Raw genomic sequence first — 56,975 nt, 5'->3', positions numbered from 1 at the left:
TGGCGGCGAAACGCACGGCGCGCAGCATCCGCACCGGGTCTTCCTGGTAGCGTTGTTTCGGATCGCCGATCAGGCGGATCAGGTGGTTGCGGATGTCGTGTACGCCGTTGGCGTAGTCGAGGATGCGCTCGCTGACCGGATCGTAATACAGGGCGTTGATGGTGAAGTCGCGGCGTTGCGCGTCTTCTTCCAGCGTGCCGTAGACGTTATCGCGCAGAATGCGCCCGCTCTCGTTGCGGGAAGACTGGTTGCTGTCTTCCTCTTCATCGTTTTGCGGGTGATTGGCGCGGAAGGTCGCGACTTCAATGATTTCGCGGCCAAAGTGGATGTGCACCAGTTTGAAGCGGCGGCCGATGATCCGCGCATTACGGAATTCGGCGCGCACCTGTTCAGGGGTGGCACTGGTGGCGACGTCAAAGTCTTTCGGTGTGATGCCGAGCATCATGTCACGCACACAACCGCCGACCAGGTAAGCCTGGTAACCGGCGTTCTGCAGGCGTTCGACGATATTCACCGCGTAACGGCTGAATTGTGCCTTTTGCAGCGAGTGTTGGCCGCTGTTAAGCACTTCAGGCGTGCTGCGGATGTGTTGCGTATGACGCTTGGGAGAACGGAATGACTGGAACAGCTTCTTCAGCATGGGATGCACTGTTTGAAGGAATGTTCGGCCAAAACGAAGAATGACCGCATGATGGGCGGGGATTCTAGCATTTAGTCGGGGGATGGTGTAGGAAGCTGCGCAAGCGCTTGAAGGGCGTGTCTGGCACGGGCGTAAACGCCAGAAACTACAAGGGGAGCCGAAGCTCCCCAAGAAGTAGTTGCATGTTCTATTTTTGTTATTGGTTTCGGGCTTCTTGTTTTTGTTGAGTGCCCGCGTCATGAAGTTTTCCTTCATGACCCTCCCAATCGGGAGCCAAGAGCAAACGGATTGCTTTGGTCGCTGTGCTGCAGTGATCTTGCGATCCAACCAGTTCAGGCTCTGTCTCAAGACAGTTTTTTGTTGTTCTCGGCCTGGTCGTGGGGCAAGCCCCAAATACAACGCCTCTCCAAAAGAATCAGTTAGCTACGCCTCATGCCGTCTTGTTTTTATTGTGCGTGAGTCGATACGTCTTATTTTTATTGTCTTGTACATTGCTTGTTATTGTTCTTGTACCAAACATATAGCAGGGTGCGTGCCAACTTTTGCGAAGCCTAGCAAAACAAGGGGTTACGTCACTTGATGGGCTTTTTCGAGGCCAAAAAAAACCGGGGCTTCGTTACCGTAAGCCCCGGTTTCTGTTACGTGAAAAAACTGGGGTAACAGTTTCTTCACACAATCATGTGTTACCCGCTCAGCTCTCGCTGGCCACCCCGGTCTTGCGCCGCGGAATGCCCAGGCGTTGGCGGCGTTCCCACAGGCATTTACGGCTGACGCCCAGTTTGCGTGCCAGCTCGGTTTCGGTCATGTGGTCCTGATGTTCGAGGACGAAGTGCTGGAAGTAGTCCTCCAGTGACAGGTCTTCGGTCGGCTCATGATTGTTGTTGCCGGCGCCGTTGCCCTGTTGCGGAGGCAGGCCGATGAACTCATCGTCTTCCAGGTCGCTCAGCTCGATGTCGATGCCCAGCAGCTCGGCGGAAATTTCCGGGCTCTCGCATAGGATGACCGCGCGTTCCACCGCGTTTTCCAGTTCGCGCACGTTGCCCGGCCAGGAGTAATGACGAATTGCCTGCTCGGCGTCTGCGGCGAACTTCAGATCGGTGCGGTTGACCCGCGCGCTCTGCCGCGCCAGGAAGGCATTGGCGATTTCGTTGACGTCGGCACCGCGCTCACGCAGGGCCGGCAGTTTCAGGGCGATCACGTGGAGGCGGTAATACAAGTCTTCACGGAACTGGCCGATCTTCGCGAGGCTCTTGAGGTCCCGGTGAGTCGCGGCGATCAAGCGCACATCGACTTTCTGTGACTGGACCGAACCGACCCGGCGAATTTCGCCTTCCTGCAACACGCGCAGCAAGCGGGCCTGGGCTTCCAGTGGCAGTTCGCCGATTTCGTCGAGGAACAAGGTGCCGCCATCAGCCGCTTCCACCAGGCCTGCACGCCCGGCGCTGGCACCGGTGAACGCGCCTTTTTCGTGGCCGAACAGTTCGGACTCGATCAGGCTTTCCGGAATCGCCGCGCAGTTCACCGAAATCATCGGTGCCTTGGCGCGCCTGGACAGGTTGTGCAGGGCGCGGGCCACCAGTTCTTTACCGGTGCCGGACTCGCCCTGGATCAGGACATTGGAATCGGTCGGCGCGACTTTGCGGATCTTGCTGTACAGATCCTGCATCGGCGGGCACGAACCGATGATGCCGATTTCGCCGTTGCTGTTGTCGACACCCGGTTTCGCCGCGCCATTGCCGGCTTTGCCGACGGCAGGTTCACCGCTGGCCTGTACCGATTGCCGGTCACGCAGGATGCGTGCGACGGCCTGGAGCATTTCGTCGTGGTCGAAAGGCTTGGCGATGTAATCCACCGCGCCCATTTTCATGGAGTCGACCGCCGAACGCAGGCTGGCGTAGCTGGTCATGATCAGCACCGGCGTGCCCTGGCCGAGTTTGATCAACTCGGTGCCCGGCGCGCCAGGCAAACGCAGGTCGCTGACGATCAGGTCGAACGTGGGAATGGTGAAGCGTTCTTGTGCTTCCTGCACTGAACCGGCTTCGCTGACCTGGTACTGGTTACGTTCCAGCAGGCGGCGCAAGGCGGAGCGGATAATTGTTTCGTCTTCGACGATCAAAATGTGCGGCATTGATTCGATACTCTCGACGGTCTCAGTTCACAGCGGACGTCGCTTCGACATGACGCGGCAAGGTCACCCGGATACGGGTGCCGCGTTGGCTTTGAACATCAGCCGGGCTGTCGATGGTGATTTGTCCATAATGCTCTTCAACGATGGAATAGACCAGTGCAAGGCCCAGACCGGTGCCTTCGCCAGGATCCTTGGTGGTGAAGAAAGGTTCGAACAATCTATCCATGATGCTCGATGGAATACCGCTGCCTTCGTCTTCCACGATCAGGTCGACCGTGTGTTCGCCGGCTTCGCTTTTTACCCGCACCGCGCTGCCGGGAGGCGAGGCGTCACGGGCGTTTGAGAGCAGGTTGATCAGTACCTGGGCGAGTCGCTGCGGATCGCCTTCGACCCAGTGATCGGGGTCGCACAGGTTGTAGAACTGCACTTCGAAATTGCGTCGGTTCAGGGCCAGCAAACCAATGGCGTCCTGGGCCACTTCGGCCAGACAGACGGGCTCGTCGTTGTGCTGATGACTGCCCGCGTGGGCGAAACTCATCAGCGACTGGACGATGCGCGATACGCGTTTGGTCTGTTCCAGAATCTGCCCGCTGATTTCCTTCAGCTCGCCATCGTCTTCGCGTTCTTCGCGCAGGTTCTGCGCCAGGCAAGCGATGCCGGTGATCGGGTTGCCGATTTCATGGGCCACGCCCGCAGCGAGGCGGCCGATACTGGCCAGGCGTTCGGAGTGCACCAGTTTGTCTTCGAGCATCTGCGTTTCGGTGAGGTCTTCCACCAGCAATACCAAACCACTGTTACCCGGCGCGAGCGGTTCGTCGATCGCCGCTTTGTGCAGGTTCAGCCAGCGGGTCTGGCCATCAAGGGCCAGATGTTGCTTGTGCAAATGCTCGTCCGGCAGATTGATGAAGCCTTGCAGCAGCTCTTTCCACGGATCGGCGATGGTGCTCAGGCGCGAACCGACCACGCGCTGCGCGGCAATTCCGGTCAGCTCCTCCATGGCTTTGTTCCACATGAGGATTTCCTGATCCTTGGCCAGCGAGCAAACGCCCATCGGCAATTCCTGCAGGGTCTGGCGGTGGTAGCGGCGCAGGGCATCGAGTTCAGCGGCCAGGCCGGTCAGGCGCGAGTGGTAATCCTCGAGGCGGCTTTCGATGAAGTGAATGTCTTCGGTGACGTAGTTTTCGCCGCCGGCCTTATAAGGCAGGAAGGTTTCGACCATGTCCTGCGCCACGCTCGGCCCCATCAGGCCGGAGAGGTTGGCTTCGATCCGGTCGCGCAAGCGGCGCAAGGCGTAAGGGCGGCGCTCGTCGAACGGCAGGTAGAGATCGCGCAGCGCTTGTTCGACTTCTTTCTGCGCTGCCTTGGCGCCCAAGGGTTTGGCCAGTTGCGTGGCGAATTCCTGAGGCGAGGCGGCGTGCAATTCCCGACGTTGCGGGCGACGCACGTTGTCCACGGCGCAGGCTTCGGCGGCGCTGGCTTCTTCGGGGCTGGCGTTGGTGAACAGCGAAATCAGGGTGAACATCAGCACGTTGGCGGCCAGTGAGGCGATTGCGGCCATGTGCCAACTGGTGTCGTCCAGCACGTAGATCATGTTCAACAGCGGGATATAGAAGCCCTGCAGATTGCCGACCAGCGGCAACAGCATGGTCACCAGCCACACCAGAATCCCTGCCAGCAAACCGGCGATGAAGCCACGGCGGTTGGCGGTCGGCCAGTACAGGACGGACAGCACGCCCGGCAGGAACTGCAACGTCGCCACAAACGCGACGATGCCGAGGTTGGCCAGGTCCTGCTCTGCGCCCAGCAGCAGATAGAAACCGTAACCGGCCATGATGATCGCGACGATCAGCGCCCGACGTGTCCACTTCAACCAGCGGTAGATGTTGCCTTCGGCCGGTGGCTGATAGAGCGGCAGCACCAGGTGGTTCAGCGCCATCCCGGACAGGGCCAGGGTGGTGACGATGATCAGCCCGCTGGCGGCCGATAGCCCGCCGACATATGCCAGCAGCGCCAAGGCTTTGCTGTTGGCGGCGATACCGATGCCCAGCGTGAAGTATTCAGGATTGGTCGTGGCCCCCAGTTTCAGGCCGGCCCAGAGAATCAGCGGCACCGCCAGGCTCATCAACAGCAGGAACAACGGCAAACCCCAGCTCGCGCTGACCAGCGAGCGCGGGTTGAGGTTTTCGGTAAAGGTCATGTGGTACATGTGCGGCATCACAATCGCCGAGGCGAAGAACACCAGCAACAGCGTGCGCCACGGGCCTTCCTGCAAAGGCGTGTGCAGCGCGGCGAGGGCGGTCTGGTTTTGCAGCAGCCACAGTTCCAGCTGTTGCGGGCCGTCGAATACGCCGTACAGCGCATACAAACCAACGCCGCCAATGGCGATCAGCTTGATCACCGACTCGAAGGCAATGGCAAACACCAGGCCTTCGTGTTTCTCGCGGGTGGCGATGTGGCGCGAGCCGAAGAAAATCGTGAACAGCGTAATCAGCGCGCAAAAGCTCAGGGCCACGCGATGTTGCACCGGTTCGCGGGTGAGGATGCCGATGGAGTCCGCCACGGCCTGAATCTGCAAGGCCAGCAACGGCAGCACGCCGATCAGCATGAAGATCGTGGTCAGTGCGCCGGCCCAGGTACTGCGAAAGCGAAACGCGAACAGGTCGGCCAGCGACGACAGTTGATACGTGCGAGTGATCTTCAGGATCGGATACAGCAGCACCGGCGCGAGCAGAAATGCCCCGGAAACCCCAAGGTAGCTGGAGAGAAAGCCGTAGCCGTACTGATAGGCAAGGCCCACCGTGCCGTAAAACGCCCAGGCACTGGCGTAAACGCCCAGCGACAGGGTGTAAGTCAGGGGGTGGCGAATGATCGCCCGGGGGATCATGCCCCGTTCGCTGATCCAGGCGACGCCGAACAGCACCGCCAGGTACGCGGCGCTGATCAGGATCATCTGGGTCAGGCTAAAGCTCATCGGCATCTTTTTGGCTCTGCAGGATGAAGGTCACGACGATCAGAATCAGCCAGAGCAGATACGGGCGATACCAGGCGCCAGTGGCGTCGATCCACCAATCCATGATGGCCGGGGAAAACAGGTAAATCCCCACTACCAGGAGCAGGACCAAGCGATAGATGTACATCCCGGCCTCTCTTTTTTATGCGCGTGCCCGAAAACGTGCGGCGATGGTAACGGATGGGCGCGCCACTGCAAGTTTGATCACTGTAGTTGCGCTTCGGGCAGGTTGAGTGTGCGCGGGATCTTCAGCGCGTCCCAGTGGGCGATGCCCCAGTTCAGCACTTCCCGTGGCGTGGCGTACGCCAGTTCTGTGCCGGGATTTTGCCCGAGTGCGCGCAATGCGCGCAGCAACAACGGTGTTGCCTGGTCTTCGGTCAGCGGCGGCGAACGGTAGGACTTGCCGAGCTTGTTGCCGTCAGGCTGGGTAATCAGCGGGATGTGCAGATAGCGCGGTTGCGAAAAACCCAGCAGTTCTTGCAGATAGAGCTGGCGTGGCGTGGAGTCCAGCAGGTCGGCGCCACGGACGATGTCGGTGATGCCTTGCCAGGCGTCATCGAGCACCACCGCCAGTTGATAGGCGTAGAGCCCGTCGCGACGGCGGATCACGAAATCACCAACGTCCCGGCCCAGGTGTTGGCGGTACTCACCCTGCACGCGGTCGATGAAATGGTATTCCAGCTCAGGCACGCGCAAGCGAATGGCGGCATCTTCAGTGCCATGGCCTGCATTGCGACACAAGCCCGGATAAATGCCGTGATACGGCTCCAGTTGTTTGCGCGAGCACGTGCAGGCGTAGGCCAGGCCGTGATTGAACAGGCGATTGAGCACCTCGGCGTAGGCGTCGTGCCGGTCGCTCTGTCGGACCATTTCGCCGTCCCACTCGAAACCGTAGCTTTCCAGTGCCTTGAGAATGGCCGCTTGGGCACCGGGCTCTTCCCGTGGCGGATCAAGGTCTTCCATGCGCATCAACCAGCGCCCGCCCACCGAGCGCGCGTCGAGGTACGAGGCCAGCGCTGCGACCAGCGAACCGAAATGCAGATGGCCGCTTGGCGTGGGGGCGAAGCGTCCGATGTAGGCGGGGGCGATGGCGGTCATAAGGCGATTTCAGGCTGTCCAATCGTTTCGAGCATGGCTTGAAGCCGTCTTCGCGAGCAAGCTTCGCTCCTACAGGAGATTGCGCCGGCCTTTGTAGGAGCGAAGCTTGCTCGCGAAGGCGATTCCGAAGACGCAATACACATCAGCAAATATCAGAAACAAAAACGGAGCGTTCGCACGCTCCGTTCTTCGTTCAAGTCGCAATTACTTGCCGACTTGCTTTTCCTTGATTTCCGCCAGGGTCTTGCAGTCAACGCACATGTCGGCGGTAGGGCGTGCTTCCAGTCGCTTGACGCCGATCTCGACGCCGCAGGACTCGCACCAGCCATATTCTTCGTCTTCGATCAATTGCAGCGTCTTGTCGATCTTCTTGATCAACTTGCGCTCGCGGTCACGGGCGCGCAATTCAAGGCTGAATTCTTCTTCCTGGCTGGCACGGTCTGCCGGGTCAGGGAAGTTGGCCGCCTCGTCTTTCATGTGATCAACCGTGCGGTCGACTTCCTGCATCAAGTCCTGTTTCCACTTGTTCAGGATCTTGGTGAAGTGAGCGCGCATGGGTTTGCCCATGTACTCCTCGCCCTTTACTTCTTTGTAGGGTTCGAAGCCGCTGATCGACTGATTTTGCTGCTTTGCTTGGGTGGGCATGAAATGGACCGCCTCTACTCTTGTAATCCATCTGCGCAGGATTGCTCCATCACCGACACCTGCCGGCCCTGCGGCTGCAAGCGGGCGAACTTACCAGATCAAATCGGGCCGCGCTACTCCCGGATGTCGAGGTAGTGGCCCGAAGGGCTTGCAAATGATTGCAAAGCCTTGACCGGTGGTGCTGGAGACCTGATCAATTAATGATTTTAGTCAAACCTTGCGCACTCGCATGGGTCGTTTGTGGCCAGGGTCTTAACGCGTCTGACCGCTTTAGGTTCTCGCTCGTTCCTGCGCTTGGGTAGAATCGGTTTTTTTACCCTGTTGAAGGAAGGCTAATGGCTCAGTCCTACAGTGCCCGCAGTCGCGCGATCGAACCGTTCCATGTCATGGCGCTGCTGGCGCGGGCCAATGAACTGCAAGCTGCCGGCCACGATGTGATCCACCTGGAAATCGGCGAACCGGATTTCACCACCGCCGAGCCGATCATCCAGGCCGGCCAGGCCGCGCTGACGGCGGGAAAAACCCGTTACACCGCCGCCCGTGGCATTCCCGAGCTGCGTGAGGCCATTTCCAGCTTCTATCAGCAGCGTTACGGTTTGAACATCGATCCGCGGCGAATCCTCATCACCCCCGGCGGTTCCGGCGCGTTGCTGCTGGCCAGTGCCTTGCTGGTGGATCCGGGCAAACACTGGCTGCTGGCGGACCCGGGTTACCCCTGCAACCGGCATTTCCTGCGGTTGGTGGAAGGCGCGGCGCAGCTTGTTCCTGTCGGTCCGGAGGTGCGTTACCAACTGACACCGGACTTGATCGACCGTCATTGGGGTCACGACAGCGTCGGCGCGCTGGTGGCATCGCCGGCCAACCCGACTGGAACCCTCCTGACCCGCGATGAGCTGGCGGGCCTGTCGACCGCGATCAAGGCGCGGCATGGCCATCTGGTGGTGGACGAGATTTATCACGGCCTGACTTACGGCACCGATGCCACCAGCGTGCTGGAAGTCGATGACAGCGCCTTCGTACTGAATAGTTTTTCAAAGTATTTCGGCATGACCGGCTGGCGACTCGGTTGGCTGGTGGCGCCGGAAGCGGCGGTCGGCGAACTGGAAAAACTCGCACAGAACCTCTACATCAGCGCCCCGAGCATGGCTCAACATGCCGCACTGGCCTGTTTCGAGCCTGCGACCATCGCCATTCTTGAAGAGCGTCGCGCCGAGTTTGGTCGGCGCCGGGATTATCTGCTGCCCGCACTGCGGGAGTTGGGTTTCGGTATCGCTGTTGAACCCGAGGGTGCGTTCTATTTGTATGCCGATATCAGCAAGTTCGGCGGAGATGCCTTCGCGTTCTGTCGGCATTTCCTTGAAACCGAACACGTGGCGATTACGCCGGGCCTCGACTTCGGGCGTTTTCAGGCCGGCCACCACGTGCGGTTTGCCTACACCCAAAGCCTTCCGCGTTTGCAGGAAGCGGTCGAACGCATCGCTCGCGGCTTGAAGAGCTGGCAAGGCTGATGCAGTTCAATCCTCCCCTCGAAGAAGGTCGGCTGATCCGACGTTACAAGCGTTTTCTCGCCGATATCGAAACCGTTCACGGCGAGTTGCTGACCATTCACTGCCCGAACACCGGCTCGATGCTCAATTGTCAGGTGGAGGGCGGGCAGGTCTGGTTCAGTCGCTCCAATGATCCCAAGCGCAAATTACCCGGCACTTGGGAAATCGGCGAGACCCCTCAAGGGCGGTTGTTCTGCGTGAACACCGGGCGAGCCAACGGTTTGATTGAGGAAGCACTGCGGGGCGGCGTCATTACTGAGCTCAACGGCTTCACTGAACTGAAACGCGAAGTGGCCTACGGGCAGGAGAACAGTCGCATCGACTTTCGCCTCGATTACCCAAGCGGGCCGGCGTATGTGGAAGTCAAAAGTGTCACGTTGGGCTTCGATGGCTCATCGGTGGCGGCGTTTCCCGATGCGGTCACCCAGCGTGGTGCCAAGCATTTGCGGGAACTGGCGCATCTGGCGCGGGACGGGATTCGTGCGGTGCAGTTGTATTGCGTGAACCTCACTGGCATCGATGCCGTGCGTCCTGCTGAGGAAATCGATTCGGCCTACGCGGCCGCTTTGCGAGAAGCGGTGGCGTGCGGTGTTGAAGTCCTGGCTTACGGCGTGCGGTTGACCCACGAGGAAATGCGGGTCGAGCGGCGTCTGGAGGTGTTGCTCAACGGTTAGAGGCTGACCCAGATTCCTTGAGCATCTTCGCGACTTTCAACAGTGGTCAGGGATTGTCCGGCGCACGGGCCGGCGACGCACTCGCCATCTTCGATCAGGAACAGTGCGCCGTGGGTGGCGCACTGGATCAGGCTGTTGCTGGGGTCGAGAAACCGGTCGGGTGTCCATTCCAGCCCGACGCCACGGTGCGGGCAACGGTTGATATAGACGTAGGCCTGACCGTTCCGGCGTACGGCGAAAAGCTTGTCGCCGTCGATTTCGAAACCGCGGCTGCTGGATTCGGCCAGCTCAGCGCCTGCGCAAAGAAACTTCATGTCTATCCTCAAGTGCGGCGGCTCGTGACTGGATATGTCCGAGCTTGACGTTCAAATGCAAACAATTATCAAATGGCCGCTTCGCCCGTCGGGTGCAGGTGCCGGATGCCGAGGATACTTGGCCTGTCACTTCAATGCCTGGGAAAACCATTAAAGGAAGCTGTTTATGCGCCTGAGTACCCGCGTTGCTGCGCTCTGTGCCGGACTTCTCGTCAGCCACCACGCCGCAGCGGCCGAGTTGCCACAACGCTGGGTCAGCGCCGGTGGGGCCTTGTCGGAGTGGGTCAGCGCGCTCGGCGGCGAATCGAAACTGGTCGGTGTCGACACCACCAGCCAGCACCCGGAATCGCTCAAGGCGTTACCGAGCATCGGTTATCAGCGGCAGCTGTCGGCGGAGGGCATCTTGAGCTTACGCCCGCAGATCCTGGTCGGCACCGAAGAAATGGGGCCGCCGCCGGTGATTTCGCAGATTCGCACGGCGGGGGTGCAAGTCGAACTGTTTTCGGCTCAGCCTGATCTGCCGACGTTGCAGGCTAACTTGCAGCAGTTGGGCAAATTGCTCGGCGCCGAGGACAAGGCTGCGCAACTGTTCCAGGGCTATCAACAGCAACTCGATCAGCAAAAGGTTCGGGTCACCAATGCGCAGCTGACGCAGCCCTCACCGAGTGTGCTGGTGCTGCTCGGTCATGCGGGCGGCAAGCCTCTTATCGCTGGCAAGGACACCGCCGCTGATTGGCTGATCCAGAAGGCCGGTGGGCACAACCTGGCGACGCACACCGGTTACAAACCTTTTTCCAATGAATCCTTGATCAGCCTGGACCCCGAAGTGCTGGTGTTCGCCGACCGCGCATTGACCGGTGAAGCGGCGCGCGCAGCGCTGTTCAAGGAGAACCCGATTCTGTCTTCCACCCGCGCCGCCAAGGACGGACGAGTCATGGAGCTCGATCCAACGCTGCTGGTGGGTGGGCTAGGCCCGCGATTGCCCGAGGCGTTGAAAAAGATCAGTGATGGATTCTATCCCGGCACTGTTGCTCAATGACCGTCCTGGTAAAACCCCGGGCGTTGTTCATCGGCCTGAGCCTGCTGTGTTTGCTGGCGATCTGGCTGTCGTTGGCGCTCGGTCCGGTGAGCCTGCCGTTGCTCGATACCTTGCGTGCAGCGTTACGCATGATCGGCCTGCCTTTTGCGCCTGACGGACTGGAGCAGGCCGAGCTGATCCTCGGGCAGATTCGCCTGCCGCGTACCTTGTTGGGATTGGCGGTGGGTGGTGTGCTGGCGTTGTCGGGCGTGGCGATGCAGGGCTTGTTTCGCAACCCATTGGCCGATCCGGGGTTAGTGGGCGTTTCCGGTGGCGCGGCATTAGGCGCGGCCATTGCAATTGTCGGCGGCTCGGCGTTTGGTGGATTGCCGGAATTCCTCGGGCCGTACCTTTTATCGCTGTGCGCGTTTCTCGGCGGGCTCGGCGTGACAGCGATGGTGTATCGACTGGGTCGGCGCAACGGCCAAACCGATGTCGCAACCATGCTGTTGGCGGGTCTCGCTTTGACGGCGCTGGCCGGCTCGGTCGTGGGGCTGTTTACCTACCTGGCAGACGACACGACTTTGCGAACGCTGACCTTCTGGAATCTGGGCAGTCTGAACGGTGCCAGTTATTCGCGACTCTGGCCGTTACTGTTGATCAGTGCCGGCGTGGCGCTGTGGTTGCCGCGTCGCGCCAAGGCGTTGAATGCGTTGTTGCTGGGAGAGTCGGAGGCCGGGCACCTGGGCATCGACGTCGAAAAGCTCAAGCGTGAGTTGGTGCTTTGCACGGCGTTGGGTGTCGGCGCGGCGGTGGCAGCGGCGGGGATGATCGGCTTTGTCGGGCTGGTGGTGCCGCATCTGGTGCGTCTGCTGGCCGGTCCCGATCATCGGGTGTTGCTGCCGGCCTCGGTGCTGGCGGGCGCCAGTCTCCTGTTGTTCGCGGATCTGGTGGCGCGACTGGCCTTGGCGCCGGCGGAGTTGCCGATCGGAATCGTCACCGCGATGATCGGTGCGCCGGTCTTTCTTTATCTATTGCTGCGAGGGCGTGCCTGATGTTGCGAACGCAAAATCTGCACATCCGCCGAGGCCGCAAGATTGTCCTGATGGATATTACGCTTGAGCTCAAACCGGGAGAGGTCCTCGGCGTGCTGGGGCCTAACGGTGCGGGCAAAAGCACGTTGCTGGGTGCCTTGTGCGGCGAGTTGCAGGCTGATCACGCCAGCGTGTGGCTCGATGAGCGCGAGTTGCGTGACTGGACCGGCGCGCAACGAGCGCAACGCCTGGCGGTGTTGCCACAAGTCTCGACCTTGAACTTCGCCTTTCGCGTCGAGGAAGTCGTCGGCATGGGGCGCTTGCCGCACCAGACCGGCCGGGTCCGCGATGACGAAATCGTCGCCGCCGCGTTGCAGGCTGCCGATGCCGGGCATTTGAGTGGTCGCAGCTATCTGGCGTTGTCCGGCGGCGAACGTCAGCGCGTGCATCTGGCGCGGGTGCTGGCGCAACTCTGGCCGGGCGAGGCGGGGCAAACGCTGTTGCTCGACGAGCCGACTTCGATGCTTGATCCGCTGCATCAACACACCACCTTGCAAGCGGTGCGCGAGTTCGCCGATCGCGGCGCGTCCGTGTTGGTGATCCTGCATGATCTGAACCTGGCGGCGCGCTATTGTGATCGCCTGTTACTGCTCGAAGGCGGGCGGCCGGTCGCGCTCGATACCCCGGAGCAAGTGTTGCGTCCGGAACCGCTCAAGGCGGTATTCGGGCTGGACGTCTTGGTGCAGCAGCACCCGGAGCGTGGGCATCCGCTGATCATCGCCCGCTGAGTCATTGATAGAGGGTGTGGGTATGCGTGTGATGGTGATTCTGGCGGTGCTGATGCTGAGTGCTTGTCAGCATGTTTCGACGCCGCCGGTCACCGGCGAGATTCGCGACTTGCGCAGTGGTCAGACGCTGACGGCGCAGGAGCTGCTGGCGCGTCTGGCCAAGCCGTCGCGATTGATCGTGGGGGAGCAGCATGACAATCGCGATCACCATGAACTGCAACGCTGGTTATTGCAGGCGCTGGGACAGCGGCGCCCGCAAGGCAGCCTGCTGCTGGAAATGCTCACGCCGGATCAACAGCTGCGCGTCGATGACGTTCGCCACGCCTCGACGCTGCCCTCGGACTTGCCTGGTGCATTAGCCTGGCAACCTGGCTGGGACTGGAATCTGTATGGGCCGATCGTTCGTTTCGCCCTGGCCCAACCGTATCCGCTGCTGGCCGCCAACCTGGACACTGTCGAGGTGCGTGCTTTTTACGCCCGGCCGCCGACATTAAGCGGCGCTCGCTCCAATGCCACGTCGGTCAAGGATGAGTTACTGGCACAGATCAGCGGTTCCCATTGCGGCCTGCTGCCCGAATCGCAAATGCCGGCGATGCTCGCCGTCCAGCAGCAACGTGACCGGCGCATGGCCGAGCGGCTGTTGGCTGCACCCACTCCTGCATTGCTGTTCGCCGGCGCTTACCACGCGCGAAAGGATGTCGGCGTGCCGATCCATGCGCTTGATCTGGGAACGCCCGAAGCGCCCGTGGTTTTAATGTTGGCGCAGCAGGGCGGCGAAGTCACAGCGGCGATGGCCGATTACGTCTGGTACACGCCTGCCACGCCGGCGCCGGATTACTGTGCAGAGATGCGCAAGGGCCAGCCAGAATCAAAACCCTAAGCAACGGCAACAGATCCCCCTGTAGGAGCCGGCTTGCTGGCGATGGCGATGGGTCAGTCACTAAATGCGTTGACTGATAACCCGCCATCGCCAGCAAGCCGGCTCCTGCAGGGGATCGGTTTTGCCGGGGGACTTTTGCACAGGCAAAAAAAGACCCGGCAAGAGCCGGGTCAAATAACCGTGATTAGCCTGATGAGGAGATATCTGAGAGTCCGAACCAAGGGCTTTTCAAATATCGACCAGTCTCGCGACCAGTTGTGATAATCATAGCGATTCTCATTACCAAGTCAACCGCTGATTTTTCATTTCCTCGAAAATTGTCAGTCGCTTGGCGAGAAGCCCTGAAATCATTGGGCTTCAGACTACATTCCTGATGAGCTCAGCTGCGTGGTGTGCTTGTTCAGCAGGTCAATGCGTCGGTCCACGCTCTCGATCAGGCTGTGGGCGATCTTCGGATTGCCTTGAGTGAGGCTGAGAAACTCTCCTTCGCTCCCGTTCAATTCTTGTGGCGTGACGAGATCGCTTCCAACTGTTTATTCAGGGCTTCCTTGCGCTCAGCGGGGATGTCGTTCCAATGCACATCCATCAGCGCGCCTTCGATCGCATATAACAACACCTTGGATGCCCGGAACCCGCGCGTGCGCACAGCCCGATAGGCATCCACCGCCCCCAGGCGACGCAAGTCCGAGGCGCTGTGGATGCCCACGGCATGCAGCCACTGCGCCGATGTCTTGCCAAGATTCTTCAGGTGCTGCAGTTCATCATTCATCAAGCCTCCTTGCGACGGCCGAACGGTGCGTGGGCAAGCTTCTGAGGAGTGTAGCCATCAGTAGGAAAAGCGTGATTGTTTGGTCGGTTTCGGAGCAAATGCTTCTAAGAAGCGACTCCGATGTGCAGCGTAAAAATACGCGAGCAAGGTAGGAAAAGGCGGAAGGGCGTCAAGTTCTCAAGCTGAAAACACCCACAGTCCAGCGCAAGGCGGGGGGCGCCAAGGCTGAGCACTGGACATGTCAGTTATCGGTCGTTTTTAACGGGTTCGATAACGCAGGCGTGTACCGAAATTCATCGACATCAGAATTTCGTCGGCACTCAGCTCTCGTGGAAAGTAGGCGCCGGAGATCTGCGCGTGGGCCAGGCTTGCGCCTTCCAGGTTTGAGTTACTGAAATCGATGCCGCGCAAGTCGGCCGAGCGGAAGTAAGCATCGGTAAAGTCGATGCCGTCGGCATTCAGTTCGCGCAGGTCCAGGCCTCGGAAGTCACCACCGACCATGTCGATAGGTCCGTCTTTTGGACGTTCGTTGTTGAAACCTGTGATGTCGTCTTTGTGCAGTAAGGCATAAAGCGGGGTGTCGAGAAGTTTCGGCTGGCTCATGTCACATCACCTGTTGGTTTTATGACGCCAGTATAGTGCCACTATTTGACAGCCGTGAAGCCGGCGAAGGCTTCACGGCTGAAATACTTTCTTACAGGCCTGGCAGGCGTTGGCGAATTTGCGCAACGACGGTGTCGAGGGTCCCGCTTTCATTGGTCTGTACGCGTTTGCTGCACAGAATCTCTTCTGGCGTCAGGGCTTCACGATTGGCTTGCTGCGCTTCGATAACGGCCAGGTTGGCGTCGGACGGATCCTTCTTGTCTGCCTGACGCAGGGCCAGCCAGCTTTCGATCACCGCTTGTGGCGCGTTGCAATCAAGGATCAGGAACGGCGCGCCGGTGGCTTCGGCAATTTTCGCCGCGCCGTCGCGCTGGTCGCGCTTGAGGTAAGTGGCATCGACTACCACCGGGAAACCGGCGCGCAGGATGACCGCGGCGATTTCATGCAGGCGAGTGTAGGTTGCGGCGCTGGCGTCGGCGCTATAAATGCCGGCTTGCGGATCGTTGGCGACAGTTTGTTCGCCGAACAGGCGTTTGCGCTCGACGTCGGAGCGCAGGCGAATTGCGCCCAGCGCTTCCACCAGGCGCATGGCCACGTGGCTTTTGCCAACAGCGGAAACGCCGTGGGTGATGGCCATGAAGCGCGAAGGAATGGTGCTGTAGCTTTCCGCCAGGTTTGCATAGTTGCGGTACTGGCGCAGGGTAGTAGCGCGCTGCACCGGGTCGGCCTCGGCCGGCATGCTGAACAGGCTGACCTTGGCGCGAACCAGCGCACGGTAGGCTTTATAGAAGTTCAGCAGTTCCAGGCCCTGGTAATCGCCGGTCAACTCCAGGTATTGGCTGATAAAACGACGGGCCAGGCTCTTCAGGCCACGGTCTTCAAGGTCCATCGCCAGGAAACCGGTGTCGGCATAGACGTCGGTGAAGCGGAACGGCTCGTTGAATTCGATGCAGTCGAAGATCACGACCTTGCCATCGATCACGGTGGCGTTGCCCAGATGGATGTCACCGTGACACTCGCGGATGAACCCCTCGGCCTTGCGCTGGGCAAACAGTGGCTTGAGGCGTTCGAAGCTGCTTTCGGCCCAGGCTTGCAAGGCATCGAGTTGCAGCAGGTCCGCCTTGTCATTCAGGAACGGGCGGATCTGCTCGAAGTTCTGCCGCACCGGCGCCATGACGCTGTCCGGCGTGCCGGCTTCGTGTTCCGCAGGCACTTTTGGTGCGGTGAGGTGGAATTGCGCAATCTGTGCGGCCATCTCGTCGATGTGCGCGGTGGTCAATTCGCCGTTGGCTTGCAGCGTGCTGAGCAGTTGGCTCTGTGGGAACTGACGCATTTTCAGCGCGTATTCGATGACCGGACCGTCGCCGCCCAGTTGTGGCGCTTCGGCGCTGCCGGTAATCGGCAATACTTCGAGATACAAATCATTGGTCAGGCGCTGGTTCAGGCGCAGTTCTTCACCACAGAAATGCTCGCGGGCATCGAGGCTGGTGAAGTCGAGGAAGCCGAAGTTGACGGGCTTCTTCACTTTATAAGCGAAAGCGCCTGTGAGAATGACCCAGGAGATGTGGGTTTCGATGAGCTGGAACCCGTCTACCGGATGCGGGTAAAGGGCCGGGTTTTGCAGGGCGGCGATCAGGGGCTGGCTCACAGGCGTTCCTTCAGAGTCTGGGAAAATTCACGGCCGCCATTATGGCCGCAAGTCCGCCCGACGCAAACCTCGGCGGGCTCCTGTTGAGTATGAATAAAGTGCGTATAATCCGGCGCCATGACTCGTACTCGATCCCCCCGTACCCCCAAAAAACCACCTTCCAGGGGCCTGCGCCCTTGGCTGGGCTGGGCCCTTAAACTCAGTCTGGTCGGCCTTGTGGTGCTCGCCGGGTTCGCGGTTTACCTCGACGCTATTGTCCAGGAGAAGTTCTCCGGCAAGCGCTGGACTATCCCGGCCAAGGTATATGCGCGCCCGCTTGAGCTGTTCACCGGCCAGAAGCTGAGCAAGGAAGACTTCCTCACCGAGCTTGACGCCCTGGGCTATCGCCGCGAAAGCGTGAGCAACGGCCCCGGCGCAGCAGCGGTCAACGGCAACACCGTTGACTTGAATACCCGTGGTTTCCAGTTCTATGAAGGCATGGAGAACGCCCAGCCCGTACGCGTGCGCTTCTCCGGCGACTACGTGGCCGAACTTTCAGCGACCAATGGTTCGAAGCTTTCTGTGGTGCGGCTGGAACCGCTGCTGATCGGCGGGATTTATCCGAAGAATCTCGAAGACCGCATTCTGATCAACATCGATCAGGTGCCGCCGTATCTGCTGGAAACCCTGGTCGCTGTAGAAGACCGGGACTTCTATAGCCACTGGGGCGTGTCGCCGAAGTCGATTGTCCGCGCCATCTGGGTCAACACCTCTGGCGGCAAGATGACCCAGGGCGGTAGTACCCTGACGCAACAGTTGGTCAAGAACTTCTACCTGACCAGCGAACGCAGCCTGAGCCGCAAACTCACCGAAGCCATGATGGCGATGCTGCTTGAGCTGCATTACGACAAGCGGGAGATTCTTGAGGCCTACCTCAATGAAGTGTTCGTCGGTCAGGATGGCCAGCGCGCGGTGCACGGTTTCGGCCTCGCCAGCCAGTTCTTCTTCGGGCAGCCGTTGTCCGAGCTGAAACTGCATCAAGTCGCGATGCTGGTGGGCATGGTCAAGGGACCGTCCTATTACAACCCGCGTCGCAATCCGGAGCGGGCGCTCGAGCGGCGCAACCTGGTGCTCGATGTGCTTGAGCAGCAAGGCGTCGCCACCGCCGAGCAGGTCGCGGCGGCGAAGAAAATGCCTTTGGGCGTGACGACGCGCGGCAAACTGGCCGACAGTTCGTTCCCTGGGTTTCTCGATCTGGTTAAACGTCAACTGCGCGAAGACTATCGCGACGAAGACTTGACCGAAGAAGGCCTGCGGATCTTCACCAGTTTCGATCCTATTTTGCAGATGAAGGCTGAAGCGTCGGTCAACGATACGTTCAAGCGCTTGTCCGGCCGCAAAGGTTCCGATGACGTTGAAGCGGCGATGGTGGTGACCAACCCGGAAACCGGTGAGGTCCAGGCGATGATCGGCAGTCGCCAGGCGAGCTTCGCCGGTTTCAACCGGGCGCTGGATGCTGTGCGACCGATCGGTTCGTTGATCAAGCCGGCGGTTTATCTGACAGCCCTTGAGAAACCTAGCCAGTACACGTTGACCAGTTGGCTGTCAGACGAATCCTTCTCGGTAAAAGGCGCGGACGGGCAGGTCTGGAAACCGCAAAACTATGATCGCCGCTCCCATGGCACTGTTTTCCTTTATCAGGGCCTGGCGCACTCCTACAACCTGTCGACCGCGCGTCTCGGGTTGGCGGTGGGCGTGCCGAATGTCTTGAAGACACTGGCGCGCCTGGGGGTGAGTCGCGAGTTTCCGGCATTCCCGTCGATGCTGCTGGGTGCCGGCGGCATGACCCCGATCGAAGTGGCGACCATGTACCAGACCCTCGCCAACGGTGGCTTCAATACACCGATGCGCGGGATTCGTAGCGTGCTGACGGCGGAAGGCGAGCCGCTCAAGCGCTATCCGTTCCAGATTCAGCAGCGTTTCGATCCGGCGTCCATTTACCTGATCCAGAGTGCCATGCAGCGGGTCATGCGCGAAGGCACCGGCAGTTCGGTTTACAACGTGTTACCGAAAACCCTGACGCTGGCGGGCAAGACCGGTACCAGTAACGATTCGCGAGACAGCTGGTTCGCCGGCTTCAGTCAGGATTTGCTGGCGGTGGTGTGGCTGGGTCGCGATGACAACGGCAAGACACCGTTTACCGGTGCCACTGGCGCGTTGCAGGTCTGGACCAGTTTCATGCGCAAGGCCGATCCGTTGCCGCTGGACATGCCGCAGCCGGATAATGTGGTTCAGGCTTGGGTCGATTCACATACCGGACAAGGCTCTGATGCCAACTGCCCAGGCGCCGTGCAGATGCCGTATATTCGCGGCAGCGAACCGCCTCCCGGCGCTGCTTGTGGTGGCGAAAGCCCTGTTAACGGTGAAACGGTGATGGATTGGGTCAAGGGCTGGATGAATTAAGCAAAGAGGGTTTCAAGTGAACAAATGGTTGATTCCAGCGGTTGCCGCCGTGGCTTTGCTCAGCGGTTGCTCCAGCGTACAGCGTGGTTCGATTCCGGTTGTGGATTCCGGCAGCGCCGTTTCCAACAGTGAACGTGTTTCGGCCAATGGCGGTTTTCGTCAAACGACGGTTAAACGTCCTGTGCAATCCCAGACCCAGGCGATCCCGCAAGGTGACACCGGCGTCGTGGTGATGGTGCCGGGTGGCGGTGCAGTTGCATCGGCACCGATCAGCACTTCGCCGATTACGCCAGGCCCGATCACTTCGGGTCCGATCGACACTTCGCCAGTCCAGTCGGCCCCGATCAATCAGGGCAGCTACAGCATGCCATCGACACCGAGCGGGATTCCTTCGTCGAGCGTCGGTGGCCTGTCAGCCGATGAACAACTGGACGGTCCGGTATTGGCGCTGCTGACCACTGCTCAGCAGCAACAGGCTGGCGGTGACCTCAACGGTGCTTCTTCCAGTCTGGAGCGCGCCCAGCGTGTTGCACCGCGCGAGCCGCAAGTGCTTTATCGTCTGGCGCAGGTTCGCATGGCCCAAGGTGATGCGGCACAAGCCGAGCAGTTCGCTCGTCGTGGTCTAACCCTCGCCAATGGGCGTCCGGCACTTCAGGCCAGTCTGTGGGAATTGATCGGTCAGGCACGTGATAAGCAGGGTGATTCCGCTGGCGCTGCACTGGCCCGTCAGAAGGCCAAGGTTTCGCTGTGATGGACGCACGCTTTCCGAAAATTGCCGAGCAGCTGTTGTTGATCGAGCGCGAGTTGCGGGTTCAGGGGTGGTGGGACGATGTCTCGCCATCGGTTGAAGCGCTGTCCAGTGTCGAGCCGTTCTCGGTCGATACGCTGGATTTCGAGCAGTGGCTGCAATGGATCTTCCTGCCGCGCATGAAAGCGATCCTCGAGCAGGATTTGCCGTTGCCCAATGCCTCGGGCATTCAGGAGATGGCGGAAATGGTCTTCGCCAGCCGCAATGTCCAGGGCAAGGATCGGCAGTTGCAGGTGCTGCTCAAAGAGTTCGACCAACTGATCACCGCCTCCCGCTGACCCCGATTTCTTGTAGGAGCAGAGCTTGCTCGCGAAGGCGGCGTAACATTCAAAAGATATGTTGAATGTTACGCCGCCTTCGTCGGAACGCCGCCCGGAGCAAGCTCTGCTCCTACAGGTATCTACTGGCAGTTTTCAGCGATCTGTCTTTGCGCTTCAGCAGTCCGTTCCTGACGTTGCTCGTCGGTCAGGCGGCGCATCTCACCCTCGACATCCTCCCGTATCCGCGGATTGTTCTGCAGTTGAGCCAGGTTCGTCCGCGCCTGCTCGCAGAATACCTTTAGCTGCGCTTGCTGCTCGGCGACCTGTTTTTTAACGGTCTTATCGATGGCCTGTTGATCGCCAATGGCATTACTGCGGGGCAGCGTAGCCGGCTTGTTTGCAGGGGAGGGCGTGACCACGGTCTTGGCTTCCCGGCCCTGGGGCGGCTGCGCATCGAAGTGGGTAACGCCTTGTTCATCGACCCACGTGTAAATCTGAGCGGCCATGCACAAAGGGCTGATGGCGATCAGCAGGCTGGCGGTCAGGAAAAACGTTCGCATGCCATTTCCTTGTATTGGGTTGCGCAATTGAAGCTAACACAGTTGCTGTTTAGCGGTTTTTTCTTGCTTTCTCATGTGCTTACTTCAATAAAGCACATTGACGACTTGACTTGCAGGGGACGAAACAGAAGAATCCAAAGTCCGCTGTAGAGGGACTGCCAGAAGCAGACCCACTCGGCAGATCATGAGGCGCACATCCGCGCCGACCTGTTACACCCGCAACGCGTTACCTCGCGCTGGGTGGGAAAGCCCCGCAACACTTGGGACGATCCCAATACTTGCTCAGTCAGTGCTGACGTAGTCGGCGACCACCGTCGCTCATGCTCTGCCGAGAAGTAAACCTATTAAGACCCGTCCTCTTGTATGTGGGCGGTATTCTGGCGTTTTAGAGGTGAACAACGTGGAGCTTTTATCTGGCGGTGAGATGCTCGTCCGCTTTTTGCGTGACGAAGGCGTCAAGTACATCTACGGGTACCCGGGTGGTGCTCTTCTTCATGTTTACGATGCCCTGTTCAAAGAACCGGAAGTGACCCACATCCTGGTTCGTCACGAGCAGGCTGCGACCCATATGGCTGACGGCTACGCCCGTGCCACTGGTAAAGCCGGTGTGGTGCTGGTGACCTCCGGCCCGGGCGCAACCAACGCCATTACCGGTATTGCCACGGCCTACATGGACTCCATTCCGATGGTGGTCATTTCCGGCCAGGTGCCTAGCAACATGGTTGGCACCGATGCGTTCCAGGAAACCGACATGATCGGTATCTCCCGGCCGATCGTGAAGCACAGCTTCATGATCAAGCACGCGTCGGAAATCCCGGAAGTCATGAAGAAAGCGTTCTACCTGGCGCAATCCGGTCGTCCTGGTCCGGTCGTTGTCGATATCCCGAAAGACATGACCAACCCGGCCGAGAAGTTCGAATACATCTTCCCGAAAAAAGCCAAGCTGCGTTCCTACAGCCCGGCCGTTCGCGGTCACTCCGGACAAATCCGCAAGGCAGCCGAAATGCTCCTGGCGGCCAAGCGCCCTGTGATGTACGCAGGCGGCGGTGTGATTCTTGGTGGTGGCTCCGCGCCGCTGACCGAGTTGGCGAAGATGCTCAACCTGCCAGTGACCAATACCCTGATGGGTCTGGGTGCCTACCCTGGCACCGACCGTCAGTTCATCGGCATGCTCGGCATGCACGGCAGCTACACCGCCAACCTGGCGATGCACCATGCTGACGTGATCCTCGCAGTCGGCGCACGCTTCGACGATCGTGTCATCAACGGCGCGTCGAAGTTCTGCCCGAATGCCAAGATCATTCACATCGACATCGACCCGGCTTCGATCTCCAAGACCATCAAGGCCGACGTGCCGATCGTTGGTCCGGTGGAAAGCGTCCTGACCGAAATGGTCGCGATCCTCAAGGAAATCGGCGAGACCCCGAACAAGGAGTCCGTTGCCAGTTGGTGGAAGCAAGTTGATGAGTGGCGCGGTGATCGCGGCCTGTTCCCTTACGACAAGGGCGACGGCAGTGTCATCAAGCCGCAGACCGTGATCGAAACCCTGTGCGAAGTGACCAAGGGCGATGCCTTTGTTGCCTCCGACGTGGGTCAGCACCAAATGTTCGCGGCGCAGTACTACAAGTTCAACAAGCCGAACCGCTGGATCAACTCCGGTGGCCTGGGCACCATGGGCTTCGGTTTCCCGGCGGCCATGGGTATCAAGTTGAGCTTTCCGGATGCCGACGTCGCCTGCGTAACGGGCGAGGGCAGTATCCAGATGAACATTCAGGAACTGTCCACCTGTCTGCAATATGGTTTGCCGGTCAAAATCGTCATCCTGAACAACGGCGTTCTGGGTATGGTTCGTCAGTGGCAGGACATGAGCTACGGTAGCCGTCACTCGCACTCCTACATGGAATCGTTGCCTGACTTCGTCAAGCTGGCAGAGGCGTATGGCCATGTCGGCGTGCGCATCACCGACTCGAAAGATCTGAAGTCGCAGATGGAAGAAGCATTCGCCATGAAGGATCGCCTGGTGGTCATCGATATTGCGGTCGACACCAGCGAGCACGTCTATCCGATGCAAATCAAAGACGGCTCCATGCGCGATATGTGGCTGAGCAAGACGGAGCGTACTTAATCATGCGGCACATTATTTCCTTGCTTCTGGAAAACGAACCCGGTGCTCTGTCGCGTGTAGTCGGCCTGTTCTCGCAGCGCAACTACAACATCGAAAGCCTGACCGTGGCGCCAACCGAAGACCCGACCTTGTCGCGTCTGACGCTGACCACCGTTGGTCACGATGAGATCATCGAGCAGATCACCAAGAACCTGAACAAGCTGATCGAAGTGGTCAAACTGGTCGACCTGTCGGAAAGTGCTCACATCGAGCGCGAACTGATGCTGGTCAAGGTCAAGGCCACCGGCGCCCAGCGCGCCGAGATCAAGCGCACCACCGATATTTACCGTGGGCAGATCGTTGATGTCAGCGCTAGCGTGTATACCGTTCAATTGACCGGTACCAGCGACAAGCTCGACAGCTTCATTCAGTCCATCGGCACCGCGTCGATCCTGGAAACCGTCCGCAGCGGCGTAACCGGTATTGCTCGCGGCGACAAAGTACTCAGCATCTAAACCAAATTAGCGAATGGCCTGAACGGCCTGGATATATAGGGGAAATTCATGAAAGTTTTCTACGATAAAGACTGCGACCTGTCGATCATCCAGGGCAAGAAAGTTGCCATCATCGGTTACGGTTCCCAAGGCCACGCTCAAGCGTGCAACCTGAAAGACTCCGGCGTTGACGTCACTGTTGGCCTGCGTAAAGGTTCGGCGACCGTTGCCAAAGCCGAAGCTCACGGCCTGAAAGTGACCGACGTTGCTTCCGCTGTTGCGGCTGCCGACCTGGTCATGATCCTGACCCCGGACGAGTTCCAGTCCTCCCTGTACAAAAACGAAATCGAGCCGAACATCAAGAAAGGCGCAACCCTGGCCTTCTCCCACGGCTTCGCGATCCACTACAACCAGGTTGTTCCGCGCGCTGACCTCGACGTGATCATGATCGCGCCGAAAGCACCGGGCCACACCGTGCGTTCCGAGTTCGTCAAAGGCGGCGGTATCCCTGACCTGATCGCTATCTATCAGGATGCTTCCGGCAACGCCAAAAACGTTGCACTGTCCTACGCTGCCGGCGTTGGTGGCGGTCGTACCGGTATCATCGAAACCACTTTCAAGGACGAGACCGAAACCGACCTGTTCGGCGAACAAGCCGTTCTGTGCGGTGGTACCGTTGAACTGGTCAAAGCCGGTTTCGAAACCCTGGTTGAAGCTGGCTACGCGCCGGAAATGGCCTACTTCGAATGCCTGCACGAACTGAAACTGATCGTTGACCTCATGTACGAAGGCGGTATCGCCAACATGAACTACTCGATCTCCAACAACGCTGAATACGGCGAGTACGTGACTGGTCCGGAAGTGATCAACGCCGAATCCCGTCAGGCCATGCGCAACGCCCTGAAACGTATTCAGGACGGCGAATACGCCAAGATGTTCATCAGCGAAGGCGCAACCGGCTATCCTTCGATGACCGCCAAGCGTCGTAACAACGCCGCTCACGGTATCGAAATCATCGGCGAGCAACTGCGCTCCATGATGCCGTGGATCGGTGCCAACAAGATCGTCGACAAAGCCAAAAACTAAGTCGCACACTTGTACGGAAAACGCGGCCTAGGCCGCGTTTTTTCGTTTAGGAGGCCGGTTCTGGTATAAAGCTGCATCGTTTGTGGCCGAACCGTCGTCCCAGACACCTGTCGAAACTTTCCACCCCGTTGCAAGGTAATGTCCATGAGCGAACGTCCCGAAGAGCCAAACCAGGCTTCTGACGCCGAAAGCCTGCTGCCCATCGATGAACACGTCGAAGAAGGGCATGACGCTGAAGGCCGTAAAGTCCGGCATCGTGGTATCTATCTTCTGCCGAATCTGTTCACCACTGCGAACCTGTTCGCAGGGTTCTACTCCATCATCAATTCAATGAGTGCCCAGAGTGCCTTGAGTGCAGGTGATGCGATTGGCGCGAGCAAGTATTTTGCGTTTGCCGCGATCGCCATTTTTGTCGCCATGGTGCTCGACGGTCTCGACGGTCGAGTTGCCCGTATGACCAACACCCAGAGTGCCTTCGGTGCCGAGTACGACTCGCTGTCCGATATGGTCGCCTTCGGTGTCGCGCCGGCACTGCTGGCATTTGGCTGGGCCTTGGGTGATATGGGCAAGGTCGGCTGGATGGTCGCCTTCATTTATGTCGCCGGCGCTGCGTTGCGCCTGGCACGTTTCAACACCCAGGTGGGCACCGCCGACAAGCGCTACTTCATCGGCCTGGCCAGTCCGGCTGCGGCGGGTGTGGTTGCGGGTATTGTCTGGGCGTTCAGCGATTACGGCATTCAGGGCTCCAAGATGTCTTTCCTGGTTGCGCTGATGGTTGCGGCCGCCGGCATGCTGATGGTCAGCAACATCAAGTACAACAGCTTCAAGGAGCTGGACCTGAAAGGGCGCGTACCTTTCGTGGCGATCCTGGCCGTGGTGCTGGTGTTTGCCGTCGTGTTCAGTGATCCGCCGCGCATCCTGCTGCTGGTTTTCCTCGCCTATGCAGCGTCTGGCCCGGTTCAATACCTGTTACGTCTTCGTCGGCACAAAAGCGTGTAATTTCCCTCATACTCCGCAGTCTATTGGTGCATCTGTCCTCCAATGCTGCGGAGTTGCCATGCTGATCAAAGTCCCCAAGTCATCCGACTGCCATGAGTCGGATGTCACGCCTGAATCCCTCTATCTATCTCGTCGTAATGTCTTGGGTGCCGCCGTTGCCGGCTTGGCTGTGAGCAGCTTGCCGCGTTGGGCCAGTGCTGACGATGCCGCGCGATACGCGGATGTCGAGGCGGGTAACGCGCCGTCCTGGTTTGCCGAAAAACTTCCTTCTACCAAGTGGGGGGCGGTCACCGTCAAGGATGAGGCGATCACGCCGTTCAAGGACGCGACCCACTACAACAATTTCTATGAGTTCGGTACCGACAAGGGTGATCCGGCCGCCAACGCCGGTTCTCTGAAAACCGAACCGTGGAGCGTGGTGGTGGACGGGGAGGTGGGTAAGCCGGGGCGATATGCGCTGGAGGACTTCATGAAGCCTTATCAGCTGGAGGAGCGTATCTATCGTCTTCGCTGTGTAGAGGCCTGGTCGATGGTCATTCCATGGATCGGATTTCCCATCTCTGCGTTGCTCAATGTTGTTGAGCCAACCTCCAAGGCAAAATTCATTCGCTTCGAAACGCTGCAGGACCCTAAGACCATGCCAGGGCAGCGCTCTGGTTTTGCCCTGATCGACTGGCCCTATGTAGAAGGGCTGCGTCTGGACGAGGCGATGAATCCGTTGGCGATTCTTGCAGTGGGTATGTACGGGCGTGAGCTGCCTAACCAGAACGGCGCACCTCTGCGCCTGGTGGTGCCGTGGAAGTACGGCTTCAAGAGCATCAAATCCATCGTGCGGATCAGTCTGGTCAGCGAACAGCCGAAAACCACCTGGCAAAGCATTGCTGCGGACGAGTACGGCTTCTATGCCAACGTGAATCCGACAGTCGATCATCCGCGCTGGACGCAGGCTAGGGAGCGTCGTTTACCGAGCGGTCTGTTCAAGCCCAATGTGCGTGACACGCAGATGTTCAACGGCTACTCGGACGAAGTTGCTTCTCTATATACAGGGCTCGATCTGCGGAAGAACTACTGATGCGGTATCCGTTCTGGCGAGTGAGTGTCTTCATCGCTGCTGCGGTGTGGCCGCTGCTTTGGCTATATCAGGCTTGGGCGGATGTGCTGGGGCCGGATCCCGGCAAGGTACTGGTTGATCGGTTGGGGTTGGGGACGCTTGTACTGCTGCTTATTACATTGAGTTTCACGCCATTGCTGAAGCTCACCGGTTGGGCGGGGTGGATTGCTGTCCGGCGGCAGCTGGGTTTGTGGTGCTTCGCTTACGTAGTACTCCATCTGAGTGGCTATATAGCGTTCATTCTTGGCTTTGATTGGTCGCAGCTGGGTGTCGAGTTGCGCAAGCGACCGTACATTATTGTCGGTGTGCTGGGGTTCCTTTGTTTGCTGGCGTTGGCGATAACCTCCAACCGCTACAGTCAACGTCGGCTGGGGGCTGGCTGGAAGAAACTGCATCGACTCGCTTATGGGGTTCTCGGTCTTGGCTTGCTGCATATGTTGTGGATCGTGCGTGCCGATCTGAAGGAGTGGGCGGTCTATGCCTCTATAGGCGCACTGCTATTGGTGTTGCGGTTACCGCCTGTCGCCCGTCGAATTCCGCGTTTAATAGCTAAAAAGACACCTTTTGAAAGAAAAGCATAATTAGGTGTTGACGGCAGATTCTGGAAGTCTATAATTCGCCCCACTTCCGGCGCAGTCGAAACGGAAAACTCCTTGGTAAACAAAGAGTTACGCAGTTTTCGACAGCGAGTTGCTTCAGCTCATCGAAGCCCAGAAGGAGTTGAAAGAGCGGTGTTGTTTGGCTCTTTTGACGGTTCGATCTTCTCGGTCGAAAGCGGAGAAAAAGAGGTGTTGACAGCAGCGAGTAACGCTGTAGAATTCGCCTCCCGCTAACGAGAGATCGGAAGCGCAAGTGGTTGAAGTTGCAAAGGAAACTTTGAAAGCTTCTGAAAATAACCGCTTGACAGATACAGAGGACGCTGTAGAATGCGCGCCTCGGTTGAGACGAAAGATCTTAACCAACCGCTCTTTAACAACTGAATCAAGCAATTCGTGTGGGTGCTTGTGGAGTCAGACTGATAGTCAACAAGATTATCAGCATCACAAGTTACTCCGCGAGAAATCAAAGATGTAACCAACGATTGCTGAGCCAAGTTTAGGGTTTCTTAAAAACCCAAAGATGTTTGAACTGAAGAGTTTGATCATGGCTCAGATTGAACGCTGGCGGCAGGCCTAACACATGCAAGTCGAGCGGTAGAGAGAAGCTTGCTTCTCTTGAGAGCGGCGGACGGGTGAGTAATGCCTAGGAATCTGCCTGGTAGTGGGGGATAACGCTCGGAAACGGACGCTAATACCGCATACGTCCTACGGGAGAAAGCAGGGGACCTTCGGGCCTTGCGCTATCAGATGAGCCTAGGTCGGATTAGCTAGTTGGTGAGGTAATGGCTCACCAAGGCGACGATCCGTAACTGGTCTGAGAGGATGATCAGTCACACTGGAACTGAGACACGGTCCAGACTCCTACGGGAGGCAGCAGTGGGGAATATTGGACAATGGGCGAAAGCCTGATCCAGCCATGCCGCGTGTGTGAAGAAGGTCTTCGGATTGTAAAGCACTTTAAGTTGGGAGGAAGGGCAGTAAATTAATACTTTGCTGTTTTGACGTTACCGACAGAATAAGCACCGGCTAACTCTGTGCCAGCAGCCGCGGTAATACAGAGGGTGCAAGCGTTAATCGGAATTACTGGGCGTAAAGCGCGCGTAGGTGGTTTGTTAAGTTGGATGTGAAATCCCCGGGCTCAACCTGGGAACTGCATTCAAAACTGACAAGCTAGAGTATGGTAGAGGGTGGTGGAATTTCCTGTGTAGCGGTGAAATGCGTAGATATAGGAAGGAACACCAGTGGCGAAGGCGACCACCTGGACTGATACTGACACTGAGGTGCGAAAGCGTGGGGAGCAAACAGGATTAGATACCCTGGTAGTCCACGCCGTAAACGATGTCAACTAGCCGTTGGGAGCCTTGAGCTCTTAGTGGCGCAGCTAACGCATTAAGTTGACCGCCTGGGGAGTACGGCCGCAAGGTTAAAACTCAAATGAATTGACGGGGGCCCGCACAAGCGGTGGAGCATGTGGTTTAATTCGAAGCAACGCGAAGAACCTTACCAGGCCTTGACATCCAATGAACTTTCCAGAGATGGATTGGTGCCTTCGGGAACATTGAGACAGGTGCTGCATGGCTGTCGTCAGCTCGTGTCGTGAGATGTTGGGTTAAGTCCCGTAACGAGCGCAACCCTTGTCCTTAGTTACCAGCACGTAATGGTGGGCACTCTAAGGAGACTGCCGGTGACAAACCGGAGGAAGGTGGGGATGACGTCAAGTCATCATGGCCCTTACGGCCTGGGCTACACACGTGCTACAATGGTCGGTACAGAGGGTTGCCAAGCCGCGAGGTGGAGCTAATCCCATAAAACCGATCGTAGTCCGGATCGCAGTCTGCAACTCGACTGCGTGAAGTCGGAATCGCTAGTAATCGCGAATCAGAATGTCGCGGTGAATACGTTCCCGGGCCTTGTACACACCGCCCGTCACACCATGGGAGTGGGTTGCACCAGAAGTAGCTAGTCTAACCTTCGGGAGGACGGTTACCACGGTGTGATTCATGACTGGGGTGAAGTCGTAACAAGGTAGCCGTAGGGGAACCTGCGGCTGGATCACCTCCTTAATCGACGACATCAGCTGCTCCATAAGTTCCCACACGAATTGCTTGATTCATTGAAGAAGACGATAAGAAGCAGCCCGAAATTGGGTCTGTAGCTCAGTTGGTTAGAGCGCACCCCTGATAAGGGTGAGGTCGGCAGTTCGAATCTGCCCAGACCCACCAATTTTTGTGTGGGATCCTGTAGCAATACGGGGCCATAGCTCAGCTGGGAGAGCGCCTGCCTTGCACGCAGGAGGTCAACGGTTCGATCCCGTTTGGCTCCACCACTACTGCTTCTGATTGTATAAAGCTTAGAAATGAGCATTCCATCGTGATGGTGGTGAATGTTGATTTCTAGTCTTTGGCTAGATCGTTCTTTAAAAATTTGGGTATGTGATAGAAAGATAGACTGGATAGCACTTTCACTGGTGTTTATTCAGGCTAAGGTAAAATTTGTGAGTTTAATCGCGAATTTTCGGCGAATGTCGTCTTCACAGTATAACCAGATTGCTTGGGGTTATATGGTCAAGTGAAGAAGCGCATACGGTGGATGCCTTGGCAGTCAGAGGCGATGAAAGACGTGGTAGCCTGCGAAAAGCTTCGGGGAGTCGGCAAACAGACTTTGATCCGGAGATGTCTGAATGGGGGAACCCACCTAACATAAGTTAGGTATCTTAAGCTGAATACATAGGCTTAAGAAGCGAACCAGGGGAACTGAAACATCTAAGTACCCTGAGGAAAAGAAATCAACCGAGATTCCCTTAGTAGTGGCGAGCGAACGGGGACTAGCCCTTAAGTGGCTTTGAGATTAGCGGAACGCTCTGGAAAGTGCGGCCATAGTGGGTGATAGCCCTGTACGCGAAAATCTCTTAGTCATGAAATCGAGTAGGACGGAGCACGAGAAACTTTGTCTGAATATGGGGGGACCATCCTCCAAGGCTAAATACTACTGACTGACCGATAGTGAACTAGTACCGTGAGGGAAAGGCGAAAAGAACCCCGGAGAGGGGAGTGAAATAGATCCTGAAACCGTATGCGTACAAGCAGTGGGAGCCCACTTTGTTGGGTGACTGCGTACCTTTTGTATAATGGGTCAGCGACTTATTTTCAGTGGCGAGCTTAACCGAATAGGGGAGGCGTAGCGAAAGCGAGTCTTAATAGGGCGTCTAGTCGCTGGGAATAGACCCGAAACCGGGCGATCTATCCATGGGCAGGTTGAAGGTTGGGTAACACTAACTGGAGGACCGAACCGACTACCGTTGAAAAGTTAGCGGATGACCTGTGGATCGGAGTGAAAGGCTAATCAAGCTCGGAGATAGCTGGTTCTCCTCGAAAGCTATTTAGGTAGCGCCTCATGTATCACTGTAGGGGGTAGAGCACTGTTTCGGCTAGGGGGTCATCCCGACTTACCAAACCGATGCAAACTCCGAATACCTACAAGTGCCGAGCATGGGAGACACACGGCGGGTGCTAACGTCCGTCGTGAAAAGGGAAACAACCCAGACCGTCAGCTAAGGTCCCAAAGTTATGGTTAAGTGGGAAACGATGTGGGAAGGCTTAGACAGCTAGGAGGTTGGCTTAGAAGCAGCCACCCTTTAAAGAAAGCGTAATAGCTCACTAGTCGAGTCGGCCTGCGCGGAAGATGTAACGGGGCTCAAACCATACACCGAAGCTACGGGTATCATCTTCGGATGATGCGGTAGAGGAGCGTTCTGTAAGCCTGTGAAGGTGAGTTGAGAAGCTTGCTGGAGGTATCAGAAGTGCGAATGCTGACATGAGTAACGACAATGGGTGTGAAAAACACCCACGCCGAAAGACCAAGGTTTCCTGCGCAACGTTAATCGACGCAGGGTTAGTCGGTCCCTAAGGCGAGGCTGAAAAGCGTAGTCGATGGAAAACAGGTTAATATTCCTGTACTTCTGGTTATTGCGATGGAGGGACGGAGAAGGCTAGGCCAGCTTGGCGTTGGTTGTCCAAGTTTAAGGTGGTAGGCTGGAATCTTAGGTAAATCCGGGATTCTAAGGCCGAGAGCTGATGACGAGTGTTCTTTTAGAACACGAAGTGGTTGATGCCATGCTTCCAAGAAAAGCTTCTAAGCTTCAGGTAACCAGGAACCGTACCCCAAACCGACACAGGTGGTTGGGTAGAGAATACCAAGGCGCTTGAGAGAACTCGGGTGAAGGAACTAGGCAAAATGGCACCGTAACTTCGGGAGAAGGTGCGCCGGTGAGGGTGAAGGACTTGCTCCGTAAGCTCATGCCGGTCGAAGATACCAGGCCGCTGCGACTGTTTATTAAAAACACAGCACTCTGCAAACACGAAAGTGGACGTATAGGGTGTGACGCCTGCCCGGTGCCGGAAGGTTAATTGATGGGGTTAGCTAACGCGAAGCTCTTGATCGAAGCCCCGGTAAACGGCGGCCGTAACTATAACGGTCCTAAGGTAGCGAAATTCCTTGTCGGGTAAGTTCCGACCTGCACGAATGGCGTAACGATGGCGGCGCTGTCTCCACCCGAGACTCAGTGAAATTGAAATCGCTGTGAAGATGCAGTGTATCCGCGGCTAGACGGAAAGACCCCGTGAACCTTTACTATAGCTTTGCACTGGACTTTGAATTTGCTTGTGTAGGATAGGTGGGAGGCTTTGAAGCGTGGACGCCAGTTCGCGTGGAGCCATCCTTGAAATACCACCCTGGCAACTTTGAGGTTCTAACTCAGGTCCGTTATCCGGATCGAGGACAGTGTATGGTGGGTAGTTTGACTGGGGCGGTCTCCTCCTAAAGAGTAACGGAGGAGTACGAAGGTGCGCTCAGACCGGTCGGAAATCGGTCGTAGAGTATAAAGGCAAAAGCGCGCTTGACTGCGAGACAGACACGTCGAGCAGGTACGAAAGTAGGTCTTAGTGATCCGGTGGTTCTGTATGGAAGGGCCATCGCTCAACGGATAAAAGGTACTCCGGGGATAACAGGCTGATACCGCCCAAGAGTTCATATCGACGGCGGTGTTTGGCACCTCGATGTCGGCTCATCACATCCTGGGGCTGAAGCCGGTCCCAAGGGTATGGCTGTTCGCCATTTAAAGTGGTACGCGAGCTGGGTTTAGAACGTCGTGAGACAGTTCGGTCCCTATCTGCCGTGGACGTTTGAGATTTGAGAGGGGCTGCTCCTAGTACGAGAGGACCGGAGTGGACGAACCTCTGGTGTTCCGGTTGTCACGCCAGTGGCATTGCCGGGTAGCTATGTTCGGAATAGATAACCGCTGAAAGCATCTAAGCGGGAAACTAGCCTCAAGATGAGATCTCACTGGGACCTTGAGTCCCCTGAAGGGCCGTCGAAGACTACGACGTTGATAGGTTGGGTGTGTAAGCGCTGTGAGGCGTTGAGCTAACCAATACTAATTGCCCGTGAGGCTTGACCATATAACACCCAAGCAATTTGACTACTCGAAAGAGCATCAGATTGCGGTGTGTGAAGACGCAATGAACCGAAAGTTCGAGAAACAAACACACAAACTATCGCATACCCAATTCGCTGGAACGTCGTAAGACGCGTCAGCTCAAGAATTTCTTGACGACCATAGAGCATTGGAACCACCTGATCCCATCCCGAACTCAGCAGTGAAACGATGCATCGCCGATGGTAGTGTGGGGTTTCCCCATGTGAGAGTAGGTCATCGTCAAGATTAAATTCCGAAACCCCAATTGCGAAAGCAGTTGGGGTTTTGTTTTGCCCGCAAAAAAGCACGCCCGGGACGAGCACAAATTTGCACAGTTATTTTCGACTCAGGACACTAGAATAGGTCCAACTTTTTCGGAGTCAGTGCCTTTATGCCAGAACCGGTTGACGCCCCCGGGCTGTCAGAATTACCGCTGGACGACTTGGTGGCGTGCCATGAGTGCGACTTGCTGATGCGCAAGCCCAAGCTCGCCCATGGCGAGAAAGCCCTGTGTCCGCGCTGCGGTTACGAACTCTATGCCCATCGGCACAATGTTGTGCAACGTAGTCTCGCCTTGGTCATCTCCGCGCTGTTGTTGTACATCCCGGCGAACTTTTTACCCATCATGCAGCTCAATCTACTCGGGCAGTCGTCGCAAGATACTGTCTGGAGTGGCGTTGTCGGCCTGTTCGATACCGGAATGCAAGGCGTCTCAGTGGTTGTGTTCCTGTGCAGCATGGGGATCCCGTTGCTCAAACTGCTTTGCCAACTGGCCGTGCTGCTGAGCATTCGTTTTGATATCGGCCGTAGTTACGGCTTGTTGCTCTATCGGATTTATCACCATCTACGCGATTGGGGGATGCTCGAGGTCTACCTCATGGGCGTGCTGGTGGCGATCGTCAAACTGGCAGATATGGCAGCAATCACCATCGGTCTCGGCCTGGCGTGCTTTATCAGTTTGTTGTTGGTCCAGGTCTGGTTGGAGGTCGTGATGTCGCCCCATCAGATCTGGCAGGCTTTATCAGGAGAGGATGCCCATGCGGGCGATTGATGCAGGCATTCTGATTTGCGCCGAATGCCATGAATTGAACAAGCAGGAAGCTGACACCGACGAGCAGGTCTGCACCCGCTGCGGTGCGCTGGTTCACGCCCGCCGTCCCAACAGCCTCGCTCGTACCTGGGCGTTGCTGATCACGGCAGCGATCCTCTACATTCCGGCCAACGTACTGCCGATCATGACGGTCAGTTCCCTCGGTCAGGGCGATCCCAGCACCATCATGTCCGGTGTGATCCAACTGGTTCAACACGGCATGCTTCCCATCGCCGCCGTGGTTTTTATCGCCAGTATCGTGGTGCCCACGTTCAAATTGGTGGGCATCGCCTTGCTGCTGTTTTCGGTGCAGCGCCACCAGCCGCTTTCGGCTCGTCAACGGATCTGGATGTACCGCTTTATCGAGTTCATCGGTCGCTGGTCAATGCTCGATATCTTTGTGATTGCCATCCTGGTGGCGGTTGTGAATTTTGGACGGCTTGCCAGTGTCGAAGCCAATCTTGGCGCCATCGCTTTCGCCAGTGTGGTGATTCTGACGATGCTTGCCGCAGTAACTTTCGATCCCCGACTGATTTGGGATAACACGGAGTCGGACGACGACCATGACTGATTTGCCCACAGCGAAAACCCGACCGGCCTCGAACTGGTCAGCCATTTGGGTGTTGCCCCTGATCGCCCTGATCATCGGCGGCTGGCTCGGCTGGCGTGCCTACAACGAGACCGGCATCGAGATTCAGGTGCGTTTCGAAAGCGGTGAAGGCATTCAGGCCAACAAGACCGAAGTGGTCTACAAAGGCATGTCGGTCGGCAAGGTGAAAACCCTCACGCTCGATGATGAAGGCGCCTCCAAAGGAGTGATCGCCACCGTTGAAATGAACAAGGACGTGGAGCAATACCTGCGGACCAGCACACGCTTCTGGCTCGTCAAGCCGAGCGTGACCCTGGCGGGTATCACGGGCCTGGAAACCCTGGTCTCCGGTAACTACGTCGCGATCAGTCCGGGGGAAGGCGAGCCCACACGCCGGTTCAAGGCCCTGGCTGAAGAGCCGCCGCTGTCGGATGCCCAGCCCGGGTTGCACCTGACCATCAAGGCTGACCGCCTCGGTTCGCTGAACCGTGGCAGCCCGGTGTTCTACAAGCAGATCAAAGTAGGCCAGATCAAAAGTTACTTGCTGTCCGAAGACCAAAGCACGGTTGAGCTCAAAGTGTTCATCGAGCCCACCTACGCCAAGCTCGTACGCAAACACACACGTTTCTGGAACGCCAGCGGCATCAGCATCGACGCCAACCTGTCCGGTGTGAAAGTGCGCAGTGAGTCCCTGGCCAGCATCGTCGCCGGCGGTATCGCGTTTGCCACGCCGGAAAACCGCAGGGACAGCCCGCCCACCGATCCGAGCCTGCCGTTCCGTCTTTATGAAGACTTCGATGCGGCGGCGGCCGGTATACGGGTCAAGGTTAAACTCAGCGATTTCGAAGGCCTGCAGGCCGGTCGTACGCCGGTAATGTACAAAGGCATTCAGGTCGGCAATCTGAAAGCGTTGAAGATCGATCCCGATCTGTCCGGTGCTACCGCTGAACTGACCCTTGATCCTCTGGCCGAAGATTACCTGGTCGAAGGCACTCAATTCTGGGTGGTCAAACCGTCGATCTCCCTGGCGGGTATCACCGGGCTTGAAGCGCTGGTCAAAGGTAACTACATCGCTGTGCGTCCCGGCGATAAAGGCGCCGCACCACAGCGTGAGTTCGTGGCAAGGGCCAAGGCGCCGCCGCTGGATTTGCGTTCGCCGGGCCTGCACCTGGTGTTGTTCACCGAAAATCTTGGTTCGCTGGAAGTTGGCAGTCCGATTCTCTACAAGCAGGTCAAGGTCGGTTCGGTCCAGAGCTATCAGTTCTCGCGCAAGAAAAAACAGTTGGTGATCGGTGTACACATCGAAAAGGAATACGAAGGGCTGGTTAACGCCTCGACTCGTTTCTGGAATGCCAGTGGCATTACGCTCACGGGCGGATTGACTGGCGGAATCCAGGTCAAAAGTGAATCGTTGCAAAGCCTGATGGCCGGCGGTATCGCCTTCGAAACCCCGCTGGCCAAAGCCCCGCTGCAAAAGAAAATCCCGCGTTTCCGTCTGTTCGCCAGCCATGACGAAGCCAACCAGAAAGGCGCCGTGATCACGATCAAGGTCGATCGCGCCGATGGCTTGCGCAGCGGCACACCGGTGAGATTCAAAGGTCTGGACGTCGGCAAGATTGAAGACGTCGACCTCACGGATGACCTGCAATCGGTGATGCTCACCGCGCGGATCACCGAAGTGCCGGAGCGAATCGCTCGGGCCGGCAGTCAGTTCTGGGTGGTCAAACCCGAGCTGGGTCTGCTCAAAACGTCGAACCTGGAAACCCTGGTGACCGGTCAATACATCGAAGTGCAGCCGGCCGCGAAAAACATCGGGCCGCAGAATAACTTCGTAGCGCTGGCCAATCCTCCGGAAACCGCCAAACAGGAAGCCGGGTTAAGTCTGGTTCTGAGCGCCGCTCGTCGAGGTTCGTTGAAAACCGGCGTGCCAGTGACGTATCGCGAAGTCACCGTGGGCAAGGTGACGGGGTATGAACTGGGCCAGACGGCTGACCGTGTGTTGATACACATCCTGATCGAGCCGAAGTACGCGCCATTGGTGCGCAGCGGCACACGATTCTGGAACACCAGCGGTTTTGGTTTCGACTACGGCTTGTTCAAAGGCGCGACGGTTCGTACCGAATCGCTGGAGACGCTGATTCAGGGCGGCATCGCTTTCGCCACGCCGGACGGGGATCGCATGGGTAACCCGGCGCGAGCGGAGCAAACCTTCCCGTTGTTCGACAAGTTTGAAGATGAATGGCTGACCTGGGCGCCGAAGATCTCGCTCGGCAAATAATCTGTTGGCGTCAGGGATGACGCCTTCGCGGGCAAGCCTCGCTCCTACAGATCAGCACCGAACCTGTAGGAGCGAGGCTTGCCCGCGAAGAGGTCCGGATAGCCAACACATAACCACCAGACAAAAAAAGGCCGCGATTGGATCGCGGCCTTTTTTATTGCCTTCGATTAACGCAAATCAGACCGCATCCAGCTCCGGTTCATCCGCTTCAACATTAACCACAGCCTTCACCTCATCGTGGCGACGGATGTACTTCCAGTCCGCCTCATCGATGTAGATCCCGTTCGGCCCGCTACCGCCTTCCAGGTCAATCGCCACACTGGCGCAGACCTGCGGCTTCACACTCGCCAGAATCGGCACGAAGCCCAGTTGCAGACTGGTTTCCAGCAACGCTGCCTGGTTTTTCTCGTCGATGTCCGCCGCTTCGTCGAGGTAGTACGGCAGGCGCACGCGACCGGCCTGGTCGCGGTCCATCAAGTGCAGCAACAAGTACATGTTGGTCAGCGCCTTGATGGTCATCGTCGTGCCATTGGACGCGGCGCCGTCGATGTCGGTGTGGATCACCGGTTGACCGTTGACCTTGGTGATCTCGAACGCCAGTTCGAACAAGTCCTTGAGACCGAGCTGGTTGTGGTTTGCCGCCACCAGCCGTGCCAGGTATTCCTTGGCTTCTTCGTTCTTGTTGTCCTGATCGGCGCTTTGGCTCAGATCGAACACGGAAAGGGTTTCGCCTTCTTCGTACTGACCGGCGCTGTGGATGATCTGGTCGATGTGCTTGAGTGCTTCTTTGTTCGGCGCGAGCACGATGCGGAAGCTCTGCAGGTTGGAGACCTGACGCTTGTTGATCTCGCGGTTGAACAGCGCCAGTTGGTGCTCGAGGCTGTCGTAGTCGCTGCGGATGTTGCGCAGGGTCCGGGCGATGTCGGTAACCGCAGCACGGCGTGCCTTGCCGAGGGTCAGGGCTTCGTCGGTGCGGTGTGCATACGCGTTGATCAGCAGTTGCAGGCGACGCTCCATATCGTCTTCGCTGTCGAACTTGGCCACGCCTTTGAGGCGCACCTGAGCGTACAACGCGTCGATCTGGCCATCGCTGCGCAGCAAGCCCTGCCAGCTGTCCTGATAGTCGTTGAGCAGCGGCAACAGGTTGTCCATCGAATCGTCGATCGGGTCCATGAACGGCGTGCCGAACGGCAGGTCTGCCGGCAACAACTGACGGCGGCGCAGGGCGTCGTCGAGGGTGCGTTGCTTGGCTTCCATGTCGCCGATCTGCCGGCCGACCAGTTGCAGCTTGGCCGACAGTTGCTGGACGCGTTCGGTGAAGGCGTCGCTGGAACGCTTCAGTTCTTCCTGCGCCGCTTCCATCTGCGCCAGTTGCTCAAGCTTGTCGTCTTCCTCGGCGCTCAGGGTTTGCGCGCGACGGAAATCTTCCAGAGCTTTCTGCGCGTCCAGCACTTGCTGGTACAGCGCTTCGGTCTGGGTCTTGCTCGCTGCACGGTCGGCGACCACGGCAGCCTGGGTTTTCAGTTGCTTGAGTTCTTTTTCCAGGCGGTCTTTCTGATCGCGCAACGCGGCGCGGTCCGCCAGGGCCTGCAACGCCGGAGGCTCAATGTGCGAGATGTCGATGGACAGGCCAGGCACTTCGAAGCGCTCGCCTTTGAAGCCGTCGAGGATCAGCTCCATGGATTTGACCCACTGACCGTCCTCGTCCAGCGTAATGCCATGCTCGCCCAACGGCAGGCTGAACAGCGCGCTGTTGAACAGGCGCATCAGACGCTCGACATCCTGTTGCGAGAACTCTTCACGCAGGCGGGCGTAGCTGTTGTTGTCGGCGTGATCGAGTTGCTGTTTCACCGATTTCAGGCGTTTTTCCAGATCGCGCAGGCGCTCTTCCAGGTCTTCGGCAGAGAACTGCCGCGACTGCGCCAGCGCACCGGCCAATTCATCGTGCGCGTCCTTGGCCGCGAGCAATTGCTGCTCCAGGACCTTGACGTCAGTCACCAACGCGAAGCGATGCTTGAGCACCGACAACTCGCCGAGCCAGCGCTGGATGCCGGTGATTTCCCGCTCCAGACGCATCAGCTCCTGCGTGCCGCCGCGCTGATCGTTTTGCAGCGCGTCCTGTTCGTTGCGGTAGTGCTCGGCCTGAATCGTCAGCTCTTCCTTGCGTGCACTGGCATAGTCCGACCAGGTGCCGAGCAACGAATCGAGCAGCGGCGAGATCCGGTGCAGTTTGCCGCGCAGAATATTGCGCTGGGCAACGCCTGCGGCCAGCGCTTCAACCAGCGGACCCGCTGTGACCAGAGAGTTGTAGTCCTGCTCCATGCGTCGTACATCGCGGAAGGCTTCTTCGCACGCAGCGATGTAATCGACGCTGCCGGAACGCAGGCTGTGTTCGAAGGCATCGAGGAACAATTGCTTGAGCTTGGCCGCGGTGATTTCGCGCATGTGCAGCAGGTTGATGAACAGCGCGCGGAAGGTCTTCAGGCTCTGCTCGCTGGTGGAGCGCAGCGGAATCAGGGTCAGGTCCAGCGGGATCGAGGTGTGACCGCCGACCAGCAAACGACGCAGTTCATCCGGCTTGAGTTCGTAGGCTTTCAGGCCTTCGCGCTCAAGGTTGGTGAACAGTTCTTTCTGACGCAGGCAGGTGTCGTTTTTCTGGTAATGGGCCAGGTCGAGTTTGCCGGCGTAGGCAAAGAACTGGTGACCGAAACCACCGCCCGGGCCGCGACCAACCACACCGATCACGTGCGGACCGTGGGGCAGCGAGACTTCAACCAGGATGTAACTGGTGTCCGAGGCGAAGTAGAAACGCCGGGATTGTTCCAGGCTGTACTTGCCGAAACTCATGTCCGACATGCGCGCCAGAATCGGGAACTGCAACGCGTTGATCGACGCGGATTTACCGAGGTTGTTCGCGCCGTAGACCGACAACGGTTCTTCCAGCGGAAAAAGGCCGAGGCTGTAACCGGCGGTGTTCAAAAGGGCAAAGCGGCGAATGCCGTAGCGTTCCTTGCTCATGCGTCGGTCTCCTGTTCTTCGGCAATGGCGCGGGCCAGGGCGTCTTCTTCGCTTTCTTCAGCGAAGTCACTCAAGTCCAGCGGGTCATCGGTTTGCAGCAGTTTTTCGTCGCTGTCGTCGTCGATCAGTACCGGAACCGGCAGCGGCAGCACGCTGTGCAGGCTGGCGGCCAAGTCGCGGTCTTGTTGAACCGACAGGCAGACGTCGAGGAAACGGTGCATCGGCGGCAGGAAGCGGTAGACGCCGTTTTCTTCGCCGGCAAACCCGAGCTGCGTCATGCGGCGCATGATTTTTTCTTCGAGTTCTTCGACGGTCTGCACTTCGGCCTGGATGAACAGGTCGCGGTATTTTTCCAGCAACGACGGCAGTTCATCGCGACCGAGGCTGCCGCCGTCGAGCACGGCAATCGGGTCACGGCCCTGATCGGCCAGATGCTCGACGAGGATGAAGGTGAACAGCGCCAGACGCTGCGCGGTCTTGTTCACCGCCGCAGCGGCGAGGTCCGGCACAAAGTAGTAGAAACCGCGGGTGTCGCAAACCAGTTCAAAACCCAGTGCCTTGAACAGCGTGCGGTACTGGTCCTGGAAGTTCGACAGTTGCGCGTACAGCTCCGGGTCGCGGCGGCTGACGTGGTAGCCCTTGAACAGCTCGCGAAAGATCGGTGCCAGCTGGGACAGTTCGGATAGATCAAGATGCATGTGGAGTGCTCGCAGAATTCTCGATGGCATCTGGGCCGGCCGAGAGCAGGGCGAAGGAGCGCAGGCTGACCTGGTGCTCGTGAGTGTGGTAATCGCGGCGTTCCAGACGCTCGCGTTTGAAGCGTTTTTCCCGCGACAGGCGCGAGAACCAGTACAGCAATTCGTCGGTGGCGCCGTTCGGTTCCTGTTCCAGCAGCCAGGTCATCAGGTCTGGCATCGGCAGCGCGTCTTCACAACGTTCAAGCATTTCGCGAACGGTACGTGGTGCGCGTGGCGCTTCGCCTTTCTGGGTCTTGTGGGCCTTGGGGAAACGCGCCGGTTTCGGCTCGAAACGGGCCAGCGCGTAGACGTAGGCTTCGACCTGACTGGCACTGCCGAGGAAGGTGCTTTGCGGCCGGGTGAACATCGGCATCGCCGCTTGTGGCACCGCGTCGATGCCTTTGCGACGGATGGCCGACAAGGCCAGCGCTGCGCCACGGGTCACGGCGTTGTGACGACGGGCTTCTTCACGCAGCGGCAGTAGCAGTTCGCGGGCATGACGCAGCGTCAATTGAGCGCTGGTCTGCATTTCAAGGATGCGCGCGTGGGTGCGCAGCAGCATGTCGTCGTCGACCAGGTGGCCGAGGCGTTGCTGCTCGGTGAGCATCTTCAACAGGACGTTTTCGACTTTGCGCACGCCTTGTTCGAAGGCGCCGTCGGCGTTCACCAACTGAATCATCGGCTCGACGTATTCGTCCCAGGTCGCCAGCACTTCGGCGTAACGCTGACGCAGCGGGATCTGCCGATCGCTGGTCTTGGCGCGTTCGGCGACGGCCACCAGGGCCTGTTCGTCGTTGGCGAGCTTCTTCAGTACATCGCGCACACGCATGTCGAGCAGGCGCAATTGGCGCGCCAGGTCGTGGCCGTCGCGGATGTCGAAGGCGTCCTGAATGTAACCGGCCAGGCGTTCGAGGTGGCGCAAATAGGCTTCGATTTCCAGGCACAGGCCCAGACGGTGCTCACGGCGCAGGTAAGCGAGGAAGTCGTGGATCTGCGCGTTGAGCTCGAAACGGTTCGGGCTTTTTGCCACGGGAACCAGAATGTCGAGGCGGATCCACACGTCCAGCAGGCTGGTGATGTCCTGCGGCGTACTGTCGAGTTGCTGGGCGGCCAGTTGCGTGCGCAGTTCGTTGAGGCTCAGTGTGCCTTGGTCGAAGTGCTCGCACAGTGGCTCCAGAAGTGCCCAGTGTTCAGCGAGGGCGCGCAAGACGCGCTTGGGTTCGATCATCGGAATGGCCGGCTGGTTGGCGATTAAAAGCCGCGATTGTACTGCATCGGGACCGATGCGATTCACTCTCGGGACGGGCTGTAGCTGTTTCTAAGGGAAAGAGTATCGATCAAGCGCGGGCGATCTTGAGCGAAGGGCGGTAGAATCAGCGCACTTTAGTTATCCACAAGTGGCCGACCTTTGCTAATCGAGTCCCGTCGCCGCGCTTATTTGACCGCCATGCAGGTGGTCAACTGGCTGCCGCGTACCGAATTGCCCTTTGCCGCGCCCTCGCGGCCCGAGCTGCTGGAAATGCCGGAGCCGTTGGTCGTTGCCCCTGTGGCGCCGGCACCCGTGGCTGAGATGCCCGTGGAACCAGTGGTCAAACCTGCGGAGCGGGTGAAGATCGAGGTGCCGCGGCCATCGTTGTCGAGCACGCGGACGGTCACCCAGCCGGTCGAGGAGGAAGTGCCGGTCGTCGCCAAGGCTCCGCAAATCCCGCCACCGCGTTTCGCCCTGCAATTGCTGCGCGCCGGTCGTTGCCTGCTGTTGGTGGAGTTACCCACAGGCGAAACCTTCCAGACCCGCGATCCCGCCTATCTGCTGCTCAAGGACATGTTGCGCGCCGCCGGTCTGCCGGACAGCCCGCAAATTGTCGGCGAACCGGTGCGCTGGCCATTGTTGGTTCGCGGCACCATGGATCAAGGCCCGGAAGCGGCTCGTGACTTCGTACAAGGTTTTCTCTCGGCCCGGCTGGAAGACGCACCGTGCGTCTGCGTGTGGCTGATCGGCCTGCCGGCGGTGCGTTTTGCCGGCGAGGCCAACGCCGAATCCTTCAATCGTGAACTTCAGGTCGAAGGCCTGGGCGCGGTCTGGGCCCTGCCGGGCCTGGAATTATTAATGGAAGAGCCACAGCGTAAGGCTGATGTCTGGCAAGCCATGCGTCGGCTGATGGCGCGCTGGAAAGAATCGAATGAGTGACGCTGTATCGTTTCGCCCGATGACCGAGGCGGACCTGGACGCTGTCCTGAAAATTGAATTCGCGGCGTACAGCCATCCCTGGACCCGCGGGATTTTTCTCGATGGGCTGGGCAAGTACCAGATCTGGCTGATGTTCGAAGGTTCACAGCAGGTCGGGCACGGTGTGGTGCAGATCATTCTGGATGAAGCGCACCTGCTGAACATCACCGTCAAACCGGAAAATCAGGGCCGTGGCCTGGGTTTGACGCTGCTGGAGCACCTGATGTCGATTGCCTACAAGGCTGAGGCGCGGGAATGTTTTCTGGAAGTGCGCGACAGCAATCGCTCGGCGTTCCGGTTGTATGAGCGGTACGGGTTCAACGAGATTGGCCGGCGTCGGGATTATTATCCGGCGGTGGGTGGGCGCGAAGATGCGGTGGTCATGGCCTGCACTTTGGTGGATTGAGCCTCAAAAGCTTCGCGGGCAAGCCTCGCTCCTACAGGGAATTGCATTGCAAACGTAGGAGCGAGCGGGCGGCGATCCGACTTGCCCGCGAAGGCGTCCTCATTGACACCCACGATCACCGATTCCCATCCAGCGGATCCAGCCGCGCCAGTTCTTCTTCATCCAACCCATTACCCCCGCCGATGTCATCTTCATCGACGATGCTCAAATCCCAATCGGCCCGGTAATCGTCACCGGCCTCATGCGCATCCCGCGCACCGTCTTCACGGATCAACGTTTCCGGGCTCAAGTCATCATCGGTGGGTTCATGATCAGCGGTCGAGGCGCCGGTCATGCCGGCTTCACGCACGCGCGCGCGCGGTATCAGTCGCTCGCGTTCCGTTTGCGTCAGTTCGTCGCCGATTTTCGCGCTGGGTTCTTCCTCCTCGAAATCCAGCTCCTGCAGCGAACCCATGCGGTCTTCGTTGTCGTCGATGGGCTCGGGTTGCGCCGCATCGTACGGACGTCGTGAATCATTCATGGTAATTCCTCATACTGTGAGCCTTACTACGGTAGACCCACTGGGCTGCCCGGAATTCCGCCGGCAGGGAACACCGGTAATATGCCTCATCGGCAATCTGCATCTTGCGCGTGACCCCGACGGACGGTTGTCTGTCAAAGCAGCGCATCATTCTCGAGGCTTCATTGCATGAACGACTTACAAGATCTGATTGATAACAACGAGCGCTGGGCTGACGCGATCACCAAAGAAGATCCTGATTTCTTCGCCAAACTGGCGCGTCAGCAAACGCCGGAATTCCTCTGGATCGGCTGCTCCGACGCCCGCGTACCGGCGAACGAGATTGTCGGCATGCTGCCTGGCGACCTGTTCGTCCACCGCAACGTGGCCAACGTGGTGCTGCACACTGACCTCAACTGCCTGTCGGTGATTCAGTACGCGGTGGACGTGCTCAAGGTCAAACACATCCTCGTTACCGGCCACTATGGCTGCGGCGGTGTGCGTGCTTCGATGCAGGATCGCCAGTTCGGCTTGATCGATGGCTGGCTGCGGTCGATTCGTGACCTTTACTACGAAAAGCGCGAAGAACTCTCCAAACTGCCGACCGAAGAAGAGCGGGTCGACCGCCTCTGCGAGCTCAACGTGATCCAGCAAGTGGCCAACGTCGGGCACACCAGCATTGTGCAAAACGCTTGGCACCGCGGGCAGAAACTGTCGATTCACGGCTGCATCTATGGCATCAAGGACGGTCGGTGGAAGAGCCTGAATGCCACCATCAGTGGTTTCGAGCAGTTGCCGCCGCAGTATCGCCTGCGTCCATTTGAGCCGCTGTAAAAGCCCCCCGGCGTCATCGGCGCCAGTTCTGGAAGTACAACTGGCCATCGGCATTCGGCGATTCGTCGTAGCCGGTGATCCAGCCACGGCAGCAAGGACAACCACAGCGGCAGGCAAACTGCCGCTGCAGCCTGTCTTCCGTCATGGCGAAATCCAACGTCAGCCGATCACCTTTTCTGATGTCCTTCAGCGCCCATAACCACAGTTCACTCATGTCGAGAAAGGCGTTGGGGTCGCAGGCGTGGTTAAGCAATCCGCAGAAGCGCGGGTCATAGACATGAATGCCCGGTGCCATTTGTCGAGTGTGTCGGCAGCGATAGGGCAGCAAATGCCCGGAAATTCGGCAGATTCGGCTGAGCCGTGGGAATTCGCGCAAAGCGGCGACAGCGATCGGCTCTCCCTGAGCATTGTTGATGATTTGAAAGTCTTCCGTGTTAGGGAATCCTAGTCGAGGGGACAACTTTCTAAACCGATAGATGCCATTGAATGGCGGTGAGGTGATTCCTTGCTCAGCGTGGGGTTTCATCACAATCCTTGTCGGCGGGGCGCTGCGACCTCCGTCAGCTGACATCCTGTCAGCCCTGCAGCACATGGGTACGCCTCAAGACTCTCGCAAAAAAAACCACCGGTCTACTGTCATAACTGACAGAGGAAAAGCGCGCGTTCCCACGTCAGCCAAGGCTCACGCAGGAACGCCGTTCAGTTTTTTACAGATGCGTAGCAGGCACTGCGGTCGCAGGCGTGGGGACCTTGAGCTGTTTGAGTTGAGCCTTGATCGGCGTCGTCGCGCATTTGGCCGTGGCTTGCCCAGGCGTCAGGTTGCGGATCGAGGTGTAGAACAGTTCGCAGGTTTTAACTGCCTGGGCCACTTGCCAGGTCTGGGTGCAACTTCTCAGCTCAATGTCTGGATTGCTGTCGAGGTCGCGGCCCATTGCGGCCTGCCAGCATGCGGCACTCAAGTCCTGGCCCATGACTTTCAGGCCCGCTGCGTCGGCCTGGGCCTGGGCATCTTTGCCGGTGTAGCTGTCCGGGTCGGCGGCGTACCAGATGTAGCTCGGGTGGTTGGAACCCAGCACCGGTACTTTCACCCCTTCCTTCGGACTGATGGTTGCCAGGCCCAGCACGTTTACGGTCGGCCCGTATTGCTGCTTGATCCAGTTACGCACCGGCGCACCGAACGCGACCATCGGCAACGCGGCACCGCTGGCGTTCTGGCTGACTTCCTTGACCATGGTGGTCTGGTAGTCCTTGAAGTAGTCGTAGACGCCTTCCAGATCCTTGCCGGCGTTGGACGGCGCGGCGATCGGCGCGATGTCGATGATGGTCTGGAAAGCCGGTGTCTGATCGGCAGGGATGCCGTTGATCGTCAGCAGCGTGGCCCAGCGATCGGTGGTCTTGGACTCCAGATAGTCCTGGGCCTGAGTCAGCGAGTAATCCGGCGGGAAGTGCAGCAGCTCGACACTTCTGCGGTTCTCCAGGGCCATGCCCAGCGGCAGGAACAAGTACCAGCTGTAAGCCCACTTGCCGTCGGCATTCAGCTTGCTGGCGCCGGTATAAGCCAGATCGCCGGCATCGAGCAGCGCTGCCAACGGCTTTTCATAGCCCCTGGGCACACCGGTGATTGCGGCATAGAGCTGATTGTTATCGGTTTTGACCTGCACCTTCGCATCGCTGTAACCATCACGCTGCACGCTCTGCGTCAGGTAATGCTCGACGGTTTGCTCCAGCGTCCAGTTGCGAAAGCAGATCACGTTGCAATTGTTGGGGTAAGCGAACAGCCGGGTGACGCGCTCGGTGCTGCCCAGCTTCAGATCGGCATCCGCCTGGGCGGCGGTGCTCAGGGTCAGGGCGGCAAGGGTGAGTGCTGCGAGTTTGAACATGCTCAGATCCTTTTCAGCGTGTGGGCCCTCGAGAACGGGCGAAGACATACTGAAACAGAAGAGGCCGAACGAGAAGTAGGGGCCGATAGAAATATCGGCCCCTTTTTGCATTACGGCATCACCGGCGCCGTATACGTCAGCGTCGTCCCCAGCGCCCACAGCAGAAACAGCACCAGCGGCGTGTGCACCAGCAGTTGCACGAACGAAAACCCGATCAAGTCCCGCGCCTTCAAACCCAGCACACCCAGCAGCGGCAGCATGTAGAACGGGTTGATCAGGTTCGGCAGGGCTTCGGCGGCGTTGTAGATCTGCACGGCCCAGCCCAGGTGGTAGTTCAGGTCGGTGGCCACTTGCATCACGTACGGCGCTTCGATGATCCACTTGCCGCCGCCCGACGGGATGAAGAAGCCGAGGATCGCCGAGTACACGCCCATCAGCAGCGCGTAGGTGTCGTGGGACGCGATTTGTACGAAAAACGTCGAGATGTGGTGCGCCAGGGTCTGCGCGTCAGTGCCTTTGACCGTGGTCATCAGCGCGGCGATCGAGCCGTACAACGGGAACTGGATCAGCACGCCGGTGGTAGTCGGCACCGCGCGGGACACCGCATCGAGGAAACTGCGCGGGCGCCAGTGCAGCAAGGCACCGAGCATGATGAACAGGAAGTTGTAGGTGTTCAGCCCGGAAATCGCACTGATCGCCGGTTTGGTCGAGAACTCGTGGAACAGCCACCCGGCCGCCAGCAGCACCAGCAGAATCGTCAGCAGCGGGCTGTGTTCCAGCCATTCGCCGGGGCGAGTGCGCGGTTGCAGCGGTGGCAGGTTGAAGCTCGGGTCGATGCCGCAGGCTTTGGCATCGCGGGCCGAGTTCGGGCCTGGGGCGGTGGCGTAGGCAATGATCAGCGAGATCACGATCAGCGCCAGCAACATGACGCCGGACTGCCAGAGAAAGATGGTTTGCGTGAACGGTATCACCCCGGTGATCGACAGAATCGACGGCGGCAAACTGGCCGGGTTGGCCTGCAACTGCGCGGCGGACGACGACAGGCCCAGGGCCCACACCGCGCCAAGGCCCAGGTAGGCGGCAGCACCGGCGGCGCGATAATCCATTTTCAGGTCGACGCGGCGGGCGAGGGCGCGCACCAGCAATCCGCCGAACACCAGCGACAAGCCCCAGTTCAGCAGCGACGCGACCATGGAAATCAGCGCCACCCACGCCACGGCGGAACGGCCGTTCTTGGGGATGCGCGCCAGACGGTCGATCAGCTTGACGGCGGGCGGCGAGCTGGCGACTACATAGCCGCCGATCACCACGAACGCCATCTGCATGGTGAACGGGATCAGGCTCCAGAACCCGTCACCGAAGGCCATCGCGGCGTCGGTGGGTTTGGCGCCCATGAACAGGGTGGCCACGGCGACGATGATCACCGCCAGGGCAGCAAACACCCAGGAATCAGGAAACCAGCGTTCGGCAAAACTTGAACAGCGCAGGGCAAAGCGGGCGGAGCGGGTATCTTCGATATCAGCAGCCACGGGAGTACCTCGAATTTTTATGTTTGTTGTGGTCTTCAGGGCTGCAAAGGCCTAACGCCGTTTTTATTGTGGGAGCGAGCCTGCTCGCGATGGTCGTAAACGATGACGCGTGTTTACTGATTAAACGCGTCGTTCTCGAGTCCATCGCGAGCAGGCTCGCTCTTACAGTTTTTGATCGGCACTGGCTGCAACGCCCGTCTGGACAGGCGCCAACAGTAAATCAATCGGTCAGGATTTGTGACGAAGTTTTACCGATACGGGACTATGGTCTAACGGGTTGTCCGCTGGCGCGTTTGCGTAGACCATGGGCGCCTTGGTTTTTTGCCCATGCCAGAGTTCTTTTGATGACTGCCCTTAACGATTCGCGCCCGGCACCGTTCAGCCGTTCGGACTACAAGACCCTCGGCCTTGCGGCCCTCGGCGGCGCGCTGGAAATCTACGATTTCATCATCTTCGTGTTTTTCGCCCTGACCCTCAGTCAGCTGTTCTTCCCGCCGGAAATGCCTGAGTGGCTGCGCCTGCTGCAAAGTTTCGGGATTTTTGTCACCGGTTACCTGGCGCGGCCGTTGGGCGGGATTCTGATGGCGCATTTCGCCGACCGGCTGGGGCGCAAGAAAGTCTTCAGCCTGAGCATTCTGATGATGGCGCTGCCGTGCCTGCTGATCGGCATCATGCCGACCTACGCCCAGATCGGTTATTTCGCACCCTTGCTGCTGTTGGTCCTGCGGGTACTGCAAGGCGCGGCGGTCGGCGGTGAAGTGCCAAGCGCCTGGGTGTTCGTCGCCGAGCACGCGCCGGCCGGGCATCGCGGTTATGCACTGGGTTTCCTTCAGGCCGGGCTGACCTTTGGCTACTTGATCGGCGCGCTGACAGCGACCTTTCTGGCACAGGCGTTCACCCCGGCGGAGATCCTCGATTTCGCATGGCGTTACCCGTTCCTGCTGGGCGGCGTATTTGGCGTGATAGGCGTCTGGCTGCGCCGCTGGCTCAATGAAACCCCGGTGTTCATGGCGATGCAGGCGAAGCGTGATGCCGCCGTTGAACTGCCACTGCGCACGGTCCTGCGTGAGCATCGCCTGGCCATTTTGCCGGCGATGATCCTCACCTGCGTGCTGACTTCAGCCGTGGTGGTGTTTGTGGTCATTACCCCGACCATGATGCAGAAAACCTTCGGCATGACCGCCAGCCACACCTTTGGCCTGAGCGCATTGGGCATCGTGTTCCTGAACATCGGCTGCGTACTCGCTGGTTTGCTCGTCGACCGTATCGGCGCCTGGCGCACCGTGATGCTGTACAGCCTGCTGCTGCCGCTGGGCATCGGCGTGCTTTATACCTGCCTGATCATCGGCGGCAACTGGATCGGTCTGGCCTATGCGATTGCCGGCCTGAGTTGTGGCGTGGTCGGCGCGGTGCCATCGGTGATGGTCAGCCTGTTCCCGGCGCGGATTCGCGTCTCGGGGATTTCCTTCACGTACAACATTGCCTACGCCGCGTGGGCGAGTATCACGCCGCTGTTGCTGATCGGTCTGATGCCGTGGAGCCCTTGGATCTGCGTGATTTTCTGCGCGGTGATGGGCGCGGTGGGCGTGAGCAGCGCGCTGTATTTCGGCGCGCGTACGCCGAGCACAGGCAATTGCCCGGCGGCTGGCGCCATCTGATTGAAGGTGGCGCTGCGTCCAAGACAACTATTTTTGTAGGACAACCCTGAAACACTCTTCAGAAAACATCCCCAAGGCCGATGGCTAGGCTGCATGCCGCTTTCTATCTCTGTCCATCGGTGCTTTCCCATGTTCAACAAACGCTTGAAGCAAGAGTTGTCGGCTCTTCGCGAAGAACTCTCCAGCCTTCAGCAAGTGAAGGAAAGTCTGGAAAGCGAGATGCTGGTCCTGACCCTGGATCCCGACGGGCGGATTCAATCGGTCAATCAGAATTTTCTCAGCGAGATGCTCTACAAGAGCCACGACCTGATCGATCGTCCTATCGAAGACATCGTTCCTGTTCACGTGAAGTCCGACGAATTCCATCACCGCTTCAAGGCTGCGCTGACCCGAGGCGAGCACTTTGCCGGTGCGGTGCGCTTGTTGCGTGGCGATGGCCAGGAAGCCTGGTTGCGTTCGATTGTGCAGCCGGTGCGCTCCGGGGACGGGCGGATCAAGCACTTTTCGATTTACTCCAGTGACCTGACCCGCACCATCGAGGCATCCCGTGAACACGAGAACCTGATCGGCGCGCTGGTGCGCTCGACGGCGGTGATCGAGTTCGACCTCGCTGGCAATGTGTTGTCGGCCAACGACCGCTTCCTCAACGGCATGGGTTACAGCCTCGCGCAGATCAAAGGCAAACATCACCGTCTCTTCTGTGAAGCGCAGGAGCACACCAGTGCCGAGTATCAGGACTTCTGGCGTCGCCTGAATTCCGGGGAATTCGTGGCCGGCCGCTTCAAACGCATCGACAGCCACGGGCGTACGGTCTGGCTGGAGGCGTCCTACAACCCGGTGGTCGACGCCAATAACAAACTCTACAAAGTGGTGAAGTTCGCCACGGTGATTACCGATCAGGTCAATCAGGAGCTGGCCGTCGCTGAAGCGGCGAACATTGCCTACGGCACCTCGCAGCAAACCGATCAAAGCGCCCAGCGCGGCACGGCCGTAGTGACGCAAGCGGTGAACGTGATGCGCGACCTGGCCAAGCACATGCAAACGGCCGGCGAGGGCATCGAGGCCTTGAACGAGCAGTCGCTGGTGATTGGCACCATCGTCAAAACCATCAGCGGCATCGCCGAACAGACCAACCTGCTCGCACTCAACGCGGCGATCGAAGCGGCCCGTGCCGGTGAGCAGGGTCGTGGTTTTGCCGTGGTCGCGGACGAGGTCCGGCAATTGGCTTCGCGCACCAGTCAGGCCACCGATGAAATTGTCCTGGTGGTGCGTCAGAACCAGGACATGGCGCGTAATGCGGTGTCGCTGATGACCGACGGCAAAACTCAGGCAGAGCAGGGGCTGGCGCTGGCGGCAGAGGCGGGCACGGTGATTGTCGAGATTCAGGACGGCGCGCAGAAAGTGGTGAACGCGGTCGGGCAGTTTGCCAACCAGCTAACGACTTGATGCCTGCGAACCGGGCGGATATCGCTACAATCGGCTCTTTTCCCAGGAGCAGATCCCATGAGCGCTTCCCACCGCCGTCCGGTTCCCTTGTCCAAGGCTTATCGCCTGCTCAACCATGGGCCGACCGTGCTGGTCAGCGCGGCCCATGACGGGCAGCGCAACATCATGGCAGCAGCCTGGGCCATGCCACTGGATTTCGAACCGCCGAAAATTGCCGTGGTGCTGGACAAGTCCACCTGGACCCGGCACCTGCTGGAAGCGTCGGGCACATTCGTGTTGAACGTACCCTGTGCTGCCCAGGCCGATATCGCGCAAACCGTCGGCTCGACCTCGGGCCTGGAGCTGACTCAAGGCCAGGGCCGGGACAAGTTCAAGACCTATGGCTTGCAGACTTTCAGCGGCGAGTTGATCGACGCGCCGATGCTCGAAGGCTGCGTGGCCTGGCTGGAATGCCGGTTGCTGCCGGAACCGAACAACCACCAACAATACGATCTGTTCCTGGCCGAAGTGATTGCGGCCCAGGCGGACGAGCGCGTGTTCAGCGACGGTCGCTGGCACTTCGAGGGGCACGATGCGTTACGCACCTTGCACCACGTGGCGGGCGGGCATTTCCTGACCATCGGTGATCCGGTAGACGGCAAAGCCTTGCAGCCGTAAGACTTCAGACCCAGAGGTCATTCTCCGCCGTGCGCTCGCCACCCTTGTCGCCGGTGTTCAACACGCCCCGGGGTTCGATCAGCAGGAGTTTCACCTCTTGCTCGGCGAACGGCTTGTGCTCGATGCCCTTGGACACCACGTACATTTCGCCGGCGTTCACCAGCACGTGGCCATCACGAAAATCGATGCGCAACTGGCCTTCGAGCACGATGAAGGCTTCGTCGGTATCGAGGTGGTCGTGCCAGATGAAATCCCCCAGCAGCTTCACCACCTTGAACTGGTAGTCGTTCATTTCGGCAATGACGCGCGGTGTCCAGTGCGAGTCGATTCGTGAGATTTTTTCGGCGAAGTTCAGGCTTTCGTAAGCTTTCATGAAGCAGCTCTCGTGGTTGATCGTAGAACCACGGTAACCAGCGCAACGGCGCACTTCTTGTACGATTGTGCGTGGCTCAGCGCCGGTGCATTTTCATCCAGCGCGCCGGTGACAAGCCGTAGGTCTTGCTGAACTGGCGGGTCATGTGGCTCTGATCGGTGAAGCCGGCGATCAGCGCGGCACTGACCAGCGACTGGCCCTGAATCAGCAGCGAACGGACCAGGTCCAGGCGACGCATGGTCAGGTATCGATAAGGGCTGGTGCCGAACAACAGGCGAAAGTCCCGTGACAGGCTCCAACGATCCCGACCGCTGTGGTGCGCCAGTTCTTCCAGGGTCACGGTGCGATCCAGGGCGCTGTGCATGTACTCCCGCGCGCGTTCCGCTGCCACATAATCGAAGCTTGGGCGCGTGGTGGTCACTCCGCCGACAGTGTTCAAGGCTTGCGCCAGATCGAACAGCGCGTCCTGTTCTTCCAGCGGTTCGAGCGGGCAATCGAGACTGCGCAGCAGCACTTGGGTGGCGGCGAACAGGCGTGGGTCGGTCGACAACCCGTTCTTGATGAACGGCAGCGGCTGACCGCCGAGCATCTGCTGGATCAGCGCCGGTTCGATGTACATCATTCGGTAGTGGAAACCGCTCTCGGTCCCGGCCTCGCCATCGTGGACTTCGTCCGGGTGCAGCACCATCGTCCCGCCGGGCAGGCTGTGGCGCCAGGCGCCGCGGTACTGGTAACTCTGCACGCCGGCCAGGGTGTGACCGATGGCGTAGGTGTCGTGGCGGTGCAAGTCGTAGCCGTGACCTGCAAAAAACGCTTCGAAACGCTGCAGGCCGGAAACGTCGGGCGCGCGGTGGAACCAGTCATTGCGAGGCGGGTGTCGAGCCATGGTGATCGTTATCTTGAGCTTGATGCAGAACACGTTAGCTCAGTGACCGGTCGTCTGTCTGCTGGCGGATGGAAGGTCTCGCGTGAGTAGAAAACCGAGTGCAAATGTTGCAATGTGTTGCGCATCCTCTGCAGCCAAGAAGGCGACCCACATTATGGAAATATCCCACCTGAGCTACGCCGCTCCGTTGTTGTCGCTGGCGCTGTTGTGGACGGTTGCGGTGGTGACGCCGGGGCCGAACTTCTTCAACATCGCGCAACTGGCAGCCAGTCAATCCAAACGTCACGGCGTGGTGGCTGCGCTGGGCGTGGCCACCGGCACGGTGCTCTGGGGGCTGGCGGGCGGGTTGGGCATCAAGTCGCTGTTCAGCGCGGCACCGACGCTTTACCTGAGCTTCAAGATTGCCGGTGGTTGTTACCTGATCTACCTCGGCTTGAAGCAGTTCAAGCGCAAACCGCCGGTTGCTGCGGGCGACAGCCGCTTGCTTGACGGCGCGAGGCGCACATTGTGGTCGGTGTATGGCCAGGGTTTTCTGGGCAACATGACCAACCCAAAATCCGCACTGTTCGTGGCGACGATCTTCGCGACCGCCATGCCCGCGACAGTGCCCCCGACATTGCTGGTGCTGGCCGTATTGACCATGGCGACGTTGTCGTTCAGTTGGTATTGCAGCGTGGCGCTGGTTTTCTCCAGCCGTCGGATGGCGCGGGTGTACGACCGTTCGCGCCAATGGCTGGATCGCTTTGCCGGCAGTTGCTACCTGTTGTTCGGTGCGCATCTGGTGGCCAGTCGCTAAGGAGTTCTGAATGAGCAAACTGCGGGTAGGCATTATTTTTGGCGGCCGTTCGGCGGAGCACGAAGTGTCGCTGCAATCGGCGAAAAACATCGTCGACGCACTGGATCGTTCGCGCTTCGATCCGGTGTTGATCGGTATCGATAAACAGGGTCATTGGCACTTGAACGACCCGTCGAATTTCCTGCTCAACCAGGAAAACCCGGCGCTGATCGCCCTCAACCAATCCAACCGCGAACTCGCCGTGGTGCCGGGCAAAACCCGTCAGCAATTGGTGGAAACTTCCAGTCAGGAGCTGTTGGGCCACGTTGATGTGATCTTCCCGATCGTCCACGGCACGCTGGGTGAAGACGGTTGCCTGCAAGGGTTGCTGCGCATGGCCGATCTGCCGTTTGTCGGCTCCGATGTGCTGGGCTCTGCGGTGTGCATGGACAAGGACATCAGCAAACGCCTGCTGCGCGATGCCGGGTTGGCGGTGACGCCGTTCGTGACCCTGACCCGCGCAACCGCCAAGCGCACCGGGTTCGCCGAGGTCCGGGGCAAACTCGGGCTGCCGCTGTTCGTCAAACCGGCGAATCAGGGCTCTTCGGTGGGTGTGAGCAAGGTCAACGATGAGGCCGAGTACACGGCAGCGATCGAATTGGCCTTGGGTTTCGATGAGAAAGTGCTGGTCGAATCAGCCGTCAGCGGTCGGGAGATCGAATGCGCGGTGCTCGGCAACGAAGACGCTATCGCCAGTGGCTGTGGCGAAATCGTCGTGCGCAGCGGGTTTTATTCCTACGACAGCAAGTACATCGACGCACAGGCGGCGCAAGTGGTGGTTCCGGCTGACATCAGCACCGAAGCCAGCGAACGCATTCGTGCCCTGGCCGTCGAGGCGTTTCAGGTGCTCGGCTGCTCCGGGCTGGCGCGGGTCGATGTGTTCCTGACGGACAGCGGTGAAGTACTGATCAACGAGATCAACTCGCTGCCCGGTTTCACCCGCATCAGCATGTACCCCAAGTTGTGGCAGGCCACGGGCATGACGTACAGCGAGCTGGTCAGTCGTCTGATCGAGCTGGCGCTGGAAAAGCACAGGGCGCGGCAGGTATTGAAGATTTCTCGTTAGTTTGCGTGCGATTGTTCAGGCTCAGCCTCTCAAACGACGTATTTCCCTGTAGGAGCTGGCTTGCCAGCGAAGATCGTCAACGATAACGCGTGCTATCTGAATGACCGCGTTCTCCAGACGTTTTTCGCGAGCCAGCTCGCTCCGGCAACGGATTCAGGAGCATCCGGCTTTCAGCACTGCGCAGGACTCAATCCCCCAACGCTTCCCCCTCCCGACGCGGATCCGCTCCACCCGCCAGCGAAACCTTCCCCTGTGCATCCCTGACCCGGAGAATCGCCTGTGTCCCGCTGGTCATGTCGATCTCGCTCACGTTGTGCCCCTTGTCCTTCAGCGCCTGAATCAGCTCGGCGCTGAACTGCCCGCGTTCCAGTTCGGTCGGGCCGTTGCGGCTGCCGAAGTTGGGCAGATTGATGGCGGTTTGCGGGTCTAGGTTCCAGTCCAGCAGGCCGAGGGTGGATTTGGCCACGTACTCGATGATTTGCGAGCCGCCGGGAGAGCCGATGGTGGCGAGGAATTCGCCGCTCTGGCGGTCGAAGATCAGGGTCGGCGCCATGGACGAGCGCGGGCGTTTGCCGGGTTCGACGCGGTTGGCGACCTTTTGCCCGTTTTCTTCGGGGATGAACGAGAAGTCGGTCATCTGGTTGTTGAGCAGAAAGCCCTGGACCATCAGGTGTGAGCCGAACGCGGATTCGACCGTGGTGGTCATCGACACCGCACCGCCCAGGTCATCGACCGCCACCACCTGAGAGGTGGAAATGCGCAGTGGCGAACGGTCCGGCGCGTAGGCGACCTGAATGCCCGGCGGGGTGCCGGGTTTGGCCGTGCCCATACTGCGATCGCCGATCAGGGCGGCGCGGCTGGCCAGATAGGTCGGGTCCACCAGGCCTTTGACCGGGACGGGCACGAAGTCGCTGTCGGCGACGTACTGTGCACGGTCGGCGTAGGCGAGGCGCTCGGCTTCGGAGATCAGGTGCACGGCTTCAGGGGCCGGTTCGATGCCGGCGGGTTGGGCGCTTTTGACTGGCTTCAGTGCCGCCAGGGCATAACGCGGGTCGCGGGCTTCCAGCGCCTGCAAGGTGCCGAGAATCTGCGCCACGGCGATCCCGCCCGACGACGGTGGCGGCATGCCGCAGACCTGCCAGCGTTTGTAATCGGTGCACAGCGGCGCGCGTTCCTTGGCGGTGTAACCGTTGAGGTCGTTCAGCGACAGCGTGCCGGGGTTGGCGTGGCCCTGAACCTTGGCGACGATTTCCTGCGCGATGGGGCCTTTGTACAGCGCATCGGGACCTTCCTTGGCGATGCGTTTGAACACGGCGGCCAGTGCCGGATTTTTCAGCGAGGTGCCGACGGCTTTCGGGCTGCCATCCGCGTTCAGGAAGTACGCCATCATGTCCGGCGAGCGCTGCATGGACGAATCCGAAGCAATCAACTGATGCAGGCGCGGCGAGATGGCGAAGCCTTGTTCCGCGAGTTTGATCGCCGGCTCGAACAGCTGCGCCCAAGGCAGGCGACCGTGTTTTTGATGGGCCAGTTCCAGCGCCCGCAACACGCCCGGCGTGCCGACCGAACGACCGCCAATCTGCGCCTGAGTGAACGGCATCGGTTTGCCATCGGCCTGCAGGAACAGCTTCTCGGTGGCGCCGGCTGGTGCGGTTTCGCGACCGTCGTACGTGCGCACGTTTTTGCCATCCCACAACACAATCAACGCGCCACCACCGATACCCGACGATTGCGGCTCGACCAGCGTCAGCACTGCTTGCATGGCGATGGCGGCATCAATCGCCGAACCGCCCTGACGCAGCATCGCCCGTCCGGCTTCGGCGGCGAGTGGGTTGGCTGCTGCTGCCATGTGTTTCGAGGCGTGGCGGGTTTGCAGGTCGGTGCGATAGCCCGAGGCGGTTTCCGGTGCGACCGGTAAGGTCGAGGAGGGCGGGGCACTGCACGCCGCGAGGATTAATGCACTGGTAATCAGCGAAAGGGCTGACAGGCGATAGCGGCTCAAATGAAGGGTTGAGAACACGCGGGGCACTCCGTCCGTGGGAAAAGTTCAGGGGACTTTATCGGCCGACAGGAAGCGACGCAAACCGCAGGACGTTTTGTCCTTCATCCATTGACGGATTTTCTGTAGGGTCGAGGGCAACAGGCAGGCCAGAAAACAAACAAGAGGCAGACATGCAGACCGACTTTCCCACCCAACCCGGCTATCGCACCCAGCGTGAACAGTTTCTGGCCGCA

48 protein-coding genes, 2 tRNA genes, 3 rRNA genes and 2 pseudogenes (2 of these 55 cut by a window edge) are annotated in these 56,975 nt (G+C 59.0%); 33 read left to right on the top strand and 22 right to left on the bottom strand.

Annotation, left to right across the window (positions count from 1 at the left end):
- From K5R88_RS16410 to dksA, 6 genes are all read right to left on the bottom strand, one after another.
- Window positions 1-640 carry the beginning of a polynucleotide adenylyltransferase PcnB gene (locus K5R88_RS16410; RefSeq protein ID WP_008033187.1) on the bottom strand. It extends 761 nt beyond the left edge of the window, so only the first 640 of its 1,401 coding nucleotides appear in the window; the start codon lies at window positions 638-640; its stop codon lies off the left edge, out of view.
- A gap of 691 nt (window positions 641-1,331) precedes the next feature.
- Complete coding sequence (locus K5R88_RS16405; RefSeq protein WP_008036379.1) at window positions 1,332-2,768, bottom strand: sigma-54-dependent transcriptional regulator; 1,437 nt, start codon at window positions 2,766-2,768, stop codon at window positions 1,332-1,334.
- Between the two features lie 22 nt (window positions 2,769-2,790).
- Window positions 2,791-5,745, bottom strand: a complete 2,955-nt coding sequence (locus K5R88_RS16400; RefSeq protein WP_008033180.1) for a sensor histidine kinase — start codon at window positions 5,743-5,745, stop codon at window positions 2,791-2,793.
- Entirely contained in the window at window positions 5,729-5,905 is a 177-nt protein-coding gene (locus K5R88_RS16395; RefSeq protein ID WP_003176118.1) for a hypothetical protein, read from the bottom strand. The genes K5R88_RS16400 and K5R88_RS16395 overlap by 17 nt, the downstream gene beginning before the upstream one ends.
- A gap of 77 nt (window positions 5,906-5,982) precedes the next feature.
- Window positions 5,983-6,876 (bottom strand): tRNA glutamyl-Q(34) synthetase GluQRS, encoded by an 894-nt coding sequence (gene gluQRS / locus K5R88_RS16390; RefSeq protein ID WP_008036380.1) that lies wholly within the window; start codon window positions 6,874-6,876, stop codon window positions 5,983-5,985.
- A 204-nt stretch (window positions 6,877-7,080) separates the two neighbouring features.
- Window positions 7,081-7,521, bottom strand: coding sequence for an RNA polymerase-binding protein DksA (dksA, locus tag K5R88_RS16385; RefSeq protein ID WP_007902025.1), 441 nt, complete (start codon window positions 7,519-7,521; stop codon window positions 7,081-7,083).
- Window positions 7,522-7,856: 335 nt separating this feature from the next.
- Between dksA and K5R88_RS16380 the strand changes: the two genes are divergently transcribed.
- Together K5R88_RS16380 and sfsA are read left to right on the top strand one after the other, a co-directional pair.
- Entirely contained in the window at window positions 7,857-9,029 is a 1,173-nt protein-coding gene (locus K5R88_RS16380) for a pyridoxal phosphate-dependent aminotransferase (protein WP_226298055.1), read from the top strand.
- Window positions 9,029-9,742, top strand: a complete 714-nt coding sequence (gene sfsA / locus K5R88_RS16375; protein WP_223481797.1) for a DNA/RNA nuclease SfsA — start codon at window positions 9,029-9,031, stop codon at window positions 9,740-9,742. The genes K5R88_RS16380 and sfsA overlap by 1 nt, the downstream gene beginning before the upstream one ends.
- Here the strand turns inward: sfsA and K5R88_RS16370 are convergent.
- On the bottom strand, window positions 9,739-10,056 hold the full coding sequence (locus K5R88_RS16370; protein ID WP_226298054.1) for a Rieske (2Fe-2S) protein: 318 nt from the start codon (window positions 10,054-10,056) through the stop codon (window positions 9,739-9,741). The two genes, sfsA and K5R88_RS16370, sit on opposite strands and share 4 nt — an antisense overlap.
- 166 nt (window positions 10,057-10,222) lie before the next feature.
- On the opposite strand from K5R88_RS16370, the gene K5R88_RS16365 reads away from it, so the two are divergent.
- From K5R88_RS16365 to K5R88_RS16350, 4 genes are read left to right on the top strand one after another with little or no spacing between them, the layout of a single operon-like run.
- A complete protein-coding gene (locus K5R88_RS16365; RefSeq protein WP_226298053.1) occupies window positions 10,223-11,095 on the top strand; it encodes a heme/hemin ABC transporter substrate-binding protein in 873 nt (290 codons plus the stop codon).
- Between the two features lie 50 nt (window positions 11,096-11,145).
- Complete coding sequence (locus K5R88_RS16360; RefSeq protein WP_226300268.1) at window positions 11,146-12,129, top strand: FecCD family ABC transporter permease; 984 nt, start codon at window positions 11,146-11,148, stop codon at window positions 12,127-12,129.
- Window positions 12,129-12,896: a heme ABC transporter ATP-binding protein gene (locus K5R88_RS16355; RefSeq protein ID WP_008036387.1), complete on the top strand. Its 768-nt coding sequence runs from the start codon at window positions 12,129-12,131 to the stop codon at window positions 12,894-12,896. The genes K5R88_RS16360 and K5R88_RS16355 overlap by 1 nt, the downstream gene beginning before the upstream one ends.
- Window positions 12,897-12,918: 22 nt before the next feature.
- A complete protein-coding gene (locus K5R88_RS16350; protein WP_226298052.1) occupies window positions 12,919-13,776 on the top strand; it encodes a ChaN family lipoprotein in 858 nt (285 codons plus the stop codon).
- A gap of 362 nt (window positions 13,777-14,138) precedes the next feature.
- On the opposite strand, the pseudogene K5R88_RS16345 reads toward K5R88_RS16350, so the two are convergent.
- The 4 genes and pseudogenes from K5R88_RS16345 to K5R88_RS16330 all read right to left on the bottom strand — a co-directional run.
- A pseudogene (locus tag K5R88_RS16345) lies at window positions 14,139-14,258 on the bottom strand (cAMP-binding protein); the annotation flags it as partial.
- Window positions 14,259-14,272: 14 nt separating this feature from the next.
- On the bottom strand, window positions 14,273-14,545 hold the full coding sequence (locus tag K5R88_RS16340; protein ID WP_007971093.1) for a TfoX/Sxy family protein: 273 nt from the start codon (window positions 14,543-14,545) through the stop codon (window positions 14,273-14,275).
- Window positions 14,546-14,803: 258 nt separating this feature from the next.
- The gene (locus tag K5R88_RS16335; protein ID WP_008033166.1) at window positions 14,804-15,148 is read right to left on the bottom strand and encodes a pentapeptide repeat-containing protein; all 345 of its coding nucleotides are present in this window, start codon (window positions 15,146-15,148) and stop codon (window positions 14,804-14,806) included.
- A gap of 91 nt (window positions 15,149-15,239) precedes the next feature.
- Window positions 15,240-16,796 carry a bifunctional aminoglycoside phosphotransferase/ATP-binding protein gene (locus tag K5R88_RS16330; RefSeq protein WP_226298051.1) on the bottom strand — a complete coding sequence of 519 codons (1,557 nt, stop codon included), beginning with the start codon at window positions 16,794-16,796 and terminating at the stop codon, window positions 15,240-15,242.
- 117 nt (window positions 16,797-16,913) lie between these two features.
- Between K5R88_RS16330 and mrcB the strand changes: the two genes are divergently transcribed.
- Genes mrcB through K5R88_RS16315 form a run of 3 tightly spaced genes read left to right on the top strand, consistent with a single transcriptional unit; the run spans window position 16,914 to window position 20,324 of the window.
- Complete coding sequence (gene mrcB / locus K5R88_RS16325; RefSeq protein ID WP_192420004.1) at window positions 16,914-19,238, top strand: penicillin-binding protein 1B; 2,325 nt, start codon at window positions 16,914-16,916, stop codon at window positions 19,236-19,238.
- A 16-nt stretch (window positions 19,239-19,254) separates the two neighbouring features.
- Window positions 19,255-19,989, top strand: coding sequence for a hypothetical protein (locus tag K5R88_RS16320; RefSeq protein WP_192227975.1), 735 nt, complete (start codon window positions 19,255-19,257; stop codon window positions 19,987-19,989).
- Window positions 19,989-20,324 (top strand): YqcC family protein, encoded by a 336-nt coding sequence (locus tag K5R88_RS16315; RefSeq protein WP_207286534.1) that lies wholly within the window; start codon window positions 19,989-19,991, stop codon window positions 20,322-20,324. The genes K5R88_RS16320 and K5R88_RS16315 overlap by 1 nt, the downstream gene beginning before the upstream one ends.
- A 122-nt stretch (window positions 20,325-20,446) precedes the next feature.
- Here K5R88_RS16315 and K5R88_RS16310 read toward each other — a convergent pair whose 3' ends face one another.
- Window positions 20,447-20,866 (bottom strand): DUF4124 domain-containing protein, encoded by a 420-nt coding sequence (locus K5R88_RS16310; RefSeq protein ID WP_226298050.1) that lies wholly within the window; start codon window positions 20,864-20,866, stop codon window positions 20,447-20,449.
- A gap of 400 nt (window positions 20,867-21,266) precedes the next feature.
- On the opposite strand from K5R88_RS16310, the gene K5R88_RS16305 reads away from it, so the two are divergent.
- From K5R88_RS16305 to K5R88_RS16240, 14 genes are all read left to right on the top strand, one after another.
- Window positions 21,267-22,991 carry an acetolactate synthase 3 large subunit gene (locus tag K5R88_RS16305; RefSeq protein WP_192227972.1) on the top strand — a complete coding sequence of 575 codons (1,725 nt, stop codon included), beginning with the start codon at window positions 21,267-21,269 and terminating at the stop codon, window positions 22,989-22,991.
- A gap of 2 nt (window positions 22,992-22,993) precedes the next feature.
- The gene (ilvN, locus tag K5R88_RS16300) at window positions 22,994-23,485 is read left to right on the top strand and encodes an acetolactate synthase small subunit (protein ID WP_003205610.1); all 492 of its coding nucleotides are present in this window, start codon (window positions 22,994-22,996) and stop codon (window positions 23,483-23,485) included.
- Window positions 23,486-23,533: 48 nt separating this feature from the next.
- Window positions 23,534-24,550 carry a ketol-acid reductoisomerase gene (gene ilvC / locus K5R88_RS16295; protein WP_003228216.1) on the top strand — a complete coding sequence of 339 codons (1,017 nt, stop codon included), beginning with the start codon at window positions 23,534-23,536 and terminating at the stop codon, window positions 24,548-24,550.
- Window positions 24,551-24,694: 144 nt separating this feature from the next.
- Window positions 24,695-25,549 (top strand): CDP-diacylglycerol--serine O-phosphatidyltransferase, encoded by an 855-nt coding sequence (gene pssA / locus K5R88_RS16290; RefSeq protein ID WP_008033154.1) that lies wholly within the window; start codon window positions 24,695-24,697, stop codon window positions 25,547-25,549.
- 58 nt (window positions 25,550-25,607) lie between these two features.
- Window positions 25,608-26,621: a protein-methionine-sulfoxide reductase catalytic subunit MsrP gene (gene msrP, locus K5R88_RS16285; protein ID WP_226298049.1), complete on the top strand. Its 1,014-nt coding sequence runs from the start codon at window positions 25,608-25,610 to the stop codon at window positions 26,619-26,621.
- On the top strand, window positions 26,621-27,241 hold the full coding sequence (gene msrQ, locus K5R88_RS16280) for a protein-methionine-sulfoxide reductase heme-binding subunit MsrQ (RefSeq protein WP_226298048.1): 621 nt from the start codon (window positions 26,621-26,623) through the stop codon (window positions 27,239-27,241). The genes msrP and msrQ overlap by 1 nt, the downstream gene beginning before the upstream one ends.
- A 544-nt stretch (window positions 27,242-27,785) precedes the next feature.
- A 16S ribosomal RNA gene (locus K5R88_RS16275) occupies window positions 27,786-29,322 on the top strand.
- Window positions 29,323-29,404: 82 nt separating this feature from the next.
- Window positions 29,405-29,481: transfer RNA gene (locus K5R88_RS16270), tRNA-Ile, on the top strand.
- Between the two features lie 28 nt (window positions 29,482-29,509).
- Window positions 29,510-29,585 (top strand) — tRNA-Ala (locus tag K5R88_RS16265).
- Window positions 29,586-29,821: 236 nt separating this feature from the next.
- Window positions 29,822-32,715 (top strand): 23S ribosomal RNA (locus tag K5R88_RS16260).
- A gap of 147 nt (window positions 32,716-32,862) precedes the next feature.
- Window positions 32,863-32,978 (top strand): 5S ribosomal RNA (gene rrf, locus K5R88_RS16255).
- The 16S, 23S and 5S rRNA genes sit together here with 2 tRNA genes alongside, the layout of an rRNA operon.
- 145 nt (window positions 32,979-33,123) lie before the next feature.
- Window positions 33,124-33,783, top strand: a complete 660-nt coding sequence (locus K5R88_RS16250) for a paraquat-inducible protein A (RefSeq protein WP_223450246.1) — start codon at window positions 33,124-33,126, stop codon at window positions 33,781-33,783.
- Window positions 33,770-34,393 (top strand): paraquat-inducible protein A, encoded by a 624-nt coding sequence (locus K5R88_RS16245; protein ID WP_192228931.1) that lies wholly within the window; start codon window positions 33,770-33,772, stop codon window positions 34,391-34,393. The genes K5R88_RS16250 and K5R88_RS16245 overlap by 14 nt, the downstream gene beginning before the upstream one ends.
- Window positions 34,386-36,689, top strand: coding sequence for a PqiB family protein (locus tag K5R88_RS16240; RefSeq protein WP_223450247.1), 2,304 nt, complete (start codon window positions 34,386-34,388; stop codon window positions 36,687-36,689). Before K5R88_RS16245 ends, K5R88_RS16240 begins: the two co-directional genes overlap by 8 nt.
- Before the next feature lie 177 nt (window positions 36,690-36,866).
- Here the strand turns inward: K5R88_RS16240 and mksF are convergent, their stop codons facing one another.
- The 3 genes from mksF to mksB are packed head-to-tail and all read right to left on the bottom strand — an operon-like array spanning window position 36,867 to window position 41,672.
- A complete protein-coding gene (gene mksF, locus K5R88_RS16235; protein ID WP_008037179.1) occupies window positions 36,867-39,707 on the bottom strand; it encodes an Mks condensin complex protein MksF in 2,841 nt (946 codons plus the stop codon).
- On the bottom strand, window positions 39,704-40,405 hold the full coding sequence (mksE, locus tag K5R88_RS16230; RefSeq protein WP_008025812.1) for an Mks condensin complex protein MksE: 702 nt from the start codon (window positions 40,403-40,405) through the stop codon (window positions 39,704-39,706). The genes mksF and mksE overlap by 4 nt, the downstream gene beginning before the upstream one ends.
- Entirely contained in the window at window positions 40,395-41,672 is a 1,278-nt protein-coding gene (gene mksB / locus K5R88_RS16225) for an Mks condensin complex protein MksB (RefSeq protein WP_192419130.1), read from the bottom strand. Before mksB ends, mksE begins: the two co-directional genes overlap by 11 nt.
- A gap of 219 nt (window positions 41,673-41,891) precedes the next feature.
- On the opposite strand from mksB, the gene K5R88_RS16220 reads away from it, so the two are divergent.
- Together K5R88_RS16220 and rimI are read left to right on the top strand one after the other, a co-directional pair.
- Window positions 41,892-42,632: an energy transducer TonB gene (locus K5R88_RS16220; protein WP_223436761.1), complete on the top strand. Its 741-nt coding sequence runs from the start codon at window positions 41,892-41,894 to the stop codon at window positions 42,630-42,632.
- Window positions 42,625-43,077, top strand: coding sequence for a ribosomal protein S18-alanine N-acetyltransferase (gene rimI / locus K5R88_RS16215; protein WP_008025817.1), 453 nt, complete (start codon window positions 42,625-42,627; stop codon window positions 43,075-43,077). The genes K5R88_RS16220 and rimI overlap by 8 nt, the downstream gene beginning before the upstream one ends.
- A gap of 115 nt (window positions 43,078-43,192) precedes the next feature.
- On the opposite strand, the gene K5R88_RS16210 is transcribed toward rimI, so the two are convergent.
- Complete coding sequence (locus tag K5R88_RS16210; protein WP_226298047.1) at window positions 43,193-43,597, bottom strand: serine kinase/phosphatase; 405 nt, start codon at window positions 43,595-43,597, stop codon at window positions 43,193-43,195.
- Window positions 43,598-43,765: 168 nt separating this feature from the next.
- Between K5R88_RS16210 and can the strand changes: the two genes are divergently transcribed.
- Window positions 43,766-44,410 (top strand): carbonate dehydratase, encoded by a 645-nt coding sequence (can, locus tag K5R88_RS16205; protein WP_008025819.1) that lies wholly within the window; start codon window positions 43,766-43,768, stop codon window positions 44,408-44,410.
- Window positions 44,411-44,423: 13 nt separating this feature from the next.
- Here the strand turns inward: can and K5R88_RS16200 are convergent, their stop codons facing one another.
- From K5R88_RS16200 to K5R88_RS16190, 3 genes are all read right to left on the bottom strand, one after another.
- Window positions 44,424-44,936 (bottom strand): SET domain-containing protein-lysine N-methyltransferase, encoded by a 513-nt coding sequence (locus tag K5R88_RS16200; RefSeq protein WP_226300267.1) that lies wholly within the window; start codon window positions 44,934-44,936, stop codon window positions 44,424-44,426.
- Window positions 44,937-45,117: 181 nt separating this feature from the next.
- Window positions 45,118-46,290, bottom strand: a complete 1,173-nt coding sequence (locus K5R88_RS16195) for a hypothetical protein (RefSeq protein WP_223436723.1) — start codon at window positions 46,288-46,290, stop codon at window positions 45,118-45,120.
- A gap of 110 nt (window positions 46,291-46,400) precedes the next feature.
- The gene (locus K5R88_RS16190) at window positions 46,401-47,819 is read right to left on the bottom strand and encodes a short-chain fatty acid transporter (RefSeq protein WP_008037184.1); all 1,419 of its coding nucleotides are present in this window, start codon (window positions 47,817-47,819) and stop codon (window positions 46,401-46,403) included.
- A 344-nt stretch (window positions 47,820-48,163) separates the two neighbouring features.
- Between K5R88_RS16190 and K5R88_RS16185 the strand changes: the two genes are divergently transcribed.
- The 4 genes and pseudogenes from K5R88_RS16185 to K5R88_RS16175 all read left to right on the top strand — a co-directional run bounded on the left by K5R88_RS16185 (window position 48,164) and on the right by K5R88_RS16175 (window position 51,580).
- Window positions 48,164-49,477 (top strand): MFS transporter, encoded by a 1,314-nt coding sequence (locus tag K5R88_RS16185; protein ID WP_008037185.1) that lies wholly within the window; start codon window positions 48,164-48,166, stop codon window positions 49,475-49,477.
- A gap of 93 nt (window positions 49,478-49,570) precedes the next feature.
- A pseudogene (locus K5R88_RS31000) lies at window positions 49,571-50,329 on the top strand (PAS domain-containing protein); the annotation flags it as partial.
- The gene (locus tag K5R88_RS30995) at window positions 50,315-50,923 is read left to right on the top strand and encodes a methyl-accepting chemotaxis protein (protein WP_411736705.1); all 609 of its coding nucleotides are present in this window, start codon (window positions 50,315-50,317) and stop codon (window positions 50,921-50,923) included. The pseudogene K5R88_RS31000 and the gene K5R88_RS30995, both read left to right, overlap by 15 nt.
- A gap of 57 nt (window positions 50,924-50,980) precedes the next feature.
- Window positions 50,981-51,580, top strand: a complete 600-nt coding sequence (locus K5R88_RS16175) for a flavin reductase family protein (RefSeq protein WP_226298046.1) — start codon at window positions 50,981-50,983, stop codon at window positions 51,578-51,580.
- 4 nt (window positions 51,581-51,584) lie between these two features.
- On the opposite strand, the gene K5R88_RS16170 is transcribed toward K5R88_RS16175, so the two are convergent.
- Complete coding sequence (locus tag K5R88_RS16170; RefSeq protein WP_207286082.1) at window positions 51,585-51,953, bottom strand: cupin domain-containing protein; 369 nt, start codon at window positions 51,951-51,953, stop codon at window positions 51,585-51,587.
- A gap of 76 nt (window positions 51,954-52,029) precedes the next feature.
- Window positions 52,030-52,839, bottom strand: coding sequence for an AraC family transcriptional regulator (locus K5R88_RS16165; protein ID WP_032832348.1), 810 nt, complete (start codon window positions 52,837-52,839; stop codon window positions 52,030-52,032).
- 154 nt (window positions 52,840-52,993) lie between these two features.
- Between K5R88_RS16165 and K5R88_RS16160 the strand changes: the two genes are divergently transcribed.
- Together K5R88_RS16160 and ddlA are read left to right on the top strand one after the other, a co-directional pair.
- Window positions 52,994-53,635 (top strand): LysE family translocator, encoded by a 642-nt coding sequence (locus tag K5R88_RS16160; RefSeq protein ID WP_223450250.1) that lies wholly within the window; start codon window positions 52,994-52,996, stop codon window positions 53,633-53,635.
- 10 nt (window positions 53,636-53,645) lie between these two features.
- Window positions 53,646-54,740 carry a D-alanine--D-alanine ligase gene (ddlA, locus tag K5R88_RS16155; protein ID WP_226298045.1) on the top strand — a complete coding sequence of 365 codons (1,095 nt, stop codon included), beginning with the start codon at window positions 53,646-53,648 and terminating at the stop codon, window positions 54,738-54,740.
- 187 nt (window positions 54,741-54,927) lie between these two features.
- Here ddlA and ggt read toward each other — a convergent pair whose 3' ends face one another.
- Window positions 54,928-56,760: a gamma-glutamyltransferase gene (ggt, locus tag K5R88_RS16150; protein ID WP_226298044.1), complete on the bottom strand. Its 1,833-nt coding sequence runs from the start codon at window positions 56,758-56,760 to the stop codon at window positions 54,928-54,930.
- Between the two features lie 152 nt (window positions 56,761-56,912).
- Between ggt and K5R88_RS16145 the strand changes: the two genes are divergently transcribed.
- On the top strand, window positions 56,913-56,975 hold the 5' end (the start) of the coding sequence (locus K5R88_RS16145) for a DUF2817 domain-containing protein (protein WP_226298043.1). Its footprint extends 1,047 nt past the window's final position; the window shows 63 of its 1,110 coding nt (coding positions 1-63); its start codon is at window positions 56,913-56,915; its stop codon lies beyond the right edge, outside the window.

It is taken from the genome of Pseudomonas sp. MM213, assembly GCF_020423045.1.
GTDB lineage: Bacteria > Pseudomonadota > Gammaproteobacteria > Pseudomonadales > Pseudomonadaceae > Aquipseudomonas > Aquipseudomonas migulae.
The sequence above is the reverse complement of the archived record's forward strand: the minus strand, read 5'-3'. Positions and strand labels throughout refer to the sequence as shown.

Bases quoted from the DNA above. Each gene is read 5' to 3' on its own strand.
- K5R88_RS16405 (WP_008036379.1), bottom strand. From the start codon at position 2,768: ATGCCGCACATTTTGATCGTCGAAGACGAAACAATTATCCGCTCCGCC.
- K5R88_RS16400 (WP_008033180.1), bottom strand. From the start codon at position 5,745: ATGCCGATGAGCTTTAGCCTGACCCAGATGATCCTGATCAGCGCCGCG.
- K5R88_RS16395 (WP_003176118.1), bottom strand. From the start codon at position 5,905: ATGTACATCTATCGCTTGGTCCTGCTCCTGGTAGTGGGGATTTACCTG.
- gluQRS (WP_008036380.1), bottom strand. From the start codon at position 6,876: ATGACCGCCATCGCCCCCGCCTACATCGGACGCTTCGCCCCCACGCCA.
- dksA (WP_007902025.1), bottom strand. From the start codon at position 7,521: ATGCCCACCCAAGCAAAGCAGCAAAATCAGTCGATCAGCGGCTTCGAA.
- K5R88_RS16380 (WP_226298055.1), top strand. From the start codon at position 7,857: ATGGCTCAGTCCTACAGTGCCCGCAGTCGCGCGATCGAACCGTTCCAT.
- sfsA (WP_223481797.1), top strand. From the start codon at position 9,029: ATGCAGTTCAATCCTCCCCTCGAAGAAGGTCGGCTGATCCGACGTTAC.
- K5R88_RS16370 (WP_226298054.1), bottom strand. From the start codon at position 10,056: ATGAAGTTTCTTTGCGCAGGCGCTGAGCTGGCCGAATCCAGCAGCCGC.
- K5R88_RS16365 (WP_226298053.1), top strand. From the start codon at position 10,223: ATGCGCCTGAGTACCCGCGTTGCTGCGCTCTGTGCCGGACTTCTCGTC.
- K5R88_RS16355 (WP_008036387.1), top strand. From the start codon at position 12,129: ATGTTGCGAACGCAAAATCTGCACATCCGCCGAGGCCGCAAGATTGTC.
- K5R88_RS16350 (WP_226298052.1), top strand. From the start codon at position 12,919: ATGCGTGTGATGGTGATTCTGGCGGTGCTGATGCTGAGTGCTTGTCAG.
- K5R88_RS16340 (WP_007971093.1), bottom strand. From the start codon at position 14,545: ATGAATGATGAACTGCAGCACCTGAAGAATCTTGGCAAGACATCGGCG.
- K5R88_RS16335 (WP_008033166.1), bottom strand. From the start codon at position 15,148: ATGAGCCAGCCGAAACTTCTCGACACCCCGCTTTATGCCTTACTGCAC.
- mrcB (WP_192420004.1), top strand. From the start codon at position 16,914: ATGACTCGTACTCGATCCCCCCGTACCCCCAAAAAACCACCTTCCAGG.
- K5R88_RS16315 (WP_207286534.1), top strand. From the start codon at position 19,989: ATGGACGCACGCTTTCCGAAAATTGCCGAGCAGCTGTTGTTGATCGAG.
- K5R88_RS16310 (WP_226298050.1), bottom strand. From the start codon at position 20,866: ATGCGAACGTTTTTCCTGACCGCCAGCCTGCTGATCGCCATCAGCCCT.
- ilvN (WP_003205610.1), top strand. From the start codon at position 22,994: ATGCGGCACATTATTTCCTTGCTTCTGGAAAACGAACCCGGTGCTCTG.
- ilvC (WP_003228216.1), top strand. From the start codon at position 23,534: ATGAAAGTTTTCTACGATAAAGACTGCGACCTGTCGATCATCCAGGGC.
- pssA (WP_008033154.1), top strand. From the start codon at position 24,695: ATGAGCGAACGTCCCGAAGAGCCAAACCAGGCTTCTGACGCCGAAAGC.
- msrP (WP_226298049.1), top strand. From the start codon at position 25,608: ATGCTGATCAAAGTCCCCAAGTCATCCGACTGCCATGAGTCGGATGTC.
- msrQ (WP_226298048.1), top strand. From the start codon at position 26,621: ATGCGGTATCCGTTCTGGCGAGTGAGTGTCTTCATCGCTGCTGCGGTG.
- K5R88_RS16250 (WP_223450246.1), top strand. From the start codon at position 33,124: ATGCCAGAACCGGTTGACGCCCCCGGGCTGTCAGAATTACCGCTGGAC.
- K5R88_RS16245 (WP_192228931.1), top strand. From the start codon at position 33,770: ATGCGGGCGATTGATGCAGGCATTCTGATTTGCGCCGAATGCCATGAA.
- K5R88_RS16240 (WP_223450247.1), top strand. From the start codon at position 34,386: ATGACTGATTTGCCCACAGCGAAAACCCGACCGGCCTCGAACTGGTCA.
- mksF (WP_008037179.1), bottom strand. From the start codon at position 39,707: ATGAGCAAGGAACGCTACGGCATTCGCCGCTTTGCCCTTTTGAACACC.
- mksE (WP_008025812.1), bottom strand. From the start codon at position 40,405: ATGCATCTTGATCTATCCGAACTGTCCCAGCTGGCACCGATCTTTCGC.
- mksB (WP_192419130.1), bottom strand. From the start codon at position 41,672: ATGATCGAACCCAAGCGCGTCTTGCGCGCCCTCGCTGAACACTGGGCA.
- K5R88_RS16220 (WP_223436761.1), top strand. From the start codon at position 41,892: ATGCAGGTGGTCAACTGGCTGCCGCGTACCGAATTGCCCTTTGCCGCG.
- rimI (WP_008025817.1), top strand. From the start codon at position 42,625: ATGAGTGACGCTGTATCGTTTCGCCCGATGACCGAGGCGGACCTGGAC.
- K5R88_RS16210 (WP_226298047.1), bottom strand. From the start codon at position 43,597: ATGAATGATTCACGACGTCCGTACGATGCGGCGCAACCCGAGCCCATC.
- can (WP_008025819.1), top strand. From the start codon at position 43,766: ATGAACGACTTACAAGATCTGATTGATAACAACGAGCGCTGGGCTGAC.
- K5R88_RS16200 (WP_226300267.1), bottom strand. From the start codon at position 44,936: ATGAAACCCCACGCTGAGCAAGGAATCACCTCACCGCCATTCAATGGC.
- K5R88_RS16195 (WP_223436723.1), bottom strand. From the start codon at position 46,290: ATGTTCAAACTCGCAGCACTCACCCTTGCCGCCCTGACCCTGAGCACC.
- K5R88_RS16185 (WP_008037185.1), top strand. From the start codon at position 48,164: ATGACTGCCCTTAACGATTCGCGCCCGGCACCGTTCAGCCGTTCGGAC.
- K5R88_RS16175 (WP_226298046.1), top strand. From the start codon at position 50,981: ATGAGCGCTTCCCACCGCCGTCCGGTTCCCTTGTCCAAGGCTTATCGC.
- K5R88_RS16170 (WP_207286082.1), bottom strand. From the start codon at position 51,953: ATGAAAGCTTACGAAAGCCTGAACTTCGCCGAAAAAATCTCACGAATC.
- K5R88_RS16165 (WP_032832348.1), bottom strand. From the start codon at position 52,839: ATGGCTCGACACCCGCCTCGCAATGACTGGTTCCACCGCGCGCCCGAC.
- K5R88_RS16160 (WP_223450250.1), top strand. From the start codon at position 52,994: ATGGAAATATCCCACCTGAGCTACGCCGCTCCGTTGTTGTCGCTGGCG.
- ddlA (WP_226298045.1), top strand. From the start codon at position 53,646: ATGAGCAAACTGCGGGTAGGCATTATTTTTGGCGGCCGTTCGGCGGAG.